Origin of the sequence: Methanobacterium subterraneum (genome assembly GCF_002813695.1) — an archaeon.
Lineage (GTDB): Archaea > Methanobacteriota > Methanobacteria > Methanobacteriales > Methanobacteriaceae > Methanobacterium > Methanobacterium subterraneum.
The window spans coordinates 461,374-519,044 of sequence record NZ_CP017768.1; the positions used below are offsets into that span (position 1 = coordinate 461,374).

General features: G+C 39.3%; 53 protein-coding genes, 2 tRNA genes and 1 pseudogene (2 of these 56 only partly in view). 16 read left to right on the forward strand and 40 right to left on the reverse strand.

Features of this window, described 5'->3' with window-relative positions; all coding sequences use genetic code 11:
* Window positions 1–3,255, forward strand: the 3' portion of a protein-coding gene (locus BK009_RS02230; RefSeq protein ID WP_100908897.1) for a PAS domain S-box protein. 1,056 nt of this gene lie to the left of the window's left edge; the window shows 3,255 of its 4,311 coding nt (coding positions 1,057–4,311); its start codon lies beyond the left edge, outside the window; its stop codon occupies window positions 3,253–3,255.
* Window positions 3,256–3,269: 14 nt separating this feature from the next.
* On the opposite strand, the gene BK009_RS02235 is transcribed toward BK009_RS02230, so the two are convergent.
* Complete coding sequence (locus BK009_RS02235) at window positions 3,270–3,956, reverse strand: endonuclease III domain-containing protein (RefSeq protein WP_100908898.1); 687 nt, start codon at window positions 3,954–3,956, stop codon at window positions 3,270–3,272.
* A 154-nt stretch (window positions 3,957–4,110) separates the two neighbouring features.
* Here BK009_RS02235 and BK009_RS02240 point away from each other — a divergent pair, with 154 nt between their 5' ends.
* The 3 genes and pseudogenes from BK009_RS02240 (at window position 4,111) to aroC (ending at window position 6,343) form a co-directional block, all read left to right on the forward strand.
* Entirely contained in the window at window positions 4,111–4,635 is a 525-nt protein-coding gene (locus BK009_RS02240) for a GNAT family N-acetyltransferase (protein WP_100908899.1), read from the forward strand.
* A 34-nt stretch (window positions 4,636–4,669) separates the two neighbouring features.
* Entirely contained in the window at window positions 4,670–5,119 is a 450-nt protein-coding gene (locus BK009_RS02245) for a GNAT family N-acetyltransferase (RefSeq protein WP_236951012.1), read from the forward strand.
* Window positions 5,120–5,252: 133 nt separating this feature from the next.
* Window positions 5,253–6,343, forward strand: a pseudogene (gene aroC, locus BK009_RS02250) (chorismate synthase).
* Between the two features lie 27 nt (window positions 6,344–6,370).
* Here the strand turns inward: aroC and BK009_RS12330 are convergent.
* The 12 genes from BK009_RS12330 to uvrB all read right to left on the reverse strand — a co-directional run bounded on the left by BK009_RS12330 (window position 6,371) and on the right by uvrB (window position 19,804).
* The gene (locus BK009_RS12330) at window positions 6,371–6,541 is read right to left on the reverse strand and encodes a hypothetical protein (protein ID WP_157809684.1); all 171 of its coding nucleotides are present in this window, start codon (window positions 6,539–6,541) and stop codon (window positions 6,371–6,373) included.
* A 148-nt stretch (window positions 6,542–6,689) separates the two neighbouring features.
* Entirely contained in the window at window positions 6,690–7,022 is a 333-nt protein-coding gene (locus BK009_RS02255; protein WP_100906516.1) for a hypothetical protein, read from the reverse strand.
* A gap of 1 nt (window position 7,023) precedes the next feature.
* Window positions 7,024–7,350: a hypothetical protein gene (locus BK009_RS02260; protein WP_100907680.1), complete on the reverse strand. Its 327-nt coding sequence runs from the start codon at window positions 7,348–7,350 to the stop codon at window positions 7,024–7,026.
* A gap of 207 nt (window positions 7,351–7,557) precedes the next feature.
* Window positions 7,558–7,631: transfer RNA gene (locus BK009_RS02265), tRNA-Thr, on the reverse strand.
* Between the two features lie 73 nt (window positions 7,632–7,704).
* A complete protein-coding gene (locus BK009_RS02270; RefSeq protein WP_100906774.1) occupies window positions 7,705–8,481 on the reverse strand; it encodes an MBL fold metallo-hydrolase in 777 nt (258 codons plus the stop codon).
* 128 nt (window positions 8,482–8,609) lie between these two features.
* A complete protein-coding gene (locus BK009_RS02275; protein WP_100906514.1) occupies window positions 8,610–9,536 on the reverse strand; it encodes a DUF2121 family protein in 927 nt (308 codons plus the stop codon).
* A 286-nt stretch (window positions 9,537–9,822) separates the two neighbouring features.
* Window positions 9,823–10,701: a methanogen output domain 1-containing protein gene (locus BK009_RS02280; protein WP_100906513.1), complete on the reverse strand. Its 879-nt coding sequence runs from the start codon at window positions 10,699–10,701 to the stop codon at window positions 9,823–9,825.
* The gene (locus BK009_RS02285; RefSeq protein ID WP_100908900.1) at window positions 10,701–12,470 is read right to left on the reverse strand and encodes a PAS domain S-box protein; all 1,770 of its coding nucleotides are present in this window, start codon (window positions 12,468–12,470) and stop codon (window positions 10,701–10,703) included. Before BK009_RS02285 ends, BK009_RS02280 begins: the two co-directional genes overlap by 1 nt.
* A gap of 168 nt (window positions 12,471–12,638) precedes the next feature.
* Window positions 12,639–13,076 (reverse strand): response regulator, encoded by a 438-nt coding sequence (locus BK009_RS02290; RefSeq protein WP_100906511.1) that lies wholly within the window; start codon window positions 13,074–13,076, stop codon window positions 12,639–12,641.
* Window positions 13,077–13,165: 89 nt separating this feature from the next.
* On the reverse strand, window positions 13,166–14,062 hold the full coding sequence (locus BK009_RS02295; protein WP_100908901.1) for a sensor histidine kinase: 897 nt from the start codon (window positions 14,060–14,062) through the stop codon (window positions 13,166–13,168).
* Between the two features lie 626 nt (window positions 14,063–14,688).
* Window positions 14,689–17,622 (reverse strand): excinuclease ABC subunit UvrA, encoded by a 2,934-nt coding sequence (uvrA, locus tag BK009_RS02300; protein WP_100908902.1) that lies wholly within the window; start codon window positions 17,620–17,622, stop codon window positions 14,689–14,691.
* A gap of 226 nt (window positions 17,623–17,848) precedes the next feature.
* Entirely contained in the window at window positions 17,849–19,804 is a 1,956-nt protein-coding gene (gene uvrB, locus BK009_RS02305; protein ID WP_100908903.1) for an excinuclease ABC subunit UvrB, read from the reverse strand.
* 225 nt (window positions 19,805–20,029) lie between these two features.
* On the opposite strand from uvrB, the gene BK009_RS02310 reads away from it, so the two are divergent.
* The 4 genes from BK009_RS02310 (at window position 20,030) to BK009_RS02325 (ending at window position 24,996) form a co-directional block, all read left to right on the forward strand.
* Window positions 20,030–20,827 (forward strand): DUF169 domain-containing protein, encoded by a 798-nt coding sequence (locus tag BK009_RS02310; protein ID WP_100907683.1) that lies wholly within the window; start codon window positions 20,030–20,032, stop codon window positions 20,825–20,827.
* Window positions 20,828–20,941: 114 nt separating this feature from the next.
* Entirely contained in the window at window positions 20,942–22,801 is a 1,860-nt protein-coding gene (gene uvrC / locus BK009_RS02315; RefSeq protein ID WP_100908904.1) for an excinuclease ABC subunit UvrC, read from the forward strand.
* A gap of 148 nt (window positions 22,802–22,949) precedes the next feature.
* A complete protein-coding gene (locus BK009_RS02320; RefSeq protein ID WP_100908905.1) occupies window positions 22,950–24,227 on the forward strand; it encodes a methanogen output domain 1-containing protein in 1,278 nt (425 codons plus the stop codon).
* A gap of 58 nt (window positions 24,228–24,285) precedes the next feature.
* A complete protein-coding gene (locus tag BK009_RS02325) occupies window positions 24,286–24,996 on the forward strand; it encodes an ATPase domain-containing protein (protein WP_100906505.1) in 711 nt (236 codons plus the stop codon).
* Between the two features lie 155 nt (window positions 24,997–25,151).
* Here the strand turns inward: BK009_RS02325 and BK009_RS02330 are convergent, their stop codons facing one another.
* The 4 genes from BK009_RS02330 to BK009_RS02345 all read right to left on the reverse strand — a co-directional run bounded on the left by BK009_RS02330 (window position 25,152) and on the right by BK009_RS02345 (window position 27,466).
* Window positions 25,152–25,364 carry a hypothetical protein gene (locus BK009_RS02330; RefSeq protein ID WP_100906504.1) on the reverse strand — a complete coding sequence of 71 codons (213 nt, stop codon included), beginning with the start codon at window positions 25,362–25,364 and terminating at the stop codon, window positions 25,152–25,154.
* Between the two features lie 208 nt (window positions 25,365–25,572).
* On the reverse strand, window positions 25,573–26,601 hold the full coding sequence (locus BK009_RS02335; RefSeq protein WP_100906503.1) for a M42 family metallopeptidase: 1,029 nt from the start codon (window positions 26,599–26,601) through the stop codon (window positions 25,573–25,575).
* A gap of 167 nt (window positions 26,602–26,768) precedes the next feature.
* Window positions 26,769–26,990 carry a hypothetical protein gene (locus BK009_RS02340; protein ID WP_100908906.1) on the reverse strand — a complete coding sequence of 74 codons (222 nt, stop codon included), beginning with the start codon at window positions 26,988–26,990 and terminating at the stop codon, window positions 26,769–26,771.
* Between the two features lie 59 nt (window positions 26,991–27,049).
* A complete protein-coding gene (locus BK009_RS02345; protein WP_100908907.1) occupies window positions 27,050–27,466 on the reverse strand; it encodes a class III signal peptide-containing protein in 417 nt (138 codons plus the stop codon).
* A gap of 180 nt (window positions 27,467–27,646) precedes the next feature.
* On the opposite strand from BK009_RS02345, the gene BK009_RS02350 reads away from it, so the two are divergent.
* The 7 genes from BK009_RS02350 (at window position 27,647) to BK009_RS02380 (ending at window position 34,540) form a co-directional block, all read left to right on the forward strand.
* Entirely contained in the window at window positions 27,647–28,579 is a 933-nt protein-coding gene (locus tag BK009_RS02350) for a hypothetical protein (protein WP_100908908.1), read from the forward strand.
* A 5-nt stretch (window positions 28,580–28,584) separates the two neighbouring features.
* On the forward strand, window positions 28,585–30,717 hold the full coding sequence (locus BK009_RS02355; RefSeq protein ID WP_100908909.1) for a hypothetical protein: 2,133 nt from the start codon (window positions 28,585–28,587) through the stop codon (window positions 30,715–30,717).
* The gene (locus tag BK009_RS02360) at window positions 30,705–31,826 is read left to right on the forward strand and encodes a hypothetical protein (RefSeq protein ID WP_236951013.1); all 1,122 of its coding nucleotides are present in this window, start codon (window positions 30,705–30,707) and stop codon (window positions 31,824–31,826) included. Before BK009_RS02355 ends, BK009_RS02360 begins: the two co-directional genes overlap by 13 nt.
* A 72-nt stretch (window positions 31,827–31,898) precedes the next feature.
* Window positions 31,899–32,324: a hypothetical protein gene (locus tag BK009_RS02365; RefSeq protein WP_232728108.1), complete on the forward strand. Its 426-nt coding sequence runs from the start codon at window positions 31,899–31,901 to the stop codon at window positions 32,322–32,324.
* Window positions 32,325–32,362: 38 nt separating this feature from the next.
* Window positions 32,363–32,791 carry a PepSY domain-containing protein gene (locus BK009_RS02370; protein WP_100908910.1) on the forward strand — a complete coding sequence of 143 codons (429 nt, stop codon included), beginning with the start codon at window positions 32,363–32,365 and terminating at the stop codon, window positions 32,789–32,791.
* A 66-nt stretch (window positions 32,792–32,857) separates the two neighbouring features.
* Window positions 32,858–33,664 (forward strand): hypothetical protein, encoded by an 807-nt coding sequence (locus BK009_RS02375; protein ID WP_100908911.1) that lies wholly within the window; start codon window positions 32,858–32,860, stop codon window positions 33,662–33,664.
* Window positions 33,665–33,859: 195 nt separating this feature from the next.
* Window positions 33,860–34,540: a diphthine--ammonia ligase gene (locus BK009_RS02380; protein WP_100906495.1), complete on the forward strand. Its 681-nt coding sequence runs from the start codon at window positions 33,860–33,862 to the stop codon at window positions 34,538–34,540.
* Window positions 34,541–34,671: 131 nt separating this feature from the next.
* On the opposite strand, the gene BK009_RS02385 is transcribed toward BK009_RS02380, so the two are convergent.
* The 23 genes from BK009_RS02385 to BK009_RS02495 all read right to left on the reverse strand — a co-directional run bounded on the left by BK009_RS02385 (window position 34,672) and on the right by BK009_RS02495 (window position 57,159).
* On the reverse strand, window positions 34,672–35,052 hold the full coding sequence (locus BK009_RS02385) for an RNA-binding domain-containing protein (RefSeq protein WP_100908912.1): 381 nt from the start codon (window positions 35,050–35,052) through the stop codon (window positions 34,672–34,674).
* Window positions 35,042–35,602 (reverse strand): AAA family ATPase, encoded by a 561-nt coding sequence (locus tag BK009_RS02390; protein WP_100908913.1) that lies wholly within the window; start codon window positions 35,600–35,602, stop codon window positions 35,042–35,044. The genes BK009_RS02385 and BK009_RS02390 overlap by 11 nt, the downstream gene beginning before the upstream one ends.
* Entirely contained in the window at window positions 35,599–36,360 is a 762-nt protein-coding gene (locus BK009_RS02395) for a phosphopantothenate/pantothenate synthetase (protein ID WP_100908914.1), read from the reverse strand. The genes BK009_RS02390 and BK009_RS02395 overlap by 4 nt, the downstream gene beginning before the upstream one ends.
* Before the next feature lie 143 nt (window positions 36,361–36,503).
* Window positions 36,504–37,415 carry a DUF2101 family protein gene (locus tag BK009_RS02400; protein ID WP_100908915.1) on the reverse strand — a complete coding sequence of 304 codons (912 nt, stop codon included), beginning with the start codon at window positions 37,413–37,415 and terminating at the stop codon, window positions 36,504–36,506.
* A 16-nt stretch (window positions 37,416–37,431) separates the two neighbouring features.
* Window positions 37,432–37,863: a class III signal peptide-containing protein gene (locus BK009_RS02405; RefSeq protein ID WP_100906490.1), complete on the reverse strand. Its 432-nt coding sequence runs from the start codon at window positions 37,861–37,863 to the stop codon at window positions 37,432–37,434.
* Window positions 37,864–38,074: 211 nt separating this feature from the next.
* Window positions 38,075–39,238: an A24 family peptidase C-terminal domain-containing protein gene (locus tag BK009_RS02410; RefSeq protein ID WP_100907687.1), complete on the reverse strand. Its 1,164-nt coding sequence runs from the start codon at window positions 39,236–39,238 to the stop codon at window positions 38,075–38,077.
* Window positions 39,239–39,264: 26 nt separating this feature from the next.
* Window positions 39,265–40,878: a glutamine hydrolyzing CTP synthase gene (gene pyrG, locus BK009_RS02415; RefSeq protein ID WP_100908916.1), complete on the reverse strand. Its 1,614-nt coding sequence runs from the start codon at window positions 40,876–40,878 to the stop codon at window positions 39,265–39,267.
* A gap of 291 nt (window positions 40,879–41,169) precedes the next feature.
* Entirely contained in the window at window positions 41,170–41,892 is a 723-nt protein-coding gene (locus BK009_RS02420) for a type 1 glutamine amidotransferase (protein WP_100908917.1), read from the reverse strand.
* Between the two features lie 143 nt (window positions 41,893–42,035).
* Entirely contained in the window at window positions 42,036–43,460 is a 1,425-nt protein-coding gene (locus BK009_RS02425; RefSeq protein ID WP_236951014.1) for a Mur ligase family protein, read from the reverse strand.
* Between the two features lie 87 nt (window positions 43,461–43,547).
* The gene (locus tag BK009_RS02430; RefSeq protein ID WP_100908918.1) at window positions 43,548–44,810 is read right to left on the reverse strand and encodes a cofactor-independent phosphoglycerate mutase; all 1,263 of its coding nucleotides are present in this window, start codon (window positions 44,808–44,810) and stop codon (window positions 43,548–43,550) included.
* Window positions 44,811–45,004: 194 nt separating this feature from the next.
* Window positions 45,005–46,018 carry a homoserine dehydrogenase gene (locus tag BK009_RS02435; protein WP_100906485.1) on the reverse strand — a complete coding sequence of 338 codons (1,014 nt, stop codon included), beginning with the start codon at window positions 46,016–46,018 and terminating at the stop codon, window positions 45,005–45,007.
* Between the two features lie 65 nt (window positions 46,019–46,083).
* Entirely contained in the window at window positions 46,084–46,572 is a 489-nt protein-coding gene (locus tag BK009_RS02440; RefSeq protein ID WP_100906484.1) for an ACT domain-containing protein, read from the reverse strand.
* Window positions 46,569–46,784, reverse strand: a complete 216-nt coding sequence (gatC, locus tag BK009_RS02445) for an Asp-tRNA(Asn) amidotransferase subunit GatC (protein ID WP_100906483.1) — start codon at window positions 46,782–46,784, stop codon at window positions 46,569–46,571. Before gatC ends, BK009_RS02440 begins: the two co-directional genes overlap by 4 nt.
* Window positions 46,785–46,886: 102 nt before the next feature.
* A complete protein-coding gene (gene asnB / locus BK009_RS02450) occupies window positions 46,887–48,416 on the reverse strand; it encodes an asparagine synthase (glutamine-hydrolyzing) (RefSeq protein ID WP_100908919.1) in 1,530 nt (509 codons plus the stop codon).
* 184 nt (window positions 48,417–48,600) lie between these two features.
* Window positions 48,601–49,296: a hypothetical protein gene (locus BK009_RS02455; protein ID WP_100907199.1), complete on the reverse strand. Its 696-nt coding sequence runs from the start codon at window positions 49,294–49,296 to the stop codon at window positions 48,601–48,603.
* Window positions 49,257–49,727 (reverse strand): helix-turn-helix domain-containing protein, encoded by a 471-nt coding sequence (locus BK009_RS02460; RefSeq protein WP_100907200.1) that lies wholly within the window; start codon window positions 49,725–49,727, stop codon window positions 49,257–49,259. Before BK009_RS02460 ends, BK009_RS02455 begins: the two co-directional genes overlap by 40 nt.
* A 302-nt stretch (window positions 49,728–50,029) precedes the next feature.
* The gene (locus tag BK009_RS02465; RefSeq protein WP_100908920.1) at window positions 50,030–50,404 is read right to left on the reverse strand and encodes a transcriptional regulator; all 375 of its coding nucleotides are present in this window, start codon (window positions 50,402–50,404) and stop codon (window positions 50,030–50,032) included.
* A gap of 91 nt (window positions 50,405–50,495) precedes the next feature.
* Window positions 50,496–52,868, reverse strand: coding sequence for a ferredoxin:CoB-CoM heterodisulfide reductase subunit HdrA (gene hdrA, locus BK009_RS02470; RefSeq protein ID WP_100908921.1), 2,373 nt, complete (start codon window positions 52,866–52,868; stop codon window positions 50,496–50,498).
* A gap of 209 nt (window positions 52,869–53,077) precedes the next feature.
* Window positions 53,078–54,058, reverse strand: a complete 981-nt coding sequence (hdrB, locus tag BK009_RS02475) for a ferredoxin:CoB-CoM heterodisulfide reductase subunit HdrB (protein WP_100906479.1) — start codon at window positions 54,056–54,058, stop codon at window positions 53,078–53,080.
* Complete coding sequence (gene hdrC, locus BK009_RS02480; RefSeq protein WP_100906478.1) at window positions 54,055–54,642, reverse strand: ferredoxin:CoB-CoM heterodisulfide reductase subunit HdrC; 588 nt, start codon at window positions 54,640–54,642, stop codon at window positions 54,055–54,057. Before hdrC ends, hdrB begins: the two co-directional genes overlap by 4 nt.
* 280 nt (window positions 54,643–54,922) lie before the next feature.
* Entirely contained in the window at window positions 54,923–56,305 is a 1,383-nt protein-coding gene (gene cysS, locus BK009_RS02485) for a cysteine--tRNA ligase (protein WP_100908922.1), read from the reverse strand.
* Window positions 56,306–56,489: 184 nt separating this feature from the next.
* Window positions 56,490–56,560 (reverse strand) — tRNA-Cys (locus BK009_RS02490).
* 203 nt (window positions 56,561–56,763) lie between these two features.
* The gene (locus BK009_RS02495; protein ID WP_100906476.1) at window positions 56,764–57,159 is read right to left on the reverse strand and encodes a pyridoxamine 5'-phosphate oxidase family protein; all 396 of its coding nucleotides are present in this window, start codon (window positions 57,157–57,159) and stop codon (window positions 56,764–56,766) included.
* A gap of 435 nt (window positions 57,160–57,594) precedes the next feature.
* Here BK009_RS02495 and nifS point away from each other — a divergent pair, with 435 nt between their 5' ends.
* Window positions 57,595–57,671, forward strand: partial view of a cysteine desulfurase NifS gene (gene nifS, locus BK009_RS02500; RefSeq protein WP_100908923.1) — the beginning only. 1,087 nt of this gene lie beyond the right edge of the window; the window shows 77 of its 1,164 coding nt (coding positions 1–77); it begins with the start codon at window positions 57,595–57,597; its stop codon lies beyond the right edge, outside the window.

Genomic DNA, 57,671 nt, shown 5'->3' on the forward strand with positions numbered 1-57,671 from the left:
TTAATTGGAATTCTTAATATTTATTCAGAAGAAGTTGGGTTCTTCTCGGATGAAGAAGAAGTGGAATTAGTAAGGGAGATGGGAATGGATATTTCCATGGCCATAGACTTTATTGAAACAGAAAAAGATCGGAAAAAAATGGTTAGAGCACTGCATGAAAGTGAGAAGAATCTCCGATTTTCCAATGAATGGTTAGCATTTGCTCAACGTGCCGCTAAGAGTGGATTTTGGGATTGGGATATGCTCACTGGGAAGTTAACCTGGTCTCCTGAGTTTTATGAACTTTTTGACCTACCCTCGACAGCTGAACCATCCTTCGATACATGGTTAGAAATAATGCACCCTGATGACCGTGAACCAGCCATGGACAGAATAAATCGGGCCATTGAGAACCATGAATTCCTGGAAAATGAGTACAGAATCATCCGCCCCGATGGGGATGAAATCTGGATCAGTGCCCTGGGAACCACATACTATGATGGAAAGGGCAGGCCTATGAGGATGAGTGGAATCAGCCTGGATATCACTGAACAGAAAAAGAAAGAATCGGAAATTGAGTTCAAGAACACTCTCCTGGAGGCACAACTTGAATCTTCCATTGATGGAATTCTGGTAGTGGATAATAATAGTAAATTCATTCTTTACAATCATCGTTTTGTTGAAATGTGGAATATACCCAAAAACCTGTTAACAACCAATGATGATAAGAAGATTGTCGATTTTGCTTTGAAACAGTTAAAGGATCCTCAATCATTCAAGGAGAAGGTTGAATATCTTTATTCTCATGAATCTGAAAAAAGTAGGGATGAAATTGAATTAAAGGATGGTAAAATATTTGATAGATATTCTGCACCTTTATATGATTCAGAAGACAATTACATGGGTAGAATGTGGTATTTCCATGATATTACCGAGAAAACGAAAATACAAAATCAGATACGCAATCAGTACCATTTCCTGCAGCACCTGGTGGACACCATCCCCTACCCTCTTTTCTACAAGGACAAGAATTATGCCTATATTGGTTGTAATAAGGCATTTGAGGAATTTATTGGCCTAGCAAAGGATGATATTATTGGAAAGACAGTTTATGACATCTCTCCAAAGGATCTGGCAGAGAAATACCATCGTAAAGATGAGGAATTAATGGAAAGTGGAGATTTGCAGGCTTATGAGGCTCCGGTTAAATATGCTGACGGTTCAAGGCATATAGTACTTTTTAACAAGACCACTTTTGACGATGCAGATGGTAATGTGGCGGGTTTAATCGGTCTTATGGTGGATATAACCCAACGTATAGAGGCTGAAAATGCTCTTAAAGTGAGTGAAAATAAATATCGTGCCCTTTTTGATAATGCTGCTGATGGTATATTTTTAATGAAGAATGATCATTTTGTTGAATGCAATCAAAAGGCCCTTAAAATGTATGGTGTAACATTGGATCAAATAATAGGTGAACAACCTCATGTTTTCTCACCCGAACTACAACCAGATGGTGCAAGATCCAAGGATCGATCTTTTGAACTGGTACAAAAGGCTCTGGAAGGACATCCTCAGCATTTCCAGTGGAAACATCTCCGTTATGATGGGACACCATTCTATGCTGAAGTAACTTTAAACCGGCTCAAAATCGAAGATGAATATTTGACTCAGGCCATAGTACGTGATATAACATCCCGGAAAAAGACTGAGGATTTATTAATGGAATCTGAGCACCGGCACCGGATGGTAGGACAATTAATCAATGATTTTGCTTATTCCTGTGTGCACGGAGAATCCGGTGAATATGAGGTGGATTGGATAACTGATTCTTTTTATAAGATAACTGGCTACACTGAGAAAGAACTGATTTCAAACCGTTGCTGGATGTTCACAGTACATCCGGAAGATGAAAACATCGCCCAACAGCAACTCTCAGATTTGAATGCCGGTTCAACGAATATTCACATTTTCCGAATTATCACCAGTAACGGTGAAGTACGCTGGCTTCGAAACCATGTTCGATGTGTGGAAGATACAATACCTGGCAGGTTACGTATTTATGGTGCGGCACAGGACATCACCCAACAGAGGGAATATCTGGATGACCTGAAATGGGAACTTGAAATAAACCATTCACTTTCCAGGATCTATAAGCCAATGATTTCAGAAGAGTCATCTATGGAAAACATAGCTATTTCAATTCTAGAAGAGTCTAAAAAGCTCACCGGGAGCCAAAAAGGCTACGTAGCCACTATTGATCCTGAAAACCGGGATATGGTAGTTCAAACCCACACCGCCATGATGGAGGAATGTCCGGTTAAATTGAAGGATAAGATCAGATTCCCCTGTGATGAGGATGGTTCTTACCCGGCTCTTTGGGGTCATTCCCTTAACAACTTAACTGGATTTTACACCAATTCACCACAGACCCATCACTCTTCAAGGGGAATACCCGAAGGTCACATACCCTTAGAGAGTTTTATTTCTGTACCGGTAGTGGGTGGTGGTGAATTATTGGGGCAGATTGCCCTGGCAAATTCTGCCCATGGATACAATGACTTGGACCTTGAGGCTTTGGAGCGAATATCCGCCTATTATGCTCTGGCCATCCAGAGAATAAGGTATAAAGAAAAGATCATCGCCAATTTAAATGAAAAGGAACTGTTACTACGGGAAATACATCACCGGGTTAAAAATAACATGCAAATAGTTACCAGTCTAATGAATCTGCAGAAACAGTATGTGGAAGAAGATGAAACTAAAAAGGTCTTAGGGGAGAGTCAGGCCCGAGTTAAATCCATGGCCATGGTCCATGAAAAGCTCTACGAGTCCTCTGATCTCAGTCACATAAACTTCAAAGAATATGTTGAAAAACTGGTTTACGGAATTTTTTACTCATATGGGGTTCAAAGAGATACGATAAAACCCATTATAGTCATGGAAGACTTTGCCATGAGTATGGAAACCTCCATTCCATTGGGCCTTATTATTAATGAACTAGTCTCCAACAGCCTCCGATATGCATTTCCCAACAAAAGAACGGGCGAGATAAAAGTATCCCTTAAAATTACAGGAAATGACTATGAGTTAATTGTCAGTGATGATGGGATTGGTATCCCTAAAGAGATGGACCTTGAAAACTTGAAATCACTGGGGTTGCAACTGGTTACCAACCTTGCCCATCAACTGGGCGCCGAGATCACACTGGACCGGAGTCATGGAACCGAATTTAGATTAAAATTCAAAGAATTTGAATACAAAGAAAGAATTTAGTAAAATATTTACATCTAATTTTTTCCCTGTAAAATGTTAGTATAAGGCTTTTTCTGGTACTGTCTCTTGGCATGTTCAACTATCAATGCATGGTATTCCTGGTATACTGGCACATCGGTTGGTAGATTGCCTTCGAAGATCTTTTTAAGATCAAGGTAACTGATCTTCTCATCCACCAGTCCCAGATGGCTGAAAATTCTCCGGGTGTAGGCATCCACTACGAATTCGGGCTGTTTATATGCATAAAGTAGTATGGAATCAGCAGTTTCATTTCCCACTCCTTTCACCATTAAAATATTGTTTCGGGTGGGTGTATCCCCTTCCAGGGATATAAAAAACCGGGTGATATTCACCAGATATCTTGATTTCTGGTTGAGAAAACCAGCGGGACGAACTGCTTCTTTAAGTACATCTTCATCAAGGTTAAGGAGTTTATCAGGGTTTAGGGCATTTAATTCTTTAAGGTTTAAGAGAGCCTTTTCTGCTGATGTCCAGGTGGTGTTCTGGGTTAATATTGCACCTAAAATAATTTCATATTTCTGGTTTTCTGTTTCAGGAAGGTCATAATTTAAGGGATGGTAACCCTGGGTGGCTCCAGTTTTATTCAAATTCTCCGACTCCAGATCCATTAAAGGCCACCAACCCTGAGGCCCGTAAAGTTTGTAAAGTTCTTTATAGATTTTTAAAATCAAATCACTCATGTTGGGACTCCTATATCACTGTCCAGTTTGTTAGATGCGCATTGAATTATCTTATACAATAATCTCACTTTATTTACCCACTCTATTCCTGCACTTAATATATCAGACATTATTAATAAGTGATGATTAGAAATAAGTTAAATGGTGTAATATAATGAGAATTGAATGTGATAGATGTGTTTTGAGGGAGTGGAATCCCGGTGATGTTGAGAGTTTGGTGGAAAATGCTAACAATTACAGTATAGCCTCCACTATGCGAGATCAATTCCCCTCTCCCTACACCCTTGAAGATGGTAAATCATGGATAAAGGTTACTAGTTATCCGGGAAAAAACTTTTTTCTGGCAATAACATTGGACGATGTGGCAGTTGGAGGCATAGGACTCACCTTAGGTGAAGATATTGAAAGAATTTCTGCAGAAGTCGGTTACTGGTTAGGAGAAAAATATTGGGGTAAAGGGATCACCTCCTCTGCTATAAAAGGAATTGTGAAGTATGGATTTAACAACCTAGGGCTGGAAAGAATATTTGCCAAACCATTTGAACATAACACAGCCTCCAGGAAAGTTCTTGAAAAAAATGGTTTTAAACTGGAGGGCATTATGGAAAAAAGTTGTATTAAAAACGGCAAAATATGCAACCAGGTATTATATGCCATAACTAAAAATTATAGGGAATAATAATGGGAAAAAAATTAATGGCGGGGTATAGGATATGATGTCAAAGCGAGCACGTTTAATTAAGGAAAGCGAACTGAAACAATTGTTATCCCTCTATGAATACCTTATCCCCGAAGATCCTAAGTTAGAGATAGATTCTACTTTAAAAAAGTATTGGGATGATATATTATCTGATCCCAGTCTTTTTTATGTGGTGGCTGAAGAAGAGGGTAGGATAGTTTCATCCTGTAACATAACCATCATTAAAAACTTAACCCGGGAAGCTAAACCCTATGGCTTAATAGAAAACGTGGTCACCCATCCAGATTACAGAAACAAAGGATACGGGGTCCTGGTTTTAAAGAAAGCTGTGGAAATTGCTGAAAATAAGAACTGTTACAAGGTAATGTTAATGACCAGTAAAAAAGATGAAAAGACCTTACATTTTTATGAGAAAGCCGGATTCGATAGTGGAGAAAAAACTGCGTTTATCGTAAGAATATGATTAAATCATTAAAGTGATTTTAAATTGAAGTAAAAAAGAAATAAAAATTAAAATATTAAAGAATCAATACCATAATTCTATTTATCACTTTTACCCATAATTTAATAGGTTTAAAAAAAAAGGAAGTGGATTCATGGCAGGAAATACTACCGGAAACGTGTTCAGAGTAACCACCTTTGGATCCAGTCATGGCACAGCCCTGGGGGCAGTGGTTGATGGCTGTCCCGCTGGACTGGAACTAAGAACAGAAGACATACAACAGGAACTCAATCAAAGAAGGCCTGGAACCAGTAAAATTACCACACCTCGTGGAGAAAAAGACAGGGTAGAAGTTTTATCCGGAATTTTTGAGGGAAAAACTGATGGCACTCCAATAGCTGCTGTGGTATACAATAAAGATGCAGATTCATCTGACTATGAACCATTCCGAAATAAACCCCGCCCGGGTCATGGGGATTACACTTGGAACTCCAGGTACGGATGTTATGACTACCGTGGTGGGGGAGAGGCAGTGGCCGGAACACCATTGGCCACGTGATTGGGGGAACAGTTGCTAAAAAACTCCTGGACCTCCAGGACATTAAGGTCATCTCTCATGTAACCCAGGTGGGTGATGTTAAGGCCCAAAATGTTGCCCATGGACTTATTGAAGAATACTCATCCAGAAACCTGGTTAAATGTGCTGATCTAAACGCAGCAAAACTTATGGAGGAGAAGATCCTGGAAGCCAAAGCAAAAGGAGACTCAGTCGGTGGGGTGGTTGAAACTCTGGCATTTGGTGTTCCCGCTGGCCTGGGAGAGCCTGTTTTTGACAAGTTAGATGCCGACCTGGCTCAGGCCCTAATGGGAATCGGAGCAGTGAAGGGTGTGGAGATTGGTTTCGGATTCCAATTAGCCGAATCCACAGCCAGTGCAACCAACGATGAATATTACCTGGAAGGAAAACAGATTAAAACCACCACTAACACTAGTGGGGGAATAGTTGGTGGAATATCAAATGGTATGCCAATAGTTGCTAGAATGGCAGTTAAACCCACTCCATCCATAAGTACAGTTCAAAAAACAGTGGATCTGGTAAAAATGGAAGAAACCGAGATCCAGATTAAAGGCCGGCACGACCCCTGCATCTGCCCCAGGGTAACACCGGTGGCCGAGGCAGCAGTGGCCATGGTACTGGCGGATCACATGTTAAGATCTGGATTCATCAACCCTCGGCATGTATGAACCAGTCCCTCAACTATTTTTTTTTAATCATTTTTTAATAGGAGTTTGGGTACAGCTTACCATTTGACGAATTTTCTGACACCGGCGACTCTTACACGATTCCTTTTTCGGGTGCCAGGAGTAGTGTTTGCAGTTTTCATAGGGGCAGTGATAGTGTTCCCTACACATTACCATGCCTTCATTGTATAGTACTTTCAAAGTAATCACTCTAAGTTTAAATGTAGTTTTAGTGTAGATTCAATAAAAATGAATGATTTCATTTTTTATGTAATTTATTTGAAAATGAATAGTTTAAGTTACTGACAGTTATTTTTACAGTTAAAGTATAAAAATTCAGTTAACACTATTAAACTGTAAGGTTTTTTATTTTCATTATATTAAATAATTTATAAAATGCGAAGATCAGGACTATGGTGGTTGTAAGATTTAGAATAGTGGCAGCATCATCAACCAGTGGAGAGGCTGAAGTTATATTCAAAAGGTCTAATAATCTCCCGAAGGAGAAAATCAAAGCAGCAATAGCCAATATTTTGAATATTAATATGCTTTCATCTAATTTATTAAATATAAGGCTTAAAGCAGCTTCCTTGTATTTTAACATATTTAGGAAAATCATCAAAGAGAATAAGAACACGGTAAAAGTTACTATAATTGTTATGGCATTGATCAACGTGTCCATATTATTTCCCTCCTTTCATTATTCTTTGCAGTGAAACTACGAATATTAAAAGTACAATAGCATTTATATTCAGTAATCGTTCAATGTATATGCCATTACCAATAAAAACATAGATTAAACCCGTCACAAATGATAATAAGCCACTGATAAACAGTAAAGAGAAGATGATAATCATCCGGTTTTTATGTAAAAAAACCATTGAAATTGCTATTTCTTTATTTTTTAATTCGTTAAGCAGTTTCAAAGCTGCGTAGAATAATACTAATCCAAGTGTGAAACCAAGTAATCGTTGAACCAATAAATTTGGTACTAAGCTTGATAAATCCATTCAACACCCACTTTCAGGTTTTATGAATATTATTTTTTTTGTTAATTCATTTTTTAAGTGAGATATTTATTTATGATCTGATTTTTTTTAGTAACTATAATAGATCGTATCTAGGTATTACTATGTTTAACTTACTATTAATATTTAATATGTATTTTTGAGTATTATAATTCATATTTATTATTATTTATAAAAATAAGAAATTGAAGCCTCGGGGGGGATTTGAACCCCCGACCACGAGATTACGAGTCACGCGCTCTACCAGACTGAGCCACCGAGGCATTTGACCCCTGATTTTCTATTATTAAATGGGGTCGTTTAAGTATTTATCATTTCTAAGTTTAGCAATTTTTATTAATATTCATCAAGGGTTTGCTGTTTGGAATGGAACTGATCAAGATCTATAACCATTCCATCATGAGCCGCAATGGTTTTAACACCAGTTTTGTCAGTAATTTTGTCAGCCTCTTCCACAGGGTGGTCAGTAATGAGTTTCATGCCTAGATGGGTCATTATGGTCAGTTTTGGGGAGGTTTCATCCACCAACTGCTGGAATTCATCAGCGCAGAGATGGCCCCTGATTCGCTCATTTCCCGGTCTGATCACACTGGCAATGAGAACATCCGCATTCTGATGGTGCTGGTGAAGTTCCTCAAAGTAGGCGGTGTCGGAGGTGTAGGATAATGTGAAGTCCTCCCATTCCAGGCGAAAACCGATATTTTTAGGATCCCCATGTTGGGTGGGGGTGGCGGTGATTTTAATATCACCCATTCTAAAATGATCACCAGCGTCCATAACCTCCACCTGTGGCCTTGAAAGGTGGTAATGGGATATGCAGGGCCCCCATTTCTGATATCCGTTAATAACACTCTCACTTCCTATTACAAGTCCCTTCTTTCGGGTCATACCTCGGGTCATGGCTTCTATTAAGACCTCAGCATCGCTATAATGGTCGGTGTGGGAGTGTGATACCAGGATTCCGTGAAGTTTCAGGGGGTTCACACCAAACTGGTAACTTCTTACCAGAGCCCCAGGTCCCGGATCCAGGTGCAGGTTTTTACCATCTATACCGTCGATTCTAAAGCCGCCGGTCATCCTGCGCTGGGTTATAGTAGCGAAAGCGTCCGCCACCACTTCCTAAAAAAGTTAGCTTCATGTTATCCACCTTGATTTATATTACAATTTAAATCTATGTATTGATTTTCCATATCCTTTTCATAGTTATTATCTTTTACAAATTTCAAAGTAAGTTATATCAGTCAATCTGTTTTACATAGTATTATATCACAGCTTAAAGAGGTTTTGTTCTTTTTAATACACAAATTTTCATCCTCAATAACCACCAAGTCACCGAGATTTAGCGGGGATGGGTTTTCTATTTTCATGAAAATTGTATCTCCAGGTTTGGCCAGCACGTTCCAATCCATGTTCAGTGCTTCCACACCATCAGATAGGATTACTTCTACTACATCACCCTCAACCTTTTTAACACGTCCCACTTCTCCCTGGGTTATGATCCTGGAGGCCATCTGAATGTCCCGCCTTTGCGCCAGCATGTCTTCTTTGAGTTTATTTCGCCACTTTTCCAGTTCTTTAACATCACTGATTATGGTGGTTCTAAGTAGTTCCATGGCCTGTTTATGATCCATCTGGGGGTGGATAATGAAAATATCATGCTCTGAACTTACTGAAGGTGTTGCTTCGGCTACATCTTCCATAACTTTTTGAAATATTTTCCCTACTTCGTTAAGGCTAATTTTTGACTTGAAATGTTTTTTTAAACTTTTCCCTGCAATTTCTTTGGTAATTTTATTCCCGAAAATCACGATTGAACTCTGGCCACTTTTAACATTCTGAATCTCTGAACCAGTGAGCTCAACCTGGTGGTAACCATTGGTGGTGGTGTATATCCTTTTCCGTTTAGTTTCATGGGTGGCTCGAATTTTAACCTCACCCACCAGAACTTTGCCAAGGTTCCGAATTTTTTCGCCCTGGTCACTAATTTTAAGGTTTATATCCAGTTCTCTTGCCCTTTTAAGGAGTTTTTCATCTGAATCGATTTTACCAGAGTATAAATCCTCTTCCAAAAGTTCTCTTTGGTTTTTGTCTCCTAAAAATCCTATGCTGCGTTTGTCTGCAGCCATTACACAACCTTTACTTCCAATGTAAGTCATAATCAGGCTCATTAAATCACCAATAACATTAACTTTTTTTTATATTATTACAATTCTCCAGTTCAGTGATCTTGATCTTAAGTCATCCTGTGTATTCAGAATGGATAATATTGAATTGGTTATATGTTTCAATTTTTTCATGGAATTATGTTCTGTAGGGTGGGATATTTGATTATCTATTGAAATTTCATGGAAAATAGTTACTGGTCAAGGTGTTAATAAATAAAATGGGGAGTAGTAAACTGGGATGGGAATGACTATAATTTTAAATGTAACCCTCAATAGGATATGTTTTAGGTTAATTCTTTTTCATAAAGGGCACATTAAATTTGAAGACACACATATCCGAACCATCGGCGATGGTGGCTTTTTTCTCCACTTTACCTTCCATACCAGTCCAATCATAGGTTTGTTGCATTATGGCCTGGCAGTTTAGGCAGAATATGGGTTTTTTCTTGGCATCATCAATCCAGGGGCAGTTGAGGAATTTAAATAGATGCAAATGGCCTTTGGGTTCGATTTTGGTCTGCACTCCAAAATCAGCGAATAGATGGGCCACCCAATCAAGGTAAGCATTATAAATACTTTCCAAGTCATTTAAATTCTGTTCTTCAACTGTATCTCCCAGTTCTCGCTCAAATCTGGGTCGCATTTCCTCTTCTAGGCGTGATGCAAATATTTTCAGCAGGGTGTTTTTGATTTCCTCATCGGACTGGTTTGCAGTGGTGGGCATGGAGTTTAGTATGAAATCATAAAAATCCGCCAGAATCTGTTTCTTAACAGTTTCACTCTTTTTCTGGTCTTCTGCATGTTTATATAGGGCCATTTCTATGTTGGCATTCAACTCACTCTTTTTGAATGGTTTGATTATATATCCGTATGGTTCGGTCATACGTGCCCTTTCCAGGACTTCTTCATCTGAATAGGCAGTCAAGTAGATTACCGGGATGTCCAGCTGGTTGCGTATTTTAGCAGCAGCTTCTATACCGTCCATATTCCCCTTTAGAACAATATCCATTAATATTAGGTCAGGTTCCATTTTAAGGGCTGTTTCAACGGCATTTTCCCCAGTGAAAACAACATCCACTACTTGATGACCCAAGTCTTCCAGTTTCTGTTTAATGCCCATGGCAACTATTGCTTCATCTTCAACCACTAATATCCGGGATTCGGTCATCAGATCCGCTCCTTGTATTTAAGTTCCTCAAACTCAATTTTAAATTCTTTATTAGTTTTATCCAGTGTCATTTCACCATCAAGTTGATTTACCAGGTTAGAAATTAGTTTCATTCCCAGTGTTTTGGAATCATCCAATTTGAAGTCATCTGGGAATGGTTCTCCATTATCATGGAGTGTTAATTTGTATTTTCCATTGTCCTTTACGGTTAATTCCAGATATATATTACCTTTACCCCTTGGAAAGGCGTGTTTCAGGGTGTTTGAGATTAATTCATTGATGATAAGGCCGCCGGGAATTGCAGTTTCAATACTCATTATAACATCCTTTATTTCCATAGTGATCTGGATTTTATCAGGATCCACACCATAAGAATGGAAGAGGTCGTCAATGAGGTTTTTCACATAACTTGCAAAGTTAATATTGGTCAAATCTTCAGATTGGTAAAGATTTTCATGTATCAAGGCAATGGAAAGTATGCGATTTTGGCTTTCACGGTATAAATCTATGACACTTTGGTCATCAATCTTGGATGATTGCAGACTTAGAAGGGTTGATATTATCTGCAAATTATTTTTCACACGATGATGAATTTCTCTAAGTAATAATTCCTTTTCCTTTAATGATCTCATTATCCGATCTTCAGCCATTTTCCGTTCGGTGATGTCACGCCCCACACCAACAAAGGCTTCCAGTTCATTATTCTCGTCCATTATGGCTTTATCTGCCCAGGCAATCCAGCGCCAACCATTCATGGTAAGCAATCGGTGTTCCAGAAAAACCACATAAGGAGGGCGCCGTAGTTTTTCCAGCACTCTATGGGTCTTTTCCTGGTCTTCCTGGTGTACTAGGGGTAAAAAATCAGTTCCCATAATACTTTCTTCGGTTCGTCCCAGAACTTCGCAGTAGGAAGGACTGGCAAAGAGAACCTTACCCTCTGGATCAAATTTCACCACCATATCAGTTTGATTTTCAACCAGTAGCCGGTACTTCTCTTCACTTTCCTTCAGGGCGTTCTCCATCCTTTTTTGTTTGGTTAGGTCCCGTCCAGTGGCAAAGATAATATTATTTTCACCCAATTTAACCGGGGTAATGGTTAACTCCAGTATCTTAAGTTCATCTTTGATTTTAAGGGGTAATTCCACTATATTTCCAGTTGACCAATCATCCATGTCGACTGGATCGGCTTCTGATGGAATAAAATTATGAATTTTGTGTTTGAGGAGATTATGGGGGTCTGTTTCCAGAAAATCCACTGCTGCCTGGTTAAAATCTGTGAAAGTACCATCCTCAGCAAACACCAGAATGGGGTTTTCAGTTTTCTCAAAAAGAGCCCGGTATTTTTTTTCACTTTCCAAGAGGGCTTCCTGGGCTATTTTCCTTTCCACATGTTCTTTTGCTTCAGTCAGGGCTCTTCGAACAGCATACCCTAATTTAGAAAGGTTATGTTTGAGTACGTAGTCAGTAGCACCTTTTTTTAGCATTTCAACTGCAAATTCTTCACCTATCTTCCCGCTGACGAATATAAAGGGGGTGTTGAATGATTTTTCCTGGGCTATGTGAAGGGCGGAAACACCATCAAACTGGGGTAAGGAATGGTCTGCCAGTATAATGTGGGGTTGCCATTCTTCCACTTCCTTCCGGTATTCATCTTCACGTTCTACACGATGACTGGTAAAACTGAATCCTTCTTTTCTAAGTTCCCGGTCTATTAACTCCGCATCCAGTGGAACGTCTTCCAAGATCAGGACTTTAATTTCTTCTTCCATAAAATCACTAATGAGATATACTATGTTTAATGAATCGATCCACGATATATCCGGATTATCCTCAAAATATCAGTATTAAATCTAACATTTGCTTATTGGATGAATAGGGGATAGGTCCGTTGATTTAATTATTTAACCATTTAAGAATCTTAATTTGGTTAAAGATTATTAGGGGGGATTGTTGATCAGCATCCAGTAGAATCCCAGGGTAGATACTGCTTCGATGAAATCATCGAATTCTACAGGTTTACTAACGTAACTATTTACCCCTAACTTGTAACTTTCCACTATGTCCCGATCCTCCTGGGAGGAGGTTAGAACAACCACCGGAATCTTGTTGGTCCGATCATCGGCTTTGATCTTCTGTAATACTTCCAGTCCATCTACTTTGGGCATTCTCAGATCCAGTAATATCAGTTTTGGGAAGTTTTCAACATTTCTATGGGCGAACTGGCCAGTGGCGAATATAAAATCAAGAGCTTCAGCTCCATCTTTCACCCATACTACTTGATTGGCCAGGTTTTTCCTTTTAAGTGCCCTCATGGTAAGCTCGGCATCAGTGGGATTATCTTCCACCAGTAAAATATCAGCCTCTTCAAAATCCATTAACACACCTTCCATTGGTCTTTAATCTTATTTTATTTGTTATTTTTCTTTTTATTATTAAAAACTTTTTTTTTAAAATTATTATTTTATTATTTTGGTTTATCCTTAGGAAGGGTGAAATATATGGTTGCACCACCATCCACTGATCCTTCGCCCCAAACACGGCCGCCATGTCTTCTAACAACCCTCTGGACAATGGAAAGACCCACACCAGTTCCTTCGAATTCTTCAGGACTGTGCAGCCTCTGGAAAAGTCCGAAGAGTTTGTTAATATATTTCATATCAAAACCAGCTCCATTATCCTTGACGTAGTAAACAATTTCTTTACCCTCTACTTCGCCACCCACCTCAATTATGGCCGGGTCCCGATTACGGGTGAATTTAATGGCATTACCAATGAGGTTTTGATAAACCTGTCCCAGCATGGCCCGATCACCGTAGGCATGGGGAAGATTTCCCACCGTGAACTGGATGTTTCTTCCTTCAACATCTGTTTGGAATTCACCGTAAACACTCTGTGCCAGGGCGCCCATGTCCAGTTCATTTAGTTTCATTTCCTGACGGCTGGCCCTTGATAGTAAGAGGATATCATCAATTAGGTGTCCCATTTTGGCGGTGTTATCCCTCACAATATTCAGGAGCCTTATTCCCTCATCATCCAGTTTATCTTCATAATCTTCCACCAGTATACGTGAAAAACCATCGATAGCCCTTAATGGAACTCTCAAGTCATGTGATACTGAATAGGCAAATGCTTCCAATTCTTGATTGGCATCTTCCAGTTTATCAGTTTGAATCTTTAACTTCTGGTTAAGTTCGTTGAGTTTTCTTATTTTTTCAATCCTTTCAGCTAGAATAGCTACCAAAACTACTACCACAATAAGCATTAACAGACGGAAATAATCTTCATTTAGGGACATGTTTAAAACGTTGTACATGGGTTCTATGGAGTATAAAAAAGTAATTAACACCGGGTTAAGGACCATATTTTACCCCTTTTTTTATTAAATTGTTAAAAGATTTATGTTCTTCATTGTACATGTAATTTACCCCATATTCACAACTTTATAAATATTCCATCCAACTTTGGGATGATTATCACAAATGGGTTGTATAATGTGTTTTAAGGGATGGTTTAAAGTTACATAACCAGGGGTATAATTCAAAACTGGCTTTAGATGGATTAGATTCTCCCTTATTGAGTCACTGTATAATTATTTGATTAGGGTTATATGATTATCAGGGTTATTGGTATTCTTTCCAAGGAACAAAAATATATTTCGTTGTTAAACTTGAAAACAGAAACTTCTATAAATATTCACCAGATTTTGTATATCCATACAACAGAAACAGTTCTTTCTATATATTAACTAGAGGATGAATAAAAAAAATAATCCCAATAACTATCCTGAATATTTAAAACTATTTTTTTAATCCTTTAAAATTAAATCCCAACTTTTAAAAACCAGGTTCAGCCTATTTTATTCATCTAACCTAATAAAAATGTTGATTGATCAATTTAATCAATATTTAATGAAATTAAGTATTAAAAAAGAAATTTCTGGGAAAAAGTGGGTATTGGTGAATTTATCGCACTGTTTTTCCCTGGTATTTATTTGGATTGATTATCTGTCCCAGATTCTCCAATTTCTTCTTGGGTTTTCATGCCGGTACTCAAAGATTCTTTATCGGATTTTAACTCCTCTACTTCGTTTAAAATATCCTTTAAAAATTCTCCGGTGTAAGATTCACTGGCAGCAATCTCTTCTGGTGTTCCCTGGGCAACCACCATCCCACCACCATCACCACCTTCCGGTCCCAGATCAATGATGTGGTCGGCGGTTTTTATAACATCCAGATTGTGTTCAATAACTATTACGGTGTTCCCACCATCACGAAGCCTTCCCAGTACTTCCAGTAATTTCCTGATGTCGGCAAAGTGCAGTCCAGTGGTGGGCTCATCTAGTATGTAGAGGGTGCGGCCGGTGCTCTGACGGCTTAGCTCCTTGGCCAGTTTCACACGTTGGGCTTCCCCTCCAGATAGGGTGGTGGCAGGTTGTCCCAGTTTAATGTAGCTTAAACCCACATCATCTAGGGTCTGCAGTTTCTTCTTGATTCGGGGAATGTTCTCAAAGAACTCCAGTGACTCTTCCACAGTCATGTCCAGAACTTCAGAGATGTTTTTACCTTTATAACGGACTTCCAGAGTTTCTTTGTTGTATCTTTTACCTTTACAGACCTCACAGGGAACGTAAACATCGGCTAAAAAGTGCATTTCGATTTTGATAATCCCATCCCCGGTACAGGCCTCACACCTTCCACCTTTAACATTGAAACTGAACCTTCCTGGTTTGTAACCTCGTTTCTTAGAGGTGGGTGTCTGGGCGAATATCTCCCGGATGTAGGTGAACACCCCAGTGTAAGTAGCCGGGTTGGAGCGAGGAGTACGTCCAATGGGTGACTGATCAATGATGATAACCTTGTTCACATGTTCGGTTCCGGTGATGGAGTCATGTTTACCAGGGTTCATGTGTTTATGGTTTAAGGTTCCGTAGAGTCCCTTGTAAAGTACATCGTTAATTAGGGTACTTTTTCCCGACCCGGAAACCCCAGTAATACAGGTGAATATTCCCATGGGGAATTCAACATCGATATTCTGCAGGTTATGTTCACGGGCACCAGTCACCGTTAAAAAGTTACCATTGGGTTGTGCACGTTTAGGGGGGATGGGAATGGTTTCCTGCCGTGATAGGTAATGGCCAGTTATTGAATCCGGGTTTTCCATTATTTCCTGGGGAGTTCCAGTGGCGGTGATCCAGCCACCGTGTTCTCCTGCACCAGGACCAATATCCACCACATGGTCAGCGTGTAAGATAGTGTCTTCATCGTGTTCCACCACAATTAGGGTGTTTCCAATGTCCCTGAGCTTTTTAAGGGTTTCAATAAGGCGATGGTTGTCCCGCTGATGTAACCCGATACTGGGTTCATCCAGGATGTATAAAACACCCACCAGTCCCGAACCAATCTGGGTGGCTAAACGTATTCTCTGGGCCTCACCACCAGATAAACTACCGGAAGATCTCTCCAGGGTAATGTAATCCAGGCCAACATCCTTCAAGAATTTTAAACGTTCCTTTATTTCCTTCAAGACCTCCTGGCCTATAAATTGTTCCCTTTCAGATAATTCCAGGGATTCAAAGAACTGGTATGAATTTTTAATGGGCATCTCAACTACCTGGGGGATGGTTTTACCACCTACAGTAACGCTGCGGCTTTCAGGACGCAGGCGGGTTCCATTACAGGCAGGACACTTATGGTCACTCATGAATTGACCCATGTAGCTGCGCATGTAGTTGGACTTGGTTTCCATGTAGATACGTTCCATACGTCGCACTACGCCCTCAAAATAACGTTTAACCCGATGTAAACGGCTTTTCCTCTGGAACATGAATTCGATCTTATCTGGTGAACCATAAAGGATGATATCCTGATATTTCTGGGGGAGTTCCTGGAAGGGGGTGTCCATACTGAAACCATAATGATCAGCCACTGACCTTAACATCTGCCCATAATAATTATCACGGTGTTTGGATTTACTCCAGGGCAGGATAGCTCCCTCATTCAGGGATAATGCCGGGTCCGGTACCACCAGATCTGCGTCAATCTCCAGTTTACTTCCCAATCCATTACACTCTGGACAGGCTCCGTGGGGGTTGTTGAAGGAGAACATACGGGGACTGATCTCCTCGAAGTTGATTCCACAGTCAGTACAGGCAAAGTGTTCACTGTATATCTTCTCAGTGCTGTTTTCACCAGTACCGTACACTCCAATTAAGAGACCTTCCCCTAGTTCCAGGGCGGTTTCCACAGAATCTGCCAGGCGGCTTTCAAAATCACGGTCGTATCTGATGACCAGACGGTCCACCACAACCTCTATACTGTGTTTGAAGTTTTTCTCCAATTTGAAATCATCATCCAGGCTGTGAACCTCCCCATCAACCCGCACCCGTACAAATCCCTTACGTCGCAGGTCTTCAAACACCTTCTGGTGTTCACCCTTCCGGTCCCTTACTAGGGGTGCCAGTATCTGTATTTTGGTTCCCTCATCTTTTTGCAAGATGCTGTCCACAATCTGGCCCGCAGTCTGTTGACTGATGGGCTGGCCACACTGATGGCAGTGGGGGGTTCCTATACGTGCAAATAGTAGTCTGAGATAATCGTATATTTCGGTGACTGTGCCCACTGTTGAACGGGGGTTCATCCGGGTGGTCTTCTGGTCAATGGATATGGCTGGAGACAGCCCCTCAATGTAATCCACTTCAGGTTTTTTCATCTGCCCTAAGAATTGTCTAGCATAGGCAGATAATGATTCCACGTAACGTCTCTGTCCTTCGGCGTAAATAGTGTCGAAGGCTAGGGAGGATTTTCCAGAACCACTTAACCCGGTAATTACCACTAACTTGTCCCTGGGGATCTCCAGGTCAATATTTTTAAGGTTGTGTTCCCTGGCCCCTTTTATTAAAATAACTTCTTTCTTATTATTCATCAGCCTAAAACTCCTTTTAAACACTGTTTTAGTTTGAAATTTATTTTTAAGTATCGATTGATTGATTATAATTCATTTAAACTCAATTATTGGTTTAAATTTATTTTAAGTACCATTTATTAGTTAAACTTATTTTAAGTTATCAATTATTAGTTTAAATTCATTTTAAGTAATTTTAATTAAATAACAATTCATTTTTTATTTATTAATTCTTGGAACACGTTAATCAGCTCTTAACTCCTTCCAATATTAATATTTTATCCCTGATTTTGGCTGCTTCTTCAAAGTCCAGACGTTTGGCTGCTTTTTTCATTTCCTCTTTCAGATCTTTTATAAGAAGGTGCAGTTCATCTTTAGGCATATTCTCCACATCATCCCTCAGGATAACGTCTTTTTCTTGGGGTTTCTCTTTTAATGTCCTTTCCGTACTTCGGGGAGTGATTCCATGATCCTTATTATACTTTAATTGTAATTCTCGCCTGTGGTGGGTTATATCAACTGCATTACGGACTGAATCAGTAATTTTATCGGCGTAAATAACCACCTGACCTTCCACGTTACGCGCAGCCCGGCCAATGGTTTGAATCAGTGCTGGTTGTGAGCGGAGGAATCCTTCCTTATCTGCATCTAGAATACCCACCAGGCCTACTTCTGGAAGGTCTAAACCCTCCCGGAGTAGGTTCACTCCCACCAGGCAGTCAAATTCCCCCCGGCGCAGGTCATCGATGATATCGATCCGTTCCAGGGTGCTGATCTCAGAGTGAAGGTAGCGTACCTTGACTCCTGCCCGGGCATAGTAGTCAGTGAGATCTTCAGCCATTCGTTTGGTTAGGGTGGTAACCAGAACTCGTTGATTTTTTCCAGTTTTTTCATGGATCTGTCCTAAAAGGTGGTCTACCTGGCCCTGCACCGGGTGTAACATTATTTCCGGATCCACCAGACCGGTGGGTCTGATAATCTGTTCCACAACCTGCTCAGACAGGTTTAACTCGTACTGGGCAGGGGTGGCTGAGACATAGATCACCTGGTTCTGGAGACTTTGGAACTCTTCAAAATTCAAGGGCCGGTTTTCACGAGCAGATGGTAAACGGAAGCCGTAATCTACCAGAACATCCTTACGTGCTCGGTCACCAGCGTACATTCCCCTGATCTGAGGCACAGTAACGTGGGATTCGTCGATAACGGTTAAATACTCATCAGGAAAATAACGCAGTAAGCTGTAGGGGGTTTCTCCCCACTGGCGTCCGGAGATATGCATGCTGTAGTTTTCAATCCCCTGGCAGTATCCCATTTCCTTTAACATTTCCAGGTCGAATCGGGTGCGCTGTTCCAGGCGCTGTGCTTCCACTAATTTATTTTCAGCCCCTAAAACGCGCAATCTATCCTCTAATTCCTCTTCAATAGCTTTCAAAGCTTTATCCATTTTTTCAGGTGATGTTACGAAGTGTTTAGCTGGGAATACTACGATTCTGTCCATCTGCCGATTCACCTGACCTCTCACATGGTCAATGAAGGACAGTCCATCCACTTCGTCACCGAATAGCTCTATCCGGATTGCGGTTTTTCCCTGGGCCGGGAAGATCTCCACCACATCTCCCCTTACCCTGAATTTTCCCCGGCTGAAATCAATATCATTCCTTTCGTACTGCATTTCAACCAGTTTGGAGAGTATTTCCTCCCTTTCTATTTGCTGTCCCCTTTCCAATTGAAGCACCAGGTTACCATAGTCTTCTGGTGCACCAATACCATAAATGCAGGATACACTGGACACCACAATAACATCTTCTCTACTGAGAAGTGATTGGGTGGTGCTGTGCCTCATCATATCAATTTCTTCATTGATGGAGGCCTCTTTGTCGATGTACGTATCGCTCTGGGGCACGTAAGCTTCAGGCTGGTAGTAATCATAGTAGCTGACGAAGTACTCAACGGCGTTGTTGGGAAACAGTTCTTTGAATTCCTCGTAGAGTTGGGCAGCCAGTGTTTTATTATGGGATATCACCAGAGTTGGTTTCTGGACTTCTTGTATTACTTTGGCCATGGTGAAAGTTTTACCAGAACCAGTAACTCCTAGAAGGGTTTGATGATTCATTCCCCTATTTATTCCATCGGACAAAGATTTGATGGCCTTGGGCTGGTCGCCTAATGCCTTATAATTTGATATAAGTTCAAATTTGCTCATTTATCAATCCTCTCATTCAAAAACAAAATATTAATTAGGTCATTGTCAAATCTAAAAATAGGTTATATCAGTTTACTATACTTTATTATATTATCCTATTCCAAACAATGTATATATAAGTCACTGATCTACGAACCGTTCGTGATCCCCTCACATTTATAGATGGGGTGATTCAATTCATTTTCATAATAATAATTAAGTAAATTAATTTTTGAGGGATGGATTATGTCAATAACCATAAAAGAAATAGGTGAATCCTTAAAAAGGGCAGGAATGCTTGAAACCATACCGTTATGTGTTTATGGTCAAAACAGCATACCTGAAGATGCGGTGCCAATGGTTTCCATTGATCCCTGTGCTGCTAAAGCCATGTTCCTAGCCACCACTGATAAAAATATTCCCCCTCTTTACATGGGGCAGGATTGCCTTAAAGGGGTGTGTATGGGTGGTATAACTTGGCTGGGATTCGCTAAGAAAATCTCCCCTTACATCCGGTACTTTGTATCCACTGGACATGAAAATTTCAGGGAAGGAGATGCTGAGTATTTAAAGGCCAGCCCAGAGATATTTGATAAATTTAAGGAATCAATAGGTGAAATAACTCCACCTGGGAAATACTTGGTGGTAAGATCATGTGATGATTTTCCAGAGGAGGAACTTTACACTGAGGGTAGTGATTTTAGATCAGTACTATGTTTGGGAAATGCTCAGCAAATACGTAACCTGTGCAGCTTAATTCACTTCAGAACAGAAAATCCATTCCAATCAATAATAGCACCTTTCGGACCAGCCTGTGCAACCATGATAACCTATCCGGCCCATATGGCTCAAAACACTCCTGAAAACGCTGCTTTCATCGGTCCGGTTGATCCTACTGGTAATTCCTGGTTCCCCACAGATTACATGGCCCTGGGAATTCCATTGGATATAGCTATGGATATGTGCCATGATCTGGAAAAATCCTTTGCAGTTAAACGGCCGGAAGTTGCATACCCCTCCCAAAATGACTTAAAACTGGATTAATTATAGTTAAAACTGGATTAATTATAGTTAAAACTGGATTAATTATAGTTAAAACTGGATTAAATAGAGTTAAGATTTCCAAATGATGTTAATTTATTTTATAGAGGATTAATTTTGCGATCCACAATTAGCAACCCCAATGATTTACCTGAAAAACCAGGTGTGTACCTCCTGAAAGATGTTCAGGATGAAATTTTGTATGTGGGAAAGGCTAAATCTCTTAAAAAACGTGTTAAAAGCTACTTCAAAGAAGACCTGGAAGATCCCAAAACCAGGGTTTTAATGCGCCACTTCCATCATCTGGATTACCTGGTTACGGATACTGAAAAAGAAGCCTTAATTTTAGAATCTAACCTTATAAAAAAACATTTACCACGTTACAACATACGTCTTAAGGATGATAAACGCTACCCCTATCTTCAGATAACTTCTGATGATTACCCTCGTCTTTTGATCACACGAAATGTCCGGGATGATGGTTCTCATTACTACGGCCCATTCACTGATGTTACCTCAGTAAGGAATTTGCTGAAACTCCTAAAACCAGTATTCCAGCTCAGGGATTGTAAACGTATGGATGGTCCCTGCCTGAACTACCAGATCGATCTATGCCCTGCACCCTGCAGTGGCCAGGTCACCAGGGAAGAATACCATGAAAATGTGGAAAAGGTTAAATTATTCCTGGAAGGCAGGCAAAAAGAGGTCATGGACCTCCTACAGAAAGAGATGGAACAGGCTGCCCAGAATCATGATTATGAGAAAGCAGTGGTCATCAGGGACCAGTTGTTTTCCCTGGGAGAGGTGATGGAAAAACAAAAGATGGAATTCAACCGCAATCTGGACCAGGATGTTATTGCCACATCCAATGATGGGGAAGTAGTGGTAGTGGTGGTTTTCAGAGTAAGAAATGGTAAAATCATGGGCAAAGATGATTTTTTAATGGAGGGAGCCCAGGAAAACTCACCTCCAGAGATTTTAACCGCCTTTATAAAGCAATACTATTCTGGGCCTCGCCAGGTACCTGCAGAAATTCTTCTACCAGTCATGATTGAAGATCGCCAACTTATTGAGAAGTGGTTATCCGATAAAATCTATTCTGATAAAAATTATGGGGATTATTCTGATGAAGATTATGGGGATGGTGACGAGAAGGATGTTATCATTGGTGAATATGATAACGGTAATCCTCCAGTAGTAGAGATAAGAGTGCCTGAAGAGGGATTAGAGTACCGGCTGGTGCAAATGGTGACCAAAAATTCCAGTATAATTTTAAATCATCATAAACAAGCCAGGGGAGCCCTACTCGATCTGAAAACATACCTAAAAATACCAAGGATCCCCCGGCGGATTGAGGCATTTGACATATCCAACCTTGCTGGTAAGAATGCAGTTGCATCCATGGTTGTTTTTGAAGATGGTAAACCATCAAAAAAAAATTATCGGAAGTATAAACTTGAAACTCCAGGACCTGATGACTATGCTATGATGCAGGAAGTACTCCGGAGAAGGTATGAAAAATTAGTGGATAAAGGGGAAACACCCCCTGATCTGGTGGTGGTTGATGGTGGCAGAGGCCAGCTAAATGTGGCCACAGATGTTTTAAATTCATTAGGTATAAAAACAGGAGTTATAGGTTTAGCTAAAGAGTTTGAACAGGTTTTCATACCTGAAGTAGCCATTCCACTTATTTTGCCATCTACCTCCCCTGCTTTACATATTCTGCAATGGGTCCGTGATGAAGCCCATCGTTTTGCTGTGAAATACCATAAGAATCTCAGAAACCGTGATCTCCAGAGTTCTCCCCTGGATGAAATTCCCGGCATTGGACCCAAACGTAAAATGAACCTCATGAGACATTTTGGTGATTTGGAAACCATTAAAAATGCTACTGTCGATGAAATATTCGAAGTTAAGGGTATAAATAGAAATTTAGCTATTAAAATTCATGGATTCTTTCGTCCAATCAAAGATTGACTATTAATTTGATTATAAATTGGTTATTAAGATTATCTGGTATAACTAATCATAAATCTTATAAGGTTCAAATAAAAAGATAAGGGTAGAGATAATGTTGATAATATTTTAATATTGATTACCACTGATTTGAAGAATGGGGAATGGCATGTCTGAAGTGAAAATTCTGATTGTAGAAGACGAAAGTATAGTAGCCATGGATATTAAACATCGGGCTGAAGGTCTGGGTTATGAAGTCACTGCCATAACACCCTCTGGTGAAGAAGCCCTGGAACATGTTGCTGGCACCCGACCGGATCTGGTGCTGATGGATATTGTTCTCAAGGGAGAAATGGATGGTATTGAGGCAGCACAAAAGATACGAGATTCCTATGACATACCAGTAGTTTATTTAACTGCTTATTCTGATGAAAGAACCCTTAAACGGGCTAAAATCACTGAACCATTTGGTTACATTATTAAGCCCTTTGAGGATCGGGAACTACACAGTGCAGTGGAAGTAGCTCTCTACAAACATCAAATGGAAAGTAAACTTAAAGAAAGCGAAAAATGGTTATCCACCACCCTGGAAAGTATTGGGGATGCAGTAATTGCCACTGATAAAAATGGGAAACTAAAATTCATGAATCCGGTGGCTAGTGAGATAACTGGTTGGGATCATGATGCTGCTATTGGCCAGCCATTAAGTAAAATATTTAATATCATTCATGAGGAAACTGGAACACCACTTGAAGATCCAGTGGTTAAAGTGGTTGAAAATGATGCTATTATTGATTTACCCTCCACGGTACTTTTGATCAATAAAGATGGGGAAAAAATACCTATTGACGATAGTAGTGCTCCTATTAAAGATGAAAATGGGGGTATAATTGGGGTGGCCCTGGTATTTCGTGACGTGACCCAACGTAGAAAGGAAGCCAAAGAAAGAGAAGAATTGTTGAAGGATAAAGCCAGGGGAGAACTTTCCAGTTTCATGGTCAGCGCCCTGCCGGTGTTTGCATCTAACATCCCGCCACAGGTAAGGAATAACATTGCCCGTAGCTTCGCTGATCGGTTTGAGAAAAATATAAAACCCCTTTTCATGGAAGAAATGGAAAAATGTCAAAGTAATTCTGGAATTACTAATTATGATGAAAAAATGATATTATTCCGCTGTTACTTGTCATGGGTTAGTGAATTCATGTCCAATCTGGGTATTGATACTGAAATCGATGTCCATAAGAATAAAAGTTATTTAAACTTCGGAAGCTGTCCCTGGGCAGCTGAAGGTGATATAAGTCCCATATTCTGTTTAATATGCAGGGCCATTGTTATACGCAGTTTTACCTGGACCTCCCTGAAGGGACATGTAGAACAAAGCCAATGCCTACTGGATGGAGATAAAGGATGCTCCTTTGAATTTATTATATCATGGGAACATGATTAAATAACATTAACAATTATGTGTGCAAATAATGATACCATACTAGTTTGGGGGTTTAATCTTGGAACGAATCAAAACAGGAATCAATGGAATAGACCAGTTTACAGGCGGACTTCCCCGAGGGAAAACAGTACTAATAACCGGTGATGCGGGTTCAGGTAAAACCATATTTGGTTTACAATTTGCCATAACCAGCTGCCAGCAGAACCTAAAAACTGTCTACATAACTACTGAAGAGGATTCAAAGGATCTTTTCACCCAGGGAGAAACATTCAACTGGGATATTAAATCATTCACCGACAGTGGCCTTCTCCAATTCATTGAACTAGCTGGTGTCAGAGCCAGGGTAACCGAAGCCGAGATCAGCATTGATGTCGGGGCCATGAAAGGGAATTTTTCTAAATTCCTTAGAGATCTGCCAGAAGATACGGAAACAGTGATACTTGATAATATAGGTAGTTTCACTGCTAAACTCACCCCCTATGAATTCCGTGATCGCTTTGATTTACTGGTTTATGAATTAAAGGAGCGTAACATAACTGCCCTCATCATTCTGGACAGTGCCACATCTAAAGAATTCAATGAAATTGCACTCTTCTCTGTTTACGGGGCCATAAGCCTCATGAAACGTGAAAATCCATATACTGGCCGTAGGGAGAGAGTGATGGATGTGGTTAAAATGAGAAGTACCAAAACACCCACCCAGTTCATGACCTATGAAATAAATAATAATGGGATAGATATTATTTCTGGAGTGGAGAGTAAAGAATAACTTACAAATTGTATTATGAAATTTGATGATAATACCATCATGAGTTATTGAACTCCCCATATTTTATTTTAGAAAAGATTTATTTAAAAAAGAAAAAACTATTATTAAATTCAAGTGCGATAGGCATGTAAAATCTATTCCGCTACAATTTCACCCTATCTTTGTGAAACATAGGTTTTCAGTTTTTCTGGACCATCACTATTAGATGTGTTATTGGAATTGTCTTGAACTGGGTTACTTACTATTACTTCTGTGTTTTCAGGAGTTATTTGTGTATTATCTGCTTCAGATTGATTTATTATCTTGTTAACAGCTATCGCACCTATTATCAATAGAATAATTATTATTAACACTATTGGCTTGTTCATAGATGTTCCTCCTAAAAAATGTGCCCTATTTCTTTAGTTTTTTTTAAATTTTTATTAATAGATATATTCCTATTTTTTAGATTTTTATAATCTATTAGTTTTGATGAGTTAATCATTAAAATATTGAAAGTTAAAATGGAAAAGTTCCTACATGTACATTGGAATTCGGTTTATCATTTAAAATTCATTAAAAAAAATTTAAATGGGTTTAAAGCCTATTAAGTACGGCTAATATTAGTTTAACGGCATTTTCCACATCATTAATATTTACAACGCTCACTGGTGTATGAATGTATCGTGATGGGGGTGATATCACCCCGGTAGGAATACCTTCTCTGGTAAGGTGGATAGCTGTAGCGTCAGTGGTTCCTCCTTCACTAACTTCCAATTGGTAAGGTATTTCCTCTTCATCAGCAACCTGGATCAGGAGTTCCTTAACCTGAGGGTGGGTAATGATTCCCCGTCCACTGGCATCAGTTAGTATTATGCATGGTCCTTCACCGGCCTTGGCTGGAGCGTCTTCTTCCTTCATACCAGGATGATCTCCAGAGATAGTGACATCCAGAGCTAGGGCCATGTCCGGATTGATACGGTAGGCGGCAGTTCTTGCTCCCTTGAGGCCAACTTCCTCCTGAACAGTTCCCACCCCATAGATGGTGGCATCGCTACGGGCCCGTTTCATAACTTCCAGAAGGATGGCACAGCCCACCCTGTTGTCCATGGCATTACCCATTACCAGATCATTTTTAAGTTCTGCAAATTTCTGTTTAATGGTGATGGGATCTCCTACATTCACCATTTCCTCGGCATCTTCCTTATCGGAAGCTCCGATATCAATGAACATGTTCTCGTATTGCACTGGTTTCTTTTTTTCCGCTGCTTTCATCCGGTGAGGGGGTTTACTTCCAATAACACCCAGTATTTTCTCACCATTACTGTGAATGTAAACTTCCTGGTTGAGGAGCATCTGATCGTTGATTCCACCCAGCTTGGAGAACTTTATGAACCCTTCCTTATCGATGTACCTTACAATAAGGCCTATCTCATCCATGTGGGCTGCTAGCATTACTTTTTTCCCATCTGGTTTCCCTTTTTTAGTGGCGATGAGGTTGCCCATATTGTCCACGTCTAAGTCATCCACATGTCCCTTTAGTTCTTCCATCATCAGGTTTCGAACATCATCTTCAAATCCGGATACACCGTAAGCATTGGATAGTTTTTCAAGTATCTGTTTCATATTTATAACCTCTCAATTCAGAATAAAATGTATAAATAAAGATAAATTCGGAGCATATATTCCTCTAATTCAGAATAAAGTTATTACTTATTAAATTCCTTAATTATACAGAGTCATATTTCACTTTAGAATTCTATTTCCTTAACTTAAATAAATAAATGATATGGTTAAAATGATTTAACCAGGATCAATATTCCTATTATAATCAGAACGATAGGGCCTGCCTGTTCCTGAAGGAAGCTAAGGGGTATGACTCCTAAATTCACACCATACCACACCAAACCTATTACAATGAAACATAAACTGATATATATGCCCCATCTATTAATATTTTTCTTCTTTTTAGGTTTGGAGTTTGTGGCTTTGCTGATTTTAATTTCTTCTTCCATTTTATCCTCTTTATTGCGTTTAAGTTCAATATGTTATCAATTTATTATTTTGTTTTTGACTATGCAACTTGGATAGTATAATTATGTCTGGAAGTATTCATGGTTAAATTTTGGATGTAATTATTGAGTCCAATGCCTTTTTGAGGGGAATACCCCTGTGAAGTAAGGGCAATATAAACACCATTCAAGGTGGTGTTTTTGATTTGGGTTGAAGAGTATGAAAGGTTTATGATTAAAGTTATGTTCTGATCTCCATTCATTTGGACTGCATCTACCCTTACAGGCATCATTCCAGGATTTGTGATTCCCATTGAAGTGGTGGCGTTTTCTGCTCCTAGCCGGGTTGCAGTTGCAATGTTGTTTTGTTCGCTTTGATCACTAATGTAATATCCAACTGCAAGGACAATAAATAATACTATGGCTACAAATAAGATTACTTCTACTGATATTTGCCCCTTATTATCCATATCAACCATTTTTCCTTCTTTTTATATGACAAATTATTAATTTTAATATGTGATGTCTCTTTTATATATCTTAACATTAATATTTAAACCTATAAAATAATAATTCCAAAGATATATATAAATAAACTCATATGTATTAATAATTAAGAATTAATATAAAGATTATATGGTGAATTCAATAATCTGGGGATGGACACGCTGAAAATTATTAAAGGTGACTCTAAAGGGTATGCATTATCTCTTGATTTGTTACTAGCTCTAATACCAATTACCCTCATGTTGGGGTTGGTTACTGCAAATATGGGTAATATCATGTATGAAACCCAGGATACCCTTTATCGTAGTTCAAACGAACGAGTGGCAGCGGACACTGCGAATACTTTACTTAAAACTTCTGGTGATCCTTATGATTGGGAAACTAATCCTTCTTCTCTGAAAGTTGTGGGATTGGCAAAATACGATTATAATAATCATTTAACATCAGAATATGTTTTAACACCCCAAAAAGTTGGTGCTTTGAATTCATTAGCAATTCATAATATTCTTGGGAGCCAATATGGATTTTTATTAACAATTACAGGAGTACCAAATGGCAATACCATTGTTAATATGACCAACTCTGGTAGTACCAATGCTAATTTCAATAATGCTTCTGATGTGGTGAAGGTAGAAAGACTAGTATTAGTGTCTGCATTTGATATTGTAGCAGAATTTAAAAAGGTCAGGCTTACCCGACAACCACCAACTCTTACCAAATATTTCCCGACTAATAGGGCTTATCTTGATATTTATGATTATTATGTTTATGTTGATAATTCAAATTTGGTGAGTACGGGATGGGTTGAGGTTAATGATGTTTCTGGAGTCAATCGAGTTGTTCCAACAAGTGATTTTCCTTCGGATCCTCCTTTAGTGCGATATATTGATCCTGTAACTCAAAATTTAAAAAACGGGACTGATTTACAGTCAAATAAGGTTTCAACGAGGCTTCCAGGTTCTCCAGGGGACACTGCTGATGTTTATGTACTTCAAGTTCCAAAGGGAACTCCAATTGGTTTAATTAATCCCTATGGCCCTCAAAGGATCCGAGCAATGTTCAATTTATATGTCTGGACGAAGTGATTTTTATGGATGAAAAAGGTTACATATTCACTGCGGATGCGGCACTGGCTTTAGTGGTGGTTATAGTATTTACAGTAACTGTGGTAAGTTATACTATGCTCCCTATGTACATGGGTCAGGATCACCAGCACTTGGAGGCAATGGCTGACAGTGCACTTCAGACTATGGAACAGGATGGAACCCTTAGATATGCTTCTATAATGGCTGTGAACAACTCAACAACTGCTAATTCCGATTCTGCAGATTTCTTAAACGAATCCTTGCAAACATTGATACCCAGTGGGATTGGCTATAAAATAACAATGAATCCTGGAACAGTTGTCTCTGCAGACAACAAAGGAGTACCCGGAACGCCGACCTATAGTACTGATGTTGTGACTAGGGTGCGGGTTATTTCCGGACCAGAGGAAGGATGGTGGGGTCGGGCATGGTATAAATCTGAGCCAGTTGAATTCACTAATCAACAGATCAACCTTACCACCACTGCTTGGATGTTCCATAACTGGTTAACTAACTTCCCTACTTGGAGTGGAACTGGTTTGAGGACCAATCTATATTGGGGTGGTGGAAGCAGTGCTTCTAGTATCACATTTCCAATACCCAGCGGTGCTACTTTATTGAATGCCAGTTTCATACAAGGTTCTGCCAGCACAAGAAGAACAACAGGTACCACTCAACAAGCTTTTGGAACTAACACCGTTGTTAACAGTAATCCAGCCATAGTCACCAATCCGGATCAGTTTACATTCCTCAATCGAAGAGTTGACTCATCGGAGAGAATGTTCAATTACCAGGGGATCATACCTATTTCTTCATTAAATCCTGGAAACAATAATTTCTATGTCAGATTCCTGACTAATGATAATTTCAATTATAATATGCCGTGGTTCTCCATTTTAGCTACTTACACAACAAATATAACTGTCCCCATTAACGTAACCACAGATAGGCTTTTCTTCCCAAACGCTGCAGGGTTAGCGGTAAATAGAGAAGTGGACTTGGGAAATGGAACTGGTTATGGTAGAATATATGACCTTGCAACCGGCCAGGTCTCCAACTTAAATACCCTGAGAATGATCAGTTGGGCGGATATGAAGGGTCATGATCATACCTACTCTGATGGTATACCTTTTGTTATAACTGATATTCCTGGAAATAACCGAGGATCCGCAGTTTGTGTAGAGCAAACTTTTTCTGTACCTTCCACTTCGAACATTTTGGATGCTTATGTGGTGGTAAATAGCTGGGGGGCTACTGATAAAACTTTGGTAGAAGTATGGAGTAGTGATTCCAGTACTTGGCGAACTGTATTCAATTCCTTTGATTTGGATGGTAATGATTACACGGATAGGGGTGATGGTTACGGAAATCTTCCGGGAATTATTTATATTGGTAATGAATTAAGACAGGGCGCTAGTAACAAGGTGCGAATCACTGCATGGGATGATGTTCCTTCCAATGATTACGACCTTGTTGGGCTACAGGATTGTTTTACTGTGCTTTCCACCAGTGATTTCAAGGTGAAATGGGATACTTATCCATTCAATAGCCATCAAGCAAGTGGAAACACTGAAACACAGGACCAAACCTTTACAATTACTAGTGACAGTCAGAAGGCTATGTTATTTTTAGGTACGGGACTCAATACTAGAAATGTCAGGGTGACCTATGCTGGCACAAGCCAGGAATTATATAATGGACCTTCAACATTTTCACTGGATTTAGCATCCATCGATGCAGAGAAAAAATTCAATAGAATCACCACCTCCAATTCCACGGCTACCAATTACACACTAGTACCCGGAACTTATAATTTAAGAGTCACCATCACCGGACCAAGATATGCATGGGAATCTGGTGATGATAATTATGGATATGGAGACTATGGAGTTGCATCAATATTTTCAGGTACCAGGATTGTGGTAATCAATCCCCAGATTCAGAATGAATGGTCAGCTACAATGGGACCAAACCCAGAAATAGCTATACAAAATGCGATATTGCAACTTAATGACACGTATAAGCGGTCCCATAATAACAATCCCATCCCTTCTACTATTCCAATATATACATCTGCTTTATACACAGGTAATACCCCAAACTCGGTTCCAGTAAGATTAGAATTATGGAAACAATAGGAATTGATAAAATGGATGAAAAAGGTTACACTATAACTCCAATGGCATTTTTACTACTCATACCAGTAATTATCTTTGCAGTGGCCTTCGGAGATATTGTTAACGAGATCAATCAGTATTCTACTATTACTATTGGTAGTGATGTGACTGGGGGTACTGTTTCATCTATTTACTCTTCTATTAGTGCTGGTGCTGGTGATTCAGGACGTTATGCGGCTTATATGGCTACTCGTGAAACAATCGATCGTCAGAATTTTCTTCCGAATAGTAAAGAAACAATTCGTAACATAGCAACTAATCAACTAAATGCCCATGTCATTGATGCATGCAGAAAACTGTCTATTGAAACTGGAAGAGATATTTATATTAACAATGTTCTTATTCCTGCCAACAGCACCAACCAGACCTTCAACACCACTTTCACAACTGATGATATAACCGTTGAACAAGTTGATGGTTATGGTAATACAGATCCATATGGTTTTTATGTTGTGGTAAGAGCAGGAGTACCAATAAAAGTGGTACAAAGTGGTCAGGTTTTTGAGGGGACTTTACCTGAAATTAGGGGTTATGCTCCAATTCAGGGTTTAGAAGATCCTTATATTTGGATAAAAAGTAAATTTAGAACTAGGAATGCTATATATCAATATCCCTATTTTGAAGAGTCAAATTATTTAGGAATGGTAGATTATCACTTTAATGACAGTGTTGTTATAAATGATCTTTCGATTCAAAATTTACAGTATTGTTTAAATGGAACTGATAATCCTGAAAATTATGCTCCCATGTCCTATTATTTCCCAAATCCAAATGGCCTAAACTTCTTTGAAAGATTGCAGGGTGGAAAAATTAATGGTGAGCCTGCTGGGTCCCGTTTAAGTACCTTTGTTATAGGTGACCCTTTAAGTGATGTATATAAAGGTGCTACAATATCTAAAATAGATGTTGATTATTATAAGAGTCCTCCAGTTAGTGGGACCAACATAATTTTAGGAACAGGTAGTAATGCAAGGCCATTCCGTGATCCTACTGGATCAATTTTTTATCTATCTTCAAATTACAAAACACTTTTTGGTCTTAAAGATTCTTATAGCAATGATTACCCCTAAATAATAAAAGATATCATTTATTCATGAGTTTCAGATTCCGAAACATTAAGTCTAATAAATAATTCAAATATGGTGAAAAAATTGGGTCTTGACAAGAAAGGACAAGCAAGTGCAGAATTACTATTCATAACATTCATTTTTTTAATTGTTATTGGGGGAATCCTTACTCTAATCAATAGTGAAATGAATCAGACACAAACTGGGGAATTGGGCAAAGCAAGAGCTCTTGGCGAAAAAATGGCCGGAGCTATAAATGCCGTTAATGTAGCTGGAAGTGGTTATTCTGTAAACTTCACGATACCCGCAAATGTAACTAATCCTGCATCTGTAATAATAATAAATAGCACTACTCAATCCGTAGACATGATTTATAATGATAATAAAGTGAGCATTAAAGTAATTCCTAAAAATCTCGCAACATTCACTACCACAACTAGCACTACAACCGATAAAATAATAAACATCAAAAATCAAGATGGCAATATAGTTTTTTCTTAACCATTAAACAGCATTAAAAATATTATCAAGGGTAAACTATGGACATAGATCTAGGCGATGGCTGGGAAAAAAAGGCACTGATTGTAGTTGGGGTTGTAGTTTTTATACTGGTGATATATGCTTATAATCCTTTTCAACCCAAAGCGAATGTAACAAGTACTAATGAGAATTATATACCTCCCGATACATCCATACCAGTCACTCAAACTCCTGTTGTAACTAATAATTCTGAAAATTCATCTGCTGTTAATAGTACAAACAATACTTTCTTTATAAATGCAGATCAGGCTAAAAACATTGCTGTAAACCAAAACCCAGGATATAAGGCTTCAGAACCATTTCAGGGGACAATAGTAGTTAACCAGACAACTGTTGTTGTATGGATGGTTCCAATTTCCAAATTTGGTCAGCCCTCAAAAACAGTTTACGTTGATGTGAATACAGGGAAAATAGTCAAAACTACTTAATAAGTTGTAACTGAATTAAATAATCCCTCTTTCGTATTGACCCTACAGACAACCGAGATGAAAAACATGGAAACACTATTTGTAATCATAATGATCGTACTCTTTTTCCTGCTCATGGCGTTTGTATTTTCCACAGCACTCCTCACCCCCCTTATTGGCAAAAAGAATTTTTTATTTGTGATTGGGTTGGGATTTGTGGTCGGTTTGATTGGTGGTGCCTTTTTTATAGCCCCAGTATATGATGATCTCCCGGACATGGCCCGTGCCCTGTACATGACCACCAGTGATCAGGCTGAAGTCATTACCCTAAACATTTCCACTGACAGCAACGTTAACCAGGCAATAGACACGGTTCGCAAAATCCCTGGAGTTCAAAGTGTTGAAAGTGGAGAAATCACCGTTAAGACCACTGGTATAAACAGTGTCTGGAGGAGTAGTTTGGAGTCGCGTATAACCACTGCCAACACCAATATCACATCAGGTAAGGTAATTTCTGATGATACAATTATTGTACAAGTCAAACCTGGAAGCGACCCCACAGACGTCATCAAGAAACTTAAAAGCTGGATGGTGCTGGTAAGTGGTATTGACATCAAATTCAGCATAGTACAGGTTAAATTGATGGTAGATGCATCTAAAGTAGATGAAGTAGTCAAACAACTACCACAGGGAGAAGTGGTGGTAACTGACATCAGTGGACCAGTGGAAAAAGAAATTCAAACCCTTAAAAACACCCTACCTAATAAGAACAATATTATACTGTTCTGTGGATTTTTGGGTGTGATTGTAGGGTTGGTGGGAATGTTCATCGACACCATTATTAGTGGTTTAAAAGGCTTTAAGAAAGGAATTCGTAAAAAAAAGGATGATTAATCATGTATAATGGTTAATCCTATTCTATTTCTTTAGTTTATTTGTATTCTATGTTTATCTATAAGTTAATATTTCTAATTTAGCCTATATCATGGTATCATGAATTAAAGATAAATAATCAATTTGAATAGACAATAATCCCTCGATAAGTCAATTAATAATGTTCTTAAAATAAGTATTAGGATGGAGATGATTATGAAAGCAGCAGTACTTTTCTCAGGTGGTAAAGACAGCACCCTGGCCGCTTATAAGGCCATGGAAGATGGTTGGAAGGTGGAGTATCTCCTTTCCATGCACTCTGAAAATCCACATTCCTACATGTTCCATGTTCCCAACATTCACCTCACCCAGTTACTCTCCCAGGCCATGGAGTTACCCCTGATCCAGGCTGAAACTCCTGGTGAAAAGGAGAAAGAATTGGAGGATCTCAAACGCGCCATGTTAAACCTTAAAAATAAGGGTGTTGAAGCAATATTTACCGGTGCAATACATTCTGAGTATCAGAAATCACGTATTGATGGCCTATGTAAAGAGATAGGATTGGAATCCATAGCACCCCTTTGGCATCGAGACCCACTTGAGTATATGCAGGAGGTTGTTAACCTGGGATTTGAGGTTATAATCACCAGTGTATCTGCCGAAGGCCTGGATGAATCCTGGTTGGGAAGAGTAATAGATGAAGATTTACTGGAAGAACTAAAGGTTCTGAATGAAAAATACGGCCTGCACATGGCATTTGAAGGTGGAGAGGCTGAAACACTGGTACTAGATGGTCCCATATTCAAAAAAAGACTGAATATCCTGGATTCTGAAAAAATCTGGAATAGGGACAGTGGACATCTTGTAATTAAGGATGCTGAATTAGTTGATAAATAGATTAGTTTATTAGTGATATCAAGCCCGGTTTTAAATAGGTTAACACTATTTTTACCACTTATTTTAGAACGTTAAACATTTGGAAAAATTTAGAAAATAAAAATTGGAAAGAGGGACTTGATTTCCCTTATTTAATGGGCACATAACCAGTCTACGAACTCTTCCACATCTTCGGTGTGGATTTCAACCTCTATTTCTCCCAGTGGGGACAGATCATCATCCACCAGATTAACAAGTCCTGCAAATGCGGCCTGTTTGCTTAACTTTATGTTAATGGTTTCGGATTTCTCATTCCATCCTTTGAGAATCATCTTCCGGGCAGTATCTCTGATCTGTCTTTTTTCCAGGAACTCTTTCAGTGGTAAAAGACAGGAAACATTCCCGGTAACAGTGACACTCTCTTCAGATATTATAATATCATCGTAGTCGAAAATATTGGATAATGCTTCTATAATTTTATCCAGATCCTCTGTTGGATTGACGGGAGCTCTAACAATTATTTTACATTTCATTTTTAAGAATACCTCGCACTGTGTTTTTCAGTTTACCTTTAGCCCCTTCATTAACCACCATATAATCAGCACTGGCAATTACTTCTCCAATACCAAATTTCAGTTCTCTTTGATCCCTTTTCTTTGCTTCTTTAATTTCTGCAGAGTCATCAGACCGCATTCTTTTTTTAAGCCGAATATACCGGGTTTTTGGTGAAGAGTGTATGGCTATGACCTTGAAATTGGGGAAATTCCTTTTGAAAATTTGCACTTCCCATGGGCTGCGAATACCTTCAATAAGGAATAACTGGGATTTCTGATCAGTGGATTTATGGGAAGATTTTGGAGTTGAAGAGTTTTTAATGGTCTCCACGCATCGATCTGCTATTACAAATTTCCCGTATTCCTGACGTAACTCCACTGCCACTTTCCCTGAGGGTTCATTTCTTTTCTGAGCTTCGTTGCGGATAACATCACCCATCCGCACCACTTTCATCCCTAAACTATCTGCAACTCTGGAAACCACACTTTTACCTGATCCTGGCATTCCAGTAACTCCAATTACTTTCATAATCTTTCATCTCTCTTAAAATGTTGTGATATAAGGTCCAGAGTATTGTGGATATTTTCAGCATTGTCAAATTCATTAACAATCTTCTCCAGATCCTCCCTGTAACATCCTTTGAGCTTCTTTACTTCAGCCATCATTAGTGGCAGGGCCCTGACCAGGTTATCCACAATGGTTATTGATGATTTTTGAGCAGTCCTGGATAAAGGGTTGAGATCAATGGTTATTACCTTCTTGTCCAGTGCAACCAGTGCCTCTGCCCGGTCCCCATCTTCCAGCGGAACCAGAACCACATCGGCCTGGTGCACACCATTTGGATGAGCTCGTGAACGTGGTCCCTTCAATCCCTCCAGGGGCAGGTAGTCATCATCTTCCTTGCCCAAAACCTCAGTGGCACCGGCACTTTCCAGCACTTCTTGAACTTTCATCACCCGCTGTGGGGTACGGTAGAATAGGTTGATCTCCACCTTTGCCTGTATTAAATTGGCCAAATTCACCATATCCTCTCCTGCTAGAACTGCAGTGTTCCCATTTACTGATAAAACCGGGTTTTTTGCCAGTAAAAGTGCTGCAGTTGCAGCTTCAATAGCTTTATTTGCAGGGGGATTTGTTTTTTCACCTAAAATGTAATCAAATGCTTCTCCTCTTCCATGGGCGATTAGTGCTGTGTCAGCCAGGATTCCTTCCTGGTAAGCTTGGGCCATTTTATCCCTTAAAAGAAGGGAATGATAACGGGGGTGGGTTGGTGAAATGTCATTCATATTTAATACTCCATCATATTCTTCTTTTCAGTATCCCTATTTATTTTTTTAACAGTCAAAAATTAACTACTAATAATGGATTTAATAGGGTAGATGTGTAAATAATCCATCTAAAAAAATCCAGAAATCTAAAAAAAAAATGACTAGATTTTGTGAACAGTTTCCATCACACTTATCGGTTTGTTCCCACTGTTACTGAAAAGCTTTTGTTCAGTCTTTAATTTCACGGTGTCACCATCTACTGCACCATAACCATTTTCCACTACGTATATGTCTGGTTTGACATTAGAACGAATATCGTACTCCACCTTAACGTAGGCCATTTTCTCTCCGGTTTCAATTACAACTCCGTAGGTGAAATCACGATGGTAACGTATCCTGAAAATAAGATAAACCACTGCAACGGCTACAACTGCAAATATTAAGATGGTGAGAGATGGGAAGAAACTGAATGAAAATGCCATGATCAGGTTGGTGTTGGTGCCCACAAGAACTAGAATAATGCCCACGGCCAGGTACATCAAGAAAAAATCCCGATAAGCAGGGAATTCAGAGCCGTACATGACTTTAACTCGGTTATAAAGGAGATAAATTATATATCCTCCTACTAAAATTCCTAAAATCGCATAAATGATAATGGAAAAGAAATTAAACAAGAAAAGCACTGATAAAATCAGGAATCCTGCAGACAATAACTGAAGACGAAATATAGTGTCTTCTTTTTCTTTGGATGTGAATGGGGTGGAAATTAGTATGATATCTGGATCAGATTTAGTGGAATTTGTTTTATGAGGGGGGTGATGATTATCATCAGGAAGTGTTTCCACGGATTTTAATTCCGGTTGTTTATCAGTAGATGGGTTTGAATTTTTATCAATCCCCAAGTTATTTCTAACCTTAGAAACATGTTCTTTTAGATTTTCCTCAGATATTTTTTCTTTTGCACGCCCAATTTTAATTTCACGAAGCCTTTGGGGGATTTTGGGAATTGCTAATATTAATGCCCCCACAAATGAAAAAAATTGTAGTATGATCTCTCCTAATTTACGGAACATGATGGGGCCTCAAGGTTTAGGTTAAAAAAACTACTTGGATGGATGTTTTGTTTTGTAAAGGCCATTCGATTTGTGTCTGATGCCATCCTTTGATGGGATTAGGATTTGTAAATGTAACACCATAATCTACATTGGCACTTACGGTTTTATTTTGTGAAGAAAGCTCCAATAGTTGATTAATAGTTCTGGTGTTGTTATCATATGTCAAATTCATATCTTGTGGCATGTAAATGTCAATTGTTCTTTTTGCCCCGGGTCCGTTAGCATAAACTAGATTTACGGCATTAGCTATGCTTTGTATAGCGTTTTTAGTATCTGATGCTCTAGAAACATCCATAGTAGAATTTACAGAATTACTTACTAGGGGTATGGTTACGGCAGCCATTATAATTATAATCACAACTATGAGTAGTAAATACTCTGCAGATGCCTGTCCTTTGTTTTCCATTTTAATCACTATGGTTATTAATATAAACTATGATTATTAATATAAACTATGATTATTAATATAAACTATTCACCTATGATTCATATAAATATTTGTGTGATTGTTTGGTAAATAATCACGGTCTGTTTAATCAATTCAGTGAATAATGCAATTGTAATTGAAAATGATATCCCTCAGACTCGTTGATGTCACTTATGTTATATCATGCTATTTAATACATTACCCATATTAGGATTTTCTGCAGTATGTAAGCTAAATCTCCAATGAAAAGGGATATGATCAGTCCGATTAAAATGGAAGGAGCGAATGGAACTCCCTTTTTCACACGGAATTCACAGGGAATCTTACCCTTGTTATGTAATTTTTTCAGGAGGTCTATGTCTTCGTTGGTCAATCCAGCAGCCAGAGTTCCAACCAGACGTTTACCAGGGGTGGTGGTGAGCATGCTGGGGTCCCTGGTTTTAAATGATTTCTTTAGCTTATCTGTGAAACTTTTATCATCCACATAGATCTCATCATCATCCTGCTGGTATATATTATACGCAGGTATCATACCTTCACTGAGTTTATTTAAGGGAATATCATCCTGCAATGCTTCCCTGCTCACTGAAGTTAAAAGTTTCCGCACAACTTCCAGGATAATAATGGAGATGAACAAAACCACAACGCTGATGATAGTAACTTGAAAGTTATAGAAAAGAGCAGCAACAGTGACCAGTGATACCACCACTGCCTTAACCCTATTGGGAAGTTTGGATATAAGCAGGGACAGAAGATAGATCAAAATTAGGGAAATTATTATTATCTGCAGACGCAGCTGTTGGGTAATGAACAGGGTTATATTAACTGCTGATGTGATCACCAGGGTCAGGACAATATTCTTCTTGTAATCCATCACAGGGGAGGTTAACTCACCCATGAGCTGTGGTTTGTGCTTGGCCACTACATAGAAGACGTATATCAGTAAGAAGGGAAGAATAGAGAGAATACTGTTAATGATCAAGGTTAAGGGGAAGGGGTAAATTCCTCCAACCGGGAAGGGCACTTGAAATAGTTGATAGGATATTAGGAGGGGGTTGAAGGGTATGAGTGCAGCTAGGGCAGTGAATAGTTTCACATCACCACCAGCCCAGGCGCCCATCTTCCAGAACAGGTAACCCAGACCAAATATCACTCCTGTAACCACCACACAAACCAGGATAAACAAAAATTCCCCAATCATAAAGGCATAAATGCCGTTTAAAGCAATTCCGATAGCTATTAGGGGAAATGTGAGTTTGTTGGGTATGATTCCTCTTTTAAGGTCCGAGTAACTGGCATAAATACAGGCTACTATGGCTATGATGACGGTGATTAAGGGGATGTCAATGATCATTTAATATCCTCGAGTCTGGGCCCTTTTTAGTTCCCTGATTTATGTTTATGATTTTCCAGTGCAGCCCTTAAAAATGATACGAAAATAGGGTGGGCTTTGTTGGGTCTTGATTTGAATTCAGGGTGGAACTGACACCCTAAAAACCAGGGATGATCCTTTAGTTCTATCATTTCCACCAGAAAGTCATCAGGTGATGTTCCAGAAATAATCAATCCTTTTTCCCTGAGAACATCACGGTAATCATTGTTTAATTCGTAGCGGTGACGGTGACGTTCGCTGACTTCCTCCTCACCGTATGCCTCATGGGCCATAGTTCCATCCTTTAGTTTGCAGGGGTATGATCCCAATCTCATGGTTCCGCCCATGTTCTTGATCTTTTTCTGTTCTTCCATTAAATCAATAACTGGGTATGTAGTTTCGGTGTCAAATTCAGTACTGTGTGCTCCTTCAAAACCCTCCAGACGGGCGAATTCAATGACCATGCACTGCATCCCAAGACAGATTCCAAAAAGAGGAACCTTATTTTGCAGGGAATAACGCACTGCATCCAGTTTACCAGAAATTCCCCTTTCACCAAAACCCCCTGGTATTAGAATGGAGTCCAGATGGCTTACCTTCTCTTCATCAATGATATTTTCAGCCTGGATCCATTCAATATTCACTTTAATTCCTAAATTAGCAGCGGCGTGTTTTAAAGATTCCCTGATGCTCATATAGGCATCTTCCAGTTCCACGTATTTACCAATGATCCCCACACTAACCTGGTAATCTTCCTGTTTAAGGGATTCAACCACCTTTTCCCATTCAGTCAGGTCCTGTTCACATGCATCTATTTTTATCCGGTTAATAATGTATTCTCCAACGTTTTCCCGGTTAATGATCAATGGAACCTCGTAAATGGACCCCACATCCGGAGTGTTTATGACTGCTTCTCGTTCCACGTCACAGAAATGGGCTATTTTATTTTTGAGGGGTTGATCAATGGATAACTCTGAACGGCAGATTATCATATCTGGTATGATACCGGTGCTCCTGAGCTCCTTGGTACTGTGTTGGGTTGGTTTAGTTTTAAACTCACCAGCAGCCCGTAAGTATGGTACGTAGGTCACATGGACGAACATCACATTATCATGACCTTCCTCATTTCTAAGTTGCCTCAAGGCCTCCAGGAAGGGTTGGCTTTCAATATCCCCCACTGTTCCTCCCACTTCCACCAGCACCACTTCGGCCTGGCTTTCTTGGGCTATTTTACGGACCATGTCCTTGATCTTGTTGGTTATATGGGGTATGATCTGCACACATGAACCCAGATAATCTCCTTTACGTTCATGGTTAATCACCGAGGAGTAAACCTTACCGGTGGTGATATTGGACTTTCCGGAGAGGTTAACATCTAGGAAACGTTCGTAATGTCCTAGATCCAGATCGGTTTCCATACCATCCTCAGTCACGAAGACCTCACCGTGTTGATAGGGGTTTAATGTACCCGAGTCCCAGTTAAGGTAGGGATCAATCTTAATGGCGGTTACATCCACACCATACGACCTTAAAATTCTACCAATAGAAGCTGCTGTTATTCCTTTTCCAATTGAACTTACCACACCACCAGTGACCACAATATATTTAGACAGATAAACCATCTCCTTAAAAAGATTTTAACATATTATTAACGGTTATAACATTATAAATTACATATGAAGCATCAAATATCTCTATTAATACAAATTTAATGTTCATAATAGACCTAATATTCTGTTCCATGGAATTATTACATGGATAATCATCATTAATGAAAGTCCAATAGGAACATCTATCTATATGTAAATATCATTAAAATAGATTTCCGAAAGGGACATTTGATCTCGGGATAAATCAGTGGGTTACCCTATAAAAAGGATCTCCTGATAAATCAGAGGATTCCCATACATAACTCATGGGGAATATAATTTTAGAACTTTTTCATGGGCATTGTATTCTGGACCATCTTCAAGGCAGGGTAACTTATTTAAGCCATATTTCCGTTCCATAGCCTTTAAAATAAGATGATCAGCCAAGTGGGGATTTTTAGGTAGTAATGGGCCATGCAGATAGGTCCCTATGCAGTTCTGGTAAACCATGCCTTCCTTATGGTCTTTGCCATTATTACCATGACCTACTACCACTTTTCCCAGGACTTGGTGGTCATGGTAGGTCCGACCGCCATGATTTTCAAACCCCACCATGGTCTCTGGGGAAAGTCCTAAAGTGTTTTTAATGATTATATTTCCAATTAACCGTCCTTCTTCACTACGGGTTTGGTAATCAAATATTCCCAGACCCGGAACATCATTTCCCTCAGCATCAATGTATTTTTCACCTAAAAGCTGGTAACCCCCACATATGGCCAGAACTGGGGCACCATCTTCAATCAAATCTCCCATTTCACGGGTGTACTTTAAAAGGTGAGAGTAAACAATGTTCTGCCCCCTATCTGAGCCGCCTCCAATGAAAAACAGATCACCATCGGCCAGGGGTACTTCGTGATTCATACTGAACCCCACCACCTCAACATTGATATTCCTCCATTGGCATCGCTGGGCTAGGCAGGTTACATTACCCAGATCTCCGTAGAGATTCAAAAGATCAGGGTACATATGATATATTTTCAGGTCCATGTTCAAATTCCCAGATTTTATTTAAATTATTTGTTTTTAAATTTTTAGAATATTTATTTTTTAATAAGTCGTATTTTTGGATATTTCATATGGTCTCAATATATTTTATTGAATTCAATAATTCAGGGTTTAATTAATTAGATCTATCGCCTGGAAAACTTAAGATTCTTTAAATATTCGCGGAAATGGGACATTTTTTTACCAGAGCCTTCTAAACGCGCTAGTACCAGTTCACGAGCCTGAAAAACGGCAGTGTAAGTTGGTAATAAGTAAACAATTTCCACCTCTTCATTTAAAACCTTACCTATAGCACTATCCATATCATCATCCACTTCCATTAGTTCCACAGGCACCCTGGCGTATTTTAGGCGTAAAGCAATATCTTCAGCCCTACGGCCGGAGCAATAGATTTTATTAATGTTTTTTACATTACCCATTTTTTCTACTTCTGCATCCCATATCCAGGACACATCCCTACCATCGGCAGGATTGTCGTTAAGCACGAATAGCATTGATTTTTTTCTTTCATCCAGAGAAACACTGCTTATGGTTTCACTGAGCCCAATGGGGTTTTTAACCAGGGCAATTTTAACGATTTTTTCAGGGAACTGGAAATTCTCCATCCGCCCCAAGTGATACTCAAATTCTTCAATGGAACGGGCAACTCTCTCTAGGGGGAGACCCATCTCCAGGGCAGTGGACAATGCCGCGCAGCAATTATATGCATTGTAAATCCCCTCATAAGCAAAGGTAATATCTTCCACTTCCTGATTCTTATCTTTAAACTGATAATGGTACTGATGATCCTGATAATCAATATCGGTTATCTGGTAATCATGGGAAGGATTGGAAAAACCACAATCAGGGCACTGGTAACCTCCTAACTGCCCATAATTATAATAATCATATTCCAGGTAACTGCTGCAGGCAGGACAGAATCTTGATTCCACAATCCCCTGCTGGAGGGTGCTGTACTGGTTACGGGCCACCCCATAGTAAATATTCCTTTTATGGAGTTTTCGGAAGTTTGAAACCAGAGGATCATCAGCATTAAGGATTAAAGTTGCATCCAATGGTTCCAGGGATTCTAATATATCCTGGAATGCTTTTTCAATCTCCCCGTAACGATCCAGTTGGTCCCGGAAGAAATTGGTCACCAGAACGTAGTCTGGTTTAAGATCCGTGGTTACTCTTTTAAAAGAGCCTTCATCCACTTCAAAAACTCCCCAATCATAATACTTTTCACGGTGATGTAGAAAGGCACTCACCAGTCCCTGGGGCATGTTAGCACCCCTTAAATTGGATAAAACTGATGGGTATTCTTTGGTTAAGATATGGGTTAGGAGGTTATTGGTGGTGGTCTTACCATTGGTACCGGTGATGATGATCTTGTTCTGACAGCGCTCATTCACCACCTTCAGGATATCGGGGTAGATGGTCATGGACACTTTACCAGGCATGGCACTGGCACTGCTTTTAAGGATTTTCTGAAGGACGAAAGAGGCTAATTTACCTCCGGCCACTGCCAGATAATACCTGAATCTTGAATAATTTATACTGAATCCCACCTTTTTAAATCATCATGATTTTATAAAATCAATAATTCCACTATTAGAACGTTACTATTTGAATCATTAAGACGAATTTCTTCCATTTTATCTGGTGTTTCCTTTGTTCCCATAATTTATGAAGAATTCAAGGAACTTGTAACCATCCATGATTTCTTTAGAATTATTTTCGAAGCTTTTTCTAACGGAAACTTCACTGTATAATTCTGTTGCATCGGCCTGGCAACCTGGAGTGTACACTGCATAGGGAACAGGATCCGAAGTATGGGTTCTGATATCTATGGGTGTAGGATGGTCTGGTAATACAGCCAAGGCATAATCATCTATAGATGGGAGTTCTTCAATTAGTTTTCCCAGTATTCGTTGGTCGATGCGTTCAATGGCACTTATTTTTTCCTGAATATCACCGGCATGTCCTGCTTCATCTGGAGCTTCCACATGGATGAAAATTAGGTCATGGTCTTCCAGTGCTTCCAGTGCATGTTTAGCTTTACCACAGTAATCAGTATCATAAAAACCAGTGGCACCAGGGACATTGACATTTGTCAACCCTAAATAGGTTCCAATTCCTTTTATGAGATCCACACCAGTTATGGTTGCACCTTTAAGGTTGTATTTTTCCTGGAAAGATGGTAAGTGTGGTTTAGGGCCCTGTCCCCATAACCATATCATGTTAGCTGGATTTTTACCTGAATCGATTCTTTTTTGGTTTATTGGGTGATTTTCCAGAACATCTGAGGATTTATACATTAATTCGTTTAGTTTGGAGGATAAATTATTTAAAACATCCCTATTCTCTGATGAGGGGTTCAAAGCATTATCTCCTTTTAGCAAGTGTTCCTGGAGGGGTTCTCCCACCTCATCATGGGGTGGGGTTGATTTAAGGAGGGCTGCATTTTTATCATTGTAAACAAATAAATGTCGGTAACTGGTCCCCAGATAAAACTTCCCATAACGGAAAAAGGCCTGGTTTAAGCTTTCAATCAACTCGGCAGCTTCTGCAGTGCTGATGTGCCCGGCATTAAAATCCGCAAGAAGACCATCCTTTTGGGTTATGAGATTACAACGGAAGGCCACATCATCATCTTTGAGAGTGGCTCCAATACTGGCTGCTTCCAATGGGCCTCTGCCAGTGTAATACTTTTTAGGGTCGTAACCCATTATTGATAGGTTGGCCACATCTGATCCGGGTTCCATTCCCTGAGGAACGGTCTGCAACATCCCGCAGGACCCGTTTTTTGCTATAAAATCCATATGAGGTGTTTTAGCTTTCTGGAGAGGTGTTTCCCCATTGAGTTCTTTTAATGGTTCGTCAACCATCCCATCTCCAATAACAACAACGTATTTCATTCATTATCTCCTTCTATCCCCGGTTAAACTTAAATTTAAATTGTATGTGGTCTTTTGTAATCGTATATTCTCTATTATTGTTTTTTTGTTATATCATTCATTAACTGCATTTTTTCAATAAATAGGCATCTAATTGCTTAATAAATAGTATTTCACTCTTTTAAATTAGGCATATAAAAAAATAGGAATCTGGTTTATTTCCGGACTTTCCAGATACTCAGAATATCGCTTAAAATGGCGGAGGCAGTTTCCACAGATCCTGCACCTTTACCCACCACCGTTACATCATCAGCTAGGTCGGTTTTAAGGGTGGCCACGTTTAGGGTGCCTTCCACTGCAAAGGGAGATCCTTTAGGCACAAGGCGGGGTGATACCTCAAGAGCATCTGGTGAAGCTTCACCGATAAGTTTAATTAACAAACCTTCCTTCTTAGCTAAAGCAATTGATTCAGCAGTTATTCTGGATATTCCCTCAACTTCCACATCTTTAAGTGTTACAGGAAGGTTTAAAACAGAGTTGGCCAGTATGACTATTTTGCAGGCAGCATCAATACCCTCAACATCCTGATAAGGATCAGTTTCAGCTATGCCCATCTCCTGTGCTTCAGTTAGGGTTTGTTCATATGAAGAACCTTCATTGGCCATTCTGGATAGAATATAATTGGTGGTTCCATTTAATATTCCATAAACTGATTCTATACTGCACCCGGCCAGGGTTTCGTGGGCAAAGTTAATTATGGGCATGGCACCACCCACTGATGCTTCGAATTTAAATTCCACCCCATTTTCTTGGGCTGAACTGGCCAGTTCCTGGAATGATAATGCAAGGGGTCCCTTGTTGGATGTGGCTACGTCTTTACCATCTCCCATGGCCTTCAGGATATGGCTACGGGCTGGTTCACCATCTTCAATATCGGTGGGAGTAACTTCCACCAGGCAATCATAATCCACATCCTCAAGAACCTGAAGACTGGAAACACCAGCAGCACCGTATTCTGGGTAAGCAGATATTTTACCAGTTTCGTTCTTGGTTTCAAGGAGTACTTCTTCATCCAATCCATTTACATTTATTGCAGCCCCGGAGCGATCAGTCACCGCAACGATCTGGGGGTTAAGGTCATATGTACTCTTTAAATACTCTTTTTTCATGGACAGGACACGGGCCACTCCCTGTCCCACTGCTCCAAAACCTAAAATAATAATTTTCATGGGATCACCAAATTTATTCCATTATCTAGAATTTTCACCGTTTTCTAGAGTTTATATTCCATTTTTTAAACTTCATTAATAACCAGGAAGCCTTTCTGATCCCCAACTTCTTTGATATTTTTGAGTATTTCATTTTTCTGTCCGAAATCTGCTTCCATAACTATTTTGGTGGCAGAATTTTTGGGTTCATCGGACATTTTAAGATCCAGATCAGCAACCCGTACTCCTTCCAGCTGGTTTAGCAGGGTTAAAGTTTCCTTAACATCTTCTTCCACAATATCCCCCACCAGAACTGTGGTGATCTGTTCCTTCCTTAAAACACCATCCACGGCCATTATCTGAATATCCTTGGCTTCCAGTGAATCCATAACCTTGTCCAGGGTTTCCTTATCTCCTTCTATGGTTATTTGCACCGGAACTGTTCCACGTTCAGTTTTAACATCTCTCTGGTGAATAACTGCAACAATGTTAGCCCCCAACCTCCCCATTGGTTCGAGTACTTCTAATAATTGTCCTGGAACATCTGGTAAATCCAGTACAAGGTTGAATCTCATTTAACCCACTTTCCTTTCTCTGCTATCAAGTTACCTTCTTCATCCACATGGGCGTTGCGCATGATCTTGGAGGAATCCTTATCCTCAGCACAGTCTTCCCGTGATAAGTTAACATTATCCACCATGTAATGGGTTTCTTCCAGTTCAGGTATGTCTTTCAGGGCTTCAGAAAAGCTCTGGAGTATCTCTTCAGCCTCTTTTTCAATCTTCAACTTTTTCACTCCCAGAATTTGTGATTACTATTTTCAGATTAAATTCTAGTTATTAATTTATTATCTGTATTGAATTTATATGAATTATTTGTTCATATGAACTTAAATATCTATAAATTTAAAAGATTCTTTCAATTGCCCCATGTATTCCTGGTCTTTCAGAACACGTTTTCTGAGGATTTTATGAATGCCTGACCCATACTGGGCTGCCTTTTTAGGTCTTTTAACAATCTCCTGGGGCACACCCAGTTGATTGGCCACTTCTCTGAGAATGCACTTACGCATTTTGTCACTCGGGTCGCTTATCTTGTACGTCATGGGTATATCCATGGCCATATCTATAATTTGAAGGTCAAGGTAGGGGACCCTGAGTTCCACACTGCTGGCCATGCACACCTTGTCGTCACGCTCCAGATTCACGTGGTAAAGATTTTCCACATCACCCTTAAGATCTTCCTGAGCCCCTTCACCCTTCTGATGGTAAAGATCAAGGTATCGGTGGTATCCTCCGAAGAGTTCATCGGCACCCTGACCTGATAACATCACCCTCTCCTCATTTTCATGGGCCAGCTTTGCGGCCAAGTAACCAGTCATTCCCACCCCTAATTTCATAACATTCCATTCTTCTATGGCATTTAATACCATGGGGGTGTATTCTCTAACAATAGCCTCATCAACCATTTGGATATAAAGGGGTAGATCCATATCACTTGCTACTTTACGGGCGAAGATTAGGTCTGGTGAATTCGCACTACCCACAGCATAGAGATCAGTTTGAACTCCCAGGTTTTTACAGATCACTGCCAGGAGGGTGCTGTCCACACCTCCTGAGAACAATATTCCTACCTTATCCAATCCTCTGATCCTTTTTTGCACAGATTTCTGAATAAGATCCTTTAAAATCCTTTTAAAATGCTCTTTATCAGGGTTTATGAGGGTATTTTTAGTTTTTGATTTTTCTGAGGATGGATCTACTTTCCAGGATAGTCTTGATGGTAAAGGTATTAATTCGTGTGAAGATGCGGTTTTCTGGTAGTATAACATTGAATTAGGGGGTAAACTAATGGTTTCATTAATCCCCACTTTCCACAGGGCCTTTTTTTCCGAGGCGAAACCGAATATACCATTTTCATTCCCATAATAAAGTGGTTTCACTCCCAGGGGGTCTCTAACTGCCACCAGATCCTTCCCATCATAGGCAGCGAAGGTGTAATCTCCATCTAAACGTTCCATGACTTTCATGATGCAGGGTGATAATGAACCATTATAATATTGGTTAATAAGGGCAAGAACAATCTCTGAATCGCTGTCTGTCTTAAAAATATAATTTGATTCCCTTACAATTTCAGAATAAAGTTGGGAATAGTTGTAGATTTCCCCGTTACAGATAAGGATTATTTCGTTATGTTTTAAGGGTTGTGCAACTTCTGATCCCACAATTGATAGAAGGTTATGGCCCAATCCTAGATTACCCTGTGGTACGGTTAATTCCTCTAGTTTACCCCTGGATATTGTACCATCCACATAAACTCCGGAACTATCCGGACCGCGGTGTTTTAGGGTCAGTAACATATCATACAGTTTTTTATTGATATTTTCCCCAATCCCAATGATACCGGTTATTGCACACATATTCAATTCCCTTTTTTAATAATTACCTTTTTTTAATAGTTTATAGTTGAACGTTACATCTATTTAGGCTCTTTTTAATGTATTATAGCATGATTACACGGATTAATGGCCAATTTTGATTTTTTGAACATTAAAAACTATCTTTGGATATTAAATACTTAAAGAATATTTGGTGTTGACCCTTTTATGTGTTGATGTTTTTGTGGTATGGGAATGTTAGTAATTCTTCCAGGGTCCAGATATGGTCTGTGATTCCTACGGACATCATAGGTGTTCTTTTTTGATATTTTCTCCACAATTTACCATTTAAATGTGTTTTGCAAGGTTTTTTCAGGGAATCGTGTGTTCGTACGAAGTTATGGTCTGTCATTTGTAGTGTGGCGTGGTGTTGGAGCCATTCGTCTTTTTTGGAATATCCTAATGTTTTTCTTGTTAATCTGTTGTTATCTTGTCTTAAAGTCAAATTTTCTCGTTCTATGTAAGAAGTAGAGATGAAACTAAAGTCAATATCTTCTTCCATACCATATATAATGCGTTTTTCAATATTAACCACTTTACTTCCCTCTCGCTCCTTCACTACTTGAGCATATTTTAACTCAGGCAATGGCATTTGTTTCGGTTTTCGTGGACGTCCTCGTTTATCGGTCCTTGAAAACTCCTTTGTATAGCTGTATCTGTCCAATAGTGCTTGTGCGTAGTATTTTCTTCCGTCGGTGACAAATAAAGGTAATTCCTCTTCGTTTATTCGATCACATGTTTGTTTAACAATCTCATCAGCCGCATCTTGAGTCATGGCACCTGCGTAGGCTGCTAGGATTAGTCTGTGTTCAGGTGCGAAGCTTAACCAGATCCATCTTTCATCTTCTGATTCATGCTCCATTCTCGGAACTGTTTTTTTTTAACAAAAGTCCACAACTCATCTAACTCCACTTTATCAACTTTTATGTCTTTCATAAGGACTTTGTTTATTTCTTCGCTGTGTTCAGAAGCTATGCGCAGCCATCTGCGCACAGTATCCAGTTTAACACCTAAAACTTCTGCTGTGCTCCGTAAACTCATGCCTTTTAAAATCATTTTCAAAGCCAAAAAAACTGTCTCTTCATTTGTTCTTAAATCGTGTAATATTGTATTTGAATGTGAAGTGAAACTTTTAGAGCATGTTCGACAAATAAATTTGTGAACAGGACCATTTTTTGTCTGGTAGGTTCCATTACCCACAATATTACCGTTTTCAGTTTTCCCGTAATCTGCACAGCTCTTGTTAGGACAAGCCACATCCACAAAACCAGGTTTAGGACCACGAACACCCATAAAAACACATCCCCTTAAGTATAAATATGGTCCTAACTACTATATAAAACTTCAGTATTTTGAAGGGTCAACACCGAATATTTTGAAGTTAACTTATTCTCCTATTAGCATATATTTGAAGACAAAATCAGGTTAATAATTGTTGTTAACCATAAGATAGAATTTAATTGGTTTATGGGGATTTAATTGGTTATAGGGGATTGTAAACGATTAAATGGAAAAGTTTTATATTTCCTTTTCATCTCGTTTTTTTAAGAATTATCAAATTTTAATTTATGTTAAAATTTATTATAAAAAATACATTATTCATTTAGGTTTGACATGCAAGCATTACAGTTATCTGGCATTTTACCCTTTTCCTGGTGTAACTGGCAGAGAACCTCATCGGTTTTCACTTTTTTACAGATTTCACAAATATGGGGAATTAAATCCTTCTGGGTCAGTTCTCCCTTTGCCAGTCCTTTAGCGAATTCTCTGATTAAAGATTGTGTTTCATCGTTGAATTTGATTCCATGGCCCCTCTTATCACTTATGTACTGGGAAACTGCTGGTTGAGTTATATCTAAAAGAACAGAAATTTCTTTTTGTTTCATTCCTTTGTTTAAGAGTTCTTTGGCCAACTCGGATCTTATGGTGGGGATAACGTACCACACTACTATTTCACACGGAGGTCTCATTTAAATCACTAAATTTCCAGACACTATTTCCTTTATAATCTTACTTTCCTTTGATTGATAAAATATATTACTAATTTCCTTTTCTTAAAATTCATGCCGAGCTTTCCCCACCACAGTCAGCAGTGTACTGATCCTGATTTAGAGAGATAATTTCCTGGTCAAAAAGGGTTAATTTATTGGCCAATCCCCTGAAGTATGGTATGTACACCCGGTGCAGTGTTAAACGGTTGGGGTTGATGTTACTTTCTTCTAACACTTTTTTCAACTGTTTCACCTTTTCTTTTATATGGGGATACATTATATCATCAGGATATTCTCCTAAGAATATACCATCGGCACCATTTTCAAAGGCGTATAAAATATGTTTTATCATTAAACGGTTCACAGAGGGTAGTTTAATGATACGTATTGATTCAGGATAGTTGATCTTGTTAATACCCATATTGTCTGCTGCGAGGTACCCCACATTATCCAGAAATGTTAAAATAACGCGTTCACCTTTGTTTTTATTTTTAAGGGCGCCTGCGATAACTGCAAATAATTTTTCATCAGCATTACCTCGGATGTTAATTGCTTCATCTTGGCATTGGGAAAGACAGACACCACAACCTTTGCAGGCAATGGGGTCAGTTTTAAGGTGATCTTCCTCAAGGTAAATGGCCTTGTATTTGCATATATTAAGGCACTGTTTACACATACTGCAGCGGTCAGAATCGATCTCAGCCACGAAGGGTTCAACTTCCAAGTTACCATTCATAAGCTCAGCTACTTTAGCTGATGCAGCATTGGCCTGGGAAATACTATCTGTAATGTCTTTGGGTCCCTGGGCGGTTCCGCAAACATAAATACCTTCCACATCGGTGTTGACTGGTTTTATTTTGGGGTGGCTTTCCCGGATGAACATATCCTCGGTTAAACCCACATCCAGAAGTTTGGCCACTTCTTTAGTTCCTTCAGAAGGTAAAATTGCCTCAGACAGGACTACCATATCGGTTTCGATTTCTAAGGGTTCGTTTCTGAGACTTTCCTCTGCCCGAACCACCAGTGTTCCATTTTTCCATGTTACTTCGCCCGCTCGGCCTCTGATTAATTTAATACCTCTTTTCTGCCCGTATCGGAGATATTTTTCGTACATTCCAGGGGTTCTCATATCGGTGTAGCAGATCATAACCTCGGTCTCCGGATAATAATGTTTAATGACATTAGCGTGTTTCATGGCCATCATACAGCAGACCTTGGAACAGTAGGGCATGCCATCTGGTTTATCATCCCTTGAACCCGCGCACTGTATCATCACCACTCTGCGGGGCACTTCTCCATTGGAGGGGCGTAGTAATTGCCCTTCAGTGGGGCCATTTACACCCGTAATTCTGGCTAACTCCATCTGGGAGACCACATCCGGGAATCGCCCGTATCCGTATTCTGGTCTTTTGGTAAGGTCAAATCCCTGATGACCGGTGGCGATAATAACTGAACCCACATTGAGTGATAAGATTTCGGTTTCCATGGAAAAATCAATGGCATCCATTTTACAGGTTTCCTGGCACTCCCCGCACTGTATACAGTTTTCTGCATCGATGGTGTAAACATCAGGAACTGCTTGGGGAAAAGATTTGTAAATGGCTTTACGGATGGTCATGCCTTCATTCCAGGAGTTGGGTACCTCCACCGGGCATACTTCTGCACAACTTCCACAGGCTATGCAACGTTCTTCCTTCACAAATCCTGGTTTTTTCTCTATGATTAAATTGAAATTCCCTGCTCTTCGTTCTGATCTTATAAGCCGGGAGTTGGTTAGGATCTTGATATTTTTATTCTCCACCACCTCGTTAACCAGTGGATTTAAAAGACACATGGCACATTCTTCGGCCAGTTTCTCTGGAGAAAAAACTTTACCAATCTTCACCATGGATCCACCTACTGTGGATTTTTCTTCAATAATACGGGTTTTTATACCCTGCCTTGCCAGGGAAAGAGCGGTGGTAATCCCAGCTATACCACCACCAATAACTGCTACACTCTTCTTGGTACGTCGCAGTAAAGGATTTATGGGTTCTGAATATTTTGCCTTTTCAATAGCAGCGTTGGTAAGTGAAATAGCCTTATTGGTGGCTTGTTCATAGTCAAGATGCACCCAGGAGCATTGTTCACGGATGTTAGCCATCTGCATAAGGTAGGGGTTTAGGGGTTGAACATATTTCTGGAAGGTTTTTTCATGGGTGATGGGTGAACAGGCGGCCACCACTACCCGATCAAGGTCTTTATCAATAATGGAATCCCTGATCAATTTACGGCCATTTATTGAGCATAAATTCTCAAATTCCTCCACTAATTCCGCATCCAACGATGATCTTAATCGGTCCATGTCCACGTTATCGGATATGTTACCACCGCAGCGGCATAGAAAAACACCCACCTTAAGCTTTTCCTTGGCAGGGTTAGCAGTAAAAATGTTTCTAGTCAATTATACATTCCTCCAAAATGCAGATTCATGTTAATCTTCCAAAGTTTTCATGAATTGCCAATAAATCGTGTTAAAACTTAGATGCACCATATAATTTTTAAATTTTTCATTATATCAATAAATCATTCTAATTTCAAAGATTTCCAATCATATCCCTATATAATATTATATATTTCCATGAGTTCAATAATCCATTAATTAATGGAATATCATTCATTAATCTTTAATTTGAAATTTTTAAGGGATTTTTGGACAGTATCAATCCCCAGTTTTTTAAGAAGTGGCTCCACGGGTACAGTGTGGGTTTGGATTCCCACCACTTTATATGGGTCTGCGCCCATGGCCAGGGCCATAAACTGGGATATATTCAGGTGGAATATGTTTAAATTGGTGTTGAGTTTCTTCTCAATCACTGGCTGGTAACGGTCAAACTGCATCTGACAGTTGGGACACATGTGGAGCAGTATATCAGTCTGGTTATCCTTGAGGCTCATGAGCTTCTCCGCAGTGACTTTAAGGGAGAGTTCATTATTGGTGAAACGCTGACCGAAACCAGCACCACAGGTGAGTCTCTTCTGATCATACCAGTCAATAGTACTGACCCCACAGGAAGCAGCCACTTCATCCAGGAGCAGGGGGTTGCGCACACCACAAATGGTATCATGGTAATGTATTTTACAGTAATGGCAGCCATGGTGGGTGGCAATACTGTACTGTGAAAAATCAATTTTGGGAAAAGCTTCAATCTCTTTCCTTTTGCTGTGAAGAACCTCTGCAGTATGGAAAATTTTTTTATGAGGATCCATATCTCCCTTATGATAAGCCATATGACCCAATCCACTATCATCTAACATCTGGTTGACCAGATTTCGCGCTTCATCATTTTCTTCCAGGATTTTAGCCGCCTTTTTCAGTATAGCATAGCAGGTGGCACACATAGCTGTAATGTAAGGATGTCCAGTTTCCCGGGCAATGTAAAAGTTCCGGGCAGCCAGGACTGTGGTGGGAAGCTGGTCAAAGAGGTCATAATAGTATCCCAAGCCACTGCAACAGGACTGGCGTTCGTCTCGATGGTATTCTATTCCCAGTTGGTCAAAGAGAAATGTGGTGGATGATTCCACTCCAGGATATTCAGTACTCACCAGACAAGTTTTAAAGAGTAAAAGTTTTTCAGTGGGTATTTTTTTCATTCTAACCGCCTTATGTTTTCCAGTCTCTGGGTGAGCCCGGTGATTTTGAGAATTTCATTTATTTCATCCATTGATTCAGCAGGTAAACTAACTGGTCCCAGTCCCAGTTCCTCCCGCACGCTTTCCAAGTTAACTTTAAAGTCAAACCATTCTGAACCGAAATCCTCCACCAGCTTGTCAAAGAATGCCGTGGGAATGGTGCCCACTCCAATGTCCAGGAAATTTTCACCGTAACTTAAGAATGCGGCTATTTTTTCAAGGCCTTTACCTTCTTCTATTGCCTTCTGGCGTAGTATCTGGTTCACCTCACTGGGGCTGTTGTTAACCGGGCAAACACTGTGGCAAGTATAACAGTAAAAACAGTTCCATATATCCTCATCAGAAAGAATATCCTGATTTCCCTCTAACACATTTTTAACCATTTTTCGAGGGTTGTAATCACTATAACGTGCTCCGGGACATAGGGATACGCACATACCGCATTGTATGCATTTGAATAGTTCCAAGGTTGGTGAAGCCCTGAGATCATCCAGTATCTCCCTGGCCAGCTGCGATGAATCTTGGTTAATTTTAAGGGTTTTCATTCCAGATTTACCTCTTAGATGTTTTCCATTCTTATTTTAAATAATGAGTGGTGATTTATTGGGAGTGTGATTCTCCATAATAGTAAAACTTAGTTTAAAATATTTTTCGAGGATGGTTCCTATCATGCCAGTTGAGAATATCTAATATTTAAATGTAATTTTGCTAAATGTAATTTTTCATTGGAAAAATATCAATGTAGGTTCAAGTTTTAGATTAATTTTTAATGTATTGGTAATATCTTAATGTATCCTTCTATCAAGATCATGTAATTAAAAAAAATTATTCATCCTCTAAAAGTATGTCCAGTATGCTTAATCTGTCTCTTATTTCATCAGAAAGTTCCCAGTCCTTTTTTTGCCTCAGTTTATCCCTCACCTCAGTTATTATATCAACCAGCTCCCCAGTAATATCATTTTCAGGGGATACTTCTGGGGAGAAGTTGAAACCCAGAATATCTCCCACTTCTATGAAGAAAATATTAACTTTCTTCAAAGTCTCATTGGAAAGTTCGCCATGATTAATGATTCGGTTAATTTCTCTTGTAAACTCAAAAAGTACGGATAAAGCCGAGGGGGTGTTGAAATCATTATCCATGGCGTTCATGAATTTTTGACGGGTTTCATGTAATAGGCAACTATGAATTTCATCCAGTTTCCCATTTTTGGGAATTTCACTTTCCAGGAGTTGGTTTATATGTTCATTTAATTTATAAATCCTTTTCAAACTATTAGCTGATTGTTCCAGAGTATCCTGGCTGAAATCAATGGGACTCCGGTAATGGGTGGACAGGACAAAGAAACGGAAAACATCAGGAGGATAAGTTTCCAGGAGTTTCCGGATGGTGATGAAGTTTCCAAGGGATTTGGACATTTTATCTCCTGAAACATTTAAAAATCCAGTGTGCATCCAGTAACGGACCATGGGTTTCTTGCCAGATGAAGATTCCATTTGGGCAATCTCTGCTTCGTGGTGGGGAAATATTAAATCCAGACCACCACCATGAATATCATACTGGGCTCCGAAATACTCTTCGGTAATGGCAGTGTCCTCGATATGCCATCCAGGACGTCCACTACCCCATGGGGAGTTCCAGCAGGGGTTATCATCCTTTTTCTTCCATAATGCAAAATCTCCAGAATTTTTCTTAGCATCATCAGGGTTGATGCGATGAGTGTTCAATTTCTGGAGATTGCGATTGGAAAGTTTACCAAAATCAGGAAAACTGGACTCATCAAAGTAAACCCCGTTCCGAGTTTCATAGGCAAATCCCTTATCCAAAAGGGTTTCTATCTGGGATATGATTTCAGGGATGTGTTCTGTTGCCCGGGCATAAAGGTTAACACTGGTAACACCCAGGGTTTCCATATCCTCCAAGTATTTAACCTCAAATTCACGGGCCAGATCCAGAGGATCCTCTCCAGTTTCAGCTGCCCGATTGATGATCTTGTCATCGATATCAGTGATGTTCTGCAGGTAAAAAACACTGCAACCCTGATGTTTAAGGTAGCGGACTATGACATCAAAGGCGATGTATGTCCGGGCGTGACCTATGTGGGAGTAATCATAGACAGTAGGTCCGCAAACGAATAGTTTTACCCTATTACCTTTAAGGGGTTTTAAAGCTTCCTTACTGCGGGTAATGGTGTTGTATATTTTAATCATAGGATCACTGTTTGTCCTACTTTTTATCATGGAGCACGGTATCTAATTTTATCACAGCGAACAGTTTTTCTACTTTCATAAGGTCTTAAGGTTTTTTTACTAAGCCACAGTTTTTTTACCACACATTATTTATTTAACTAAAATACTAATTTGCCCTGAAAAATAGTTTAATAACAGAATTAAAGGCCGAGATCGGGATTTGAACCCGAGTATCGTGGTCTGCAGCCACGCACCTAGCCACTCGGTCATCTCGGCATTTTTTTTGATAGAGTTAGTATACCAATTTATAATAGTCAATTATTTCTATAATCATCAATTATTTATCAATTCAACTTATTCGGTGTTAACTGGACTTTTTTGTCTAAGTGGACTTCTTTGGTACAGTTCTATCTTAATATTCTCATTTCTAGAATCATAATCGTAAATAAAATAAAATGAATAATGCAGTAATTTAAGCATTATTCAATCTTTTTACCAGCTTCTGGGCCGGGTTGCACTGAGTATATTTCGGTAACTTTAACCACGATGGCTGCTTTAGGGTTGAGTTTGGTCATCACATTCTGTGCCCATTCCACCACTTCATCGAAGAACTTGCCTGATTCGAATATCTCTGCAGTACCCTTAAACTGGTAAGGATTCATTTTAGCGTCTTTGGTTACCAGGGAAACGTGAGGGTTTTCTTCAATGTTTTTATGGGTTTTGTTCATGTAATTATCAGCGATTAATATGCTTTGGCTGTCGATGGGCCTTGCAAAGCCTATTGGAACCACATTTGGAATTCCTTCATTGTTGGCAGTCGCCAGGAATACTAAGTCCTTTTCTATTGCTTCCATCATCTCTTCAGTCATGGTCATTTATATCACCAAACATTTAATAACTATAGTTATATTTTATATTCTCCTTAATTACATTTTCATGTGTTTAAAGTTGTGTGTTTTAAAGCATTAATTTATCTGTCTTTAACAATCATAAAGCAAAAAGGGGGGATTGTAAATTTTAGGTTTAACCTTGAAGATTTACCAATAGGTTACCCTTAGGAAAATTAACATCGTTTACTCTTAGGAAGATTTACCATGGATTAGATAATTTTACTAGGAATAAGATAATAAGATTCAAGGGAGGTTAAATGAAATAACTTTTTACACTTAAATTTAAAAATAAAAAGAATCTAAAAAGATGAAGAAATATTATATTACACTTAACATAGAATTTACCAAGAAATAAAATAAATTAAATTAAGGTATTTTCTAATGAAATATTCGGTAAAAAAGTTTATTGGGGCGATAATCATGAGTTATATGGATCACTCTGCCACTTCACCAGTTGACCCGGAAGTTTTAGAGGCTATGCTGCCTTATTTTAAAGA

Coding starts and splice junctions, on each gene's coding strand:
- hdrB (WP_100906479.1), bottom strand. CDS start 54,058: ATGAAAAAAATACCCACTGAAAAACTTTTACTCTTTAAAACTTGTCTG.
- BK009_RS02340 (WP_100908906.1), bottom strand. CDS start 26,990: ATGGAAGAAGAAATTAAAATCAGCAAAGCCACAAACTCCAAACCTAAA.
- asnB (WP_100908919.1), bottom strand. CDS start 48,416: ATGTGTGCAATAACCGGTATCATTGGGATTGGGGAAAATATCAATAAA.
- BK009_RS02435 (WP_100906485.1), bottom strand. CDS start 46,018: ATGAAAATTATTATTTTAGGTTTTGGAGCAGTGGGACAGGGAGTGGCC.
- BK009_RS02245 (WP_236951012.1), top strand. CDS start 4,670: ATGATGTCAAAGCGAGCACGTTTAATTAAGGAAAGCGAACTGAAACAA.
- BK009_RS02360 (WP_236951013.1), top strand. CDS start 30,705: ATGGAAACAATAGGAATTGATAAAATGGATGAAAAAGGTTACACTATA.
- BK009_RS02460 (WP_100907200.1), bottom strand. CDS start 49,727: ATGGGTGTTCGTGGTCCTAAACCTGGTTTTGTGGATGTGGCTTGTCCT.
- BK009_RS02380 (WP_100906495.1), top strand. CDS start 33,860: ATGAAAGCAGCAGTACTTTTCTCAGGTGGTAAAGACAGCACCCTGGCC.
- BK009_RS02295 (WP_100908901.1), bottom strand. CDS start 14,062: ATGGTCCTTAACCCGGTGTTAATTACTTTTTTATACTCCATAGAACCC.
- BK009_RS02335 (WP_100906503.1), bottom strand. CDS start 26,601: ATGAAACAGATACTTGAAAAACTATCCAATGCTTACGGTGTATCCGGA.
- BK009_RS02275 (WP_100906514.1), bottom strand. CDS start 9,536: ATGAGCCTGATTATGACTTACATTGGAAGTAAAGGTTGTGTAATGGCT.
- BK009_RS02345 (WP_100908907.1), bottom strand. CDS start 27,466: ATGGTTGATATGGATAATAAGGGGCAAATATCAGTAGAAGTAATCTTA.
- BK009_RS02355 (WP_100908909.1), top strand. CDS start 28,585: ATGGATGAAAAAGGTTACATATTCACTGCGGATGCGGCACTGGCTTTA.
- BK009_RS02285 (WP_100908900.1), bottom strand. CDS start 12,470: ATGGAAGAAGAAATTAAAGTCCTGATCTTGGAAGACGTTCCACTGGAT.
- BK009_RS02290 (WP_100906511.1), bottom strand. CDS start 13,076: ATGGATTTTGAAGAGGCTGATATTTTACTGGTGGAAGATAATCCCACT.
- BK009_RS02495 (WP_100906476.1), bottom strand. CDS start 57,159: ATGACCATGACTGAAGAGATGATGGAAGCAATAGAAAAGGACTTAGTA.
- BK009_RS02350 (WP_100908908.1), top strand. CDS start 27,647: ATGGACACGCTGAAAATTATTAAAGGTGACTCTAAAGGGTATGCATTA.
- BK009_RS02390 (WP_100908913.1), bottom strand. CDS start 35,602: ATGAAAGTAATTGGAGTTACTGGAATGCCAGGATCAGGTAAAAGTGTG.
- uvrB (WP_100908903.1), bottom strand. CDS start 19,804: ATGAGCAAATTTGAACTTATATCAAATTATAAGGCATTAGGCGACCAG.
- BK009_RS02375 (WP_100908911.1), top strand. CDS start 32,858: ATGGAAACACTATTTGTAATCATAATGATCGTACTCTTTTTCCTGCTC.
- BK009_RS02255 (WP_100906516.1), bottom strand. CDS start 7,022: ATGGACACGTTGATCAATGCCATAACAATTATAGTAACTTTTACCGTG.
- BK009_RS02400 (WP_100908915.1), bottom strand. CDS start 37,415: ATGTTCCGTAAATTAGGAGAGATCATACTACAATTTTTTTCATTTGTG.
- uvrA (WP_100908902.1), bottom strand. CDS start 17,622: ATGAATAATAAGAAAGAAGTTATTTTAATAAAAGGGGCCAGGGAACAC.
- BK009_RS02385 (WP_100908912.1), bottom strand. CDS start 35,052: ATGAAATGTAAAATAATTGTTAGAGCTCCCGTCAATCCAACAGAGGAT.
- BK009_RS02420 (WP_100908917.1), bottom strand. CDS start 41,892: ATGGACCTGAAAATATATCATATGTACCCTGATCTTTTGAATCTCTAC.
- BK009_RS02330 (WP_100906504.1), bottom strand. CDS start 25,364: ATGAACAAGCCAATAGTGTTAATAATAATTATTCTATTGATAATAGGT.
- BK009_RS02235 (WP_100908898.1), bottom strand. CDS start 3,956: ATGAGTGATTTGATTTTAAAAATCTATAAAGAACTTTACAAACTTTAC.
- BK009_RS02395 (WP_100908914.1), bottom strand. CDS start 36,360: ATGAATGACATTTCACCAACCCACCCCCGTTATCATTCCCTTCTTTTA.
- BK009_RS02310 (WP_100907683.1), top strand. CDS start 20,030: ATGTCAATAACCATAAAAGAAATAGGTGAATCCTTAAAAAGGGCAGGA.
- BK009_RS02240 (WP_100908899.1), top strand. CDS start 4,111: ATGAGAATTGAATGTGATAGATGTGTTTTGAGGGAGTGGAATCCCGGT.
- BK009_RS02410 (WP_100907687.1), bottom strand. CDS start 39,238: ATGATCATTGACATCCCCTTAATCACCGTCATCATAGCCATAGTAGCC.
- BK009_RS02405 (WP_100906490.1), bottom strand. CDS start 37,863: ATGGAAAACAAAGGACAGGCATCTGCAGAGTATTTACTACTCATAGTT.
- BK009_RS02320 (WP_100908905.1), top strand. CDS start 22,950: ATGTCTGAAGTGAAAATTCTGATTGTAGAAGACGAAAGTATAGTAGCC.
- BK009_RS02430 (WP_100908918.1), bottom strand. CDS start 44,810: ATGAAATACGTTGTTGTTATTGGAGATGGGATGGTTGACGAACCATTA.
- hdrC (WP_100906478.1), bottom strand. CDS start 54,642: ATGAAAACCCTTAAAATTAACCAAGATTCATCGCAGCTGGCCAGGGAG.
- pyrG (WP_100908916.1), bottom strand. CDS start 40,878: ATGGTTTATCTGTCTAAATATATTGTGGTCACTGGTGGTGTGGTAAGT.
- cysS (WP_100908922.1), bottom strand. CDS start 56,305: ATGATTAAAATATACAACACCATTACCCGCAGTAAGGAAGCTTTAAAA.
- BK009_RS02260 (WP_100907680.1), bottom strand. CDS start 7,350: ATGGATTTATCAAGCTTAGTACCAAATTTATTGGTTCAACGATTACTT.
- BK009_RS02455 (WP_100907199.1), bottom strand. CDS start 49,296: ATGGAGCATGAATCAGAAGATGAAAGATGGATCTGGTTAAGCTTCGCA.
- BK009_RS02280 (WP_100906513.1), bottom strand. CDS start 10,701: ATGACCGAATCCCGGATATTAGTGGTTGAAGATGAAGCAATAGTTGCC.
- BK009_RS02465 (WP_100908920.1), bottom strand. CDS start 50,404: ATGAGACCTCCGTGTGAAATAGTAGTGTGGTACGTTATCCCCACCATA.
- BK009_RS02370 (WP_100908910.1), top strand. CDS start 32,363: ATGGACATAGATCTAGGCGATGGCTGGGAAAAAAAGGCACTGATTGTA.
- BK009_RS02440 (WP_100906484.1), bottom strand. CDS start 46,572: ATGAGATTCAACCTTGTACTGGATTTACCAGATGTTCCAGGACAATTA.